Source organism: Kitasatospora sp. NPDC058184 (assembly GCF_042883725.1).
Lineage (GTDB): Bacteria > Actinomycetota > Actinomycetes > Streptomycetales > Streptomycetaceae > Kitasatospora.
In genome coordinates, this window is sequence record NZ_JBHVVE010000008.1 from 213889 (window position 1) to 270748 (window position 56860).

The 56860-nt window shown below is 73.5% G+C and carries 45 protein-coding genes, 1 tRNA gene and 5 riboswitches (1 of these 51 cut by a window edge); of the genes, 27 read left to right on the top strand and 19 right to left on the bottom strand.

Annotated features, from left to right (window positions below; all coding sequences use genetic code 11):
- Positions 1 to 73 precede the first annotated feature (73 nt).
- Positions 74 to 1255 carry an RICIN domain-containing protein gene (locus tag ACFVXH_RS17920; protein WP_387824664.1) on the top strand — a complete coding sequence of 394 codons (1182 nt, stop codon included), beginning with the start codon at positions 74 to 76 and terminating at the stop codon, positions 1253 to 1255.
- Between the two features lie 104 nt (positions 1256 to 1359).
- Here ACFVXH_RS17920 and ACFVXH_RS17925 read toward each other — a convergent pair whose 3' ends face one another.
- Both ACFVXH_RS17925 and ACFVXH_RS17930 read right to left on the bottom strand, forming a co-directional pair.
- Positions 1360 to 1587: a response regulator transcription factor gene (locus ACFVXH_RS17925; protein WP_049653364.1), complete on the bottom strand. Its 228-nt coding sequence runs from the start codon at positions 1585 to 1587 to the stop codon at positions 1360 to 1362.
- Between the two features lie 57 nt (positions 1588 to 1644).
- On the bottom strand, positions 1645 to 1815 hold the full coding sequence (locus tag ACFVXH_RS17930; RefSeq protein WP_159028496.1) for a hypothetical protein: 171 nt from the start codon (positions 1813 to 1815) through the stop codon (positions 1645 to 1647).
- Between the two features lie 132 nt (positions 1816 to 1947).
- Here ACFVXH_RS17930 and ACFVXH_RS17935 point away from each other — a divergent pair, with 132 nt between their 5' ends.
- Positions 1948 to 2973 carry a LuxR C-terminal-related transcriptional regulator gene (locus ACFVXH_RS17935; RefSeq protein WP_387824667.1) on the top strand — a complete coding sequence of 342 codons (1026 nt, stop codon included), beginning with the start codon at positions 1948 to 1950 and terminating at the stop codon, positions 2971 to 2973.
- A gap of 161 nt (positions 2974 to 3134) precedes the next feature.
- Positions 3135 to 3692: a hypothetical protein gene (locus ACFVXH_RS17940; RefSeq protein WP_387824670.1), complete on the top strand. Its 558-nt coding sequence runs from the start codon at positions 3135 to 3137 to the stop codon at positions 3690 to 3692.
- 43 nt (positions 3693 to 3735) lie between these two features.
- On the opposite strand, the gene ACFVXH_RS17945 is transcribed toward ACFVXH_RS17940, so the two are convergent.
- The 6 genes from ACFVXH_RS17945 to ACFVXH_RS17970 all read right to left on the bottom strand — a co-directional run bounded on the left by ACFVXH_RS17945 (position 3736) and on the right by ACFVXH_RS17970 (position 10241).
- Complete coding sequence (locus tag ACFVXH_RS17945) at positions 3736 to 4560, bottom strand: carbohydrate ABC transporter permease (protein ID WP_387824672.1); 825 nt, start codon at positions 4558 to 4560, stop codon at positions 3736 to 3738.
- Entirely contained in the window at positions 4557 to 5468 is a 912-nt protein-coding gene (locus ACFVXH_RS17950; protein WP_387824675.1) for a carbohydrate ABC transporter permease, read from the bottom strand. The genes ACFVXH_RS17945 and ACFVXH_RS17950 overlap by 4 nt, the downstream gene beginning before the upstream one ends.
- Positions 5458 to 6750, bottom strand: coding sequence for an extracellular solute-binding protein (locus ACFVXH_RS17955; RefSeq protein ID WP_074003494.1), 1293 nt, complete (start codon positions 6748 to 6750; stop codon positions 5458 to 5460). The genes ACFVXH_RS17950 and ACFVXH_RS17955 overlap by 11 nt, the downstream gene beginning before the upstream one ends.
- Positions 6751 to 7024: 274 nt before the next feature.
- Positions 7025 to 7891 (bottom strand): alpha/beta fold hydrolase, encoded by an 867-nt coding sequence (locus ACFVXH_RS17960; RefSeq protein WP_074003493.1) that lies wholly within the window; start codon positions 7889 to 7891, stop codon positions 7025 to 7027.
- A gap of 20 nt (positions 7892 to 7911) precedes the next feature.
- The gene (locus ACFVXH_RS17965; protein WP_074003805.1) at positions 7912 to 9087 is read right to left on the bottom strand and encodes a glycosyltransferase family 1 protein; all 1176 of its coding nucleotides are present in this window, start codon (positions 9085 to 9087) and stop codon (positions 7912 to 7914) included.
- Between the two features lie 62 nt (positions 9088 to 9149).
- A complete protein-coding gene (locus tag ACFVXH_RS17970) occupies positions 9150 to 10241 on the bottom strand; it encodes an acyl-CoA desaturase (protein ID WP_074003492.1) in 1092 nt (363 codons plus the stop codon).
- 371 nt (positions 10242 to 10612) lie between these two features.
- On the opposite strand from ACFVXH_RS17970, the gene ACFVXH_RS17975 reads away from it, so the two are divergent.
- The 3 genes from ACFVXH_RS17975 (at position 10613) to ACFVXH_RS17985 (ending at position 12957) form a co-directional block, all read left to right on the top strand.
- On the top strand, positions 10613 to 11767 hold the full coding sequence (locus ACFVXH_RS17975) for an inorganic phosphate transporter (protein ID WP_241852963.1): 1155 nt from the start codon (positions 10613 to 10615) through the stop codon (positions 11765 to 11767).
- The gene (locus tag ACFVXH_RS17980) at positions 11764 to 12036 is read left to right on the top strand and encodes a hypothetical protein (RefSeq protein WP_074003491.1); all 273 of its coding nucleotides are present in this window, start codon (positions 11764 to 11766) and stop codon (positions 12034 to 12036) included. The genes ACFVXH_RS17975 and ACFVXH_RS17980 overlap by 4 nt, the downstream gene beginning before the upstream one ends.
- Before the next feature lie 261 nt (positions 12037 to 12297).
- Positions 12298 to 12957 carry a polysaccharide deacetylase family protein gene (locus tag ACFVXH_RS17985; RefSeq protein WP_198959395.1) on the top strand — a complete coding sequence of 220 codons (660 nt, stop codon included), beginning with the start codon at positions 12298 to 12300 and terminating at the stop codon, positions 12955 to 12957.
- Between the two features lie 7 nt (positions 12958 to 12964).
- On the opposite strand, the gene ACFVXH_RS17990 is transcribed toward ACFVXH_RS17985, so the two are convergent.
- Positions 12965 to 13777, bottom strand: a complete 813-nt coding sequence (locus ACFVXH_RS17990) for a hypothetical protein (protein WP_074003489.1) — start codon at positions 13775 to 13777, stop codon at positions 12965 to 12967.
- Between the two features lie 206 nt (positions 13778 to 13983).
- On the opposite strand from ACFVXH_RS17990, the gene ACFVXH_RS17995 reads away from it, so the two are divergent.
- From ACFVXH_RS17995 to ACFVXH_RS18025, 7 genes are all read left to right on the top strand, one after another.
- Positions 13984 to 14054, top strand: a tRNA-Cys gene (locus ACFVXH_RS17995).
- A 117-nt stretch (positions 14055 to 14171) separates the two neighbouring features.
- Positions 14172 to 15215 carry an alcohol dehydrogenase catalytic domain-containing protein gene (locus tag ACFVXH_RS18000; protein WP_387824683.1) on the top strand — a complete coding sequence of 348 codons (1044 nt, stop codon included), beginning with the start codon at positions 14172 to 14174 and terminating at the stop codon, positions 15213 to 15215.
- Between the two features lie 139 nt (positions 15216 to 15354).
- A riboswitch (cobalamin riboswitch) is annotated at positions 15355 to 15546 on the top strand.
- 209 nt (positions 15547 to 15755) lie between these two features.
- The gene (locus tag ACFVXH_RS18005) at positions 15756 to 17255 is read left to right on the top strand and encodes a CoA-acylating methylmalonate-semialdehyde dehydrogenase (RefSeq protein WP_049653559.1); all 1500 of its coding nucleotides are present in this window, start codon (positions 15756 to 15758) and stop codon (positions 17253 to 17255) included.
- 8 nt (positions 17256 to 17263) lie between these two features.
- Entirely contained in the window at positions 17264 to 18406 is a 1143-nt protein-coding gene (locus ACFVXH_RS18010) for an acyl-CoA dehydrogenase family protein (protein WP_387824686.1), read from the top strand.
- Positions 18406 to 19470 (top strand): enoyl-CoA hydratase/isomerase family protein, encoded by a 1065-nt coding sequence (locus ACFVXH_RS18015; RefSeq protein ID WP_387824985.1) that lies wholly within the window; start codon positions 18406 to 18408, stop codon positions 19468 to 19470. The genes ACFVXH_RS18010 and ACFVXH_RS18015 overlap by 1 nt, the downstream gene beginning before the upstream one ends.
- Positions 19467 to 20354, top strand: coding sequence for a 3-hydroxyisobutyrate dehydrogenase (gene mmsB, locus ACFVXH_RS18020; protein ID WP_387824689.1), 888 nt, complete (start codon positions 19467 to 19469; stop codon positions 20352 to 20354). Before ACFVXH_RS18015 ends, mmsB begins: the two co-directional genes overlap by 4 nt.
- Entirely contained in the window at positions 20351 to 21124 is a 774-nt protein-coding gene (locus ACFVXH_RS18025) for an enoyl-CoA hydratase (RefSeq protein ID WP_387824692.1), read from the top strand. Before mmsB ends, ACFVXH_RS18025 begins: the two co-directional genes overlap by 4 nt.
- 86 nt (positions 21125 to 21210) lie before the next feature.
- Here ACFVXH_RS18025 and ACFVXH_RS18030 read toward each other — a convergent pair whose 3' ends face one another.
- Complete coding sequence (locus ACFVXH_RS18030) at positions 21211 to 22413, bottom strand: serine hydrolase domain-containing protein (RefSeq protein WP_387824695.1); 1203 nt, start codon at positions 22411 to 22413, stop codon at positions 21211 to 21213.
- Between the two features lie 465 nt (positions 22414 to 22878).
- On the opposite strand from ACFVXH_RS18030, the gene ACFVXH_RS18035 reads away from it, so the two are divergent.
- Positions 22879 to 23922, top strand: coding sequence for a hypothetical protein (locus ACFVXH_RS18035; protein ID WP_387824697.1), 1044 nt, complete (start codon positions 22879 to 22881; stop codon positions 23920 to 23922).
- Positions 23923 to 23963: 41 nt separating this feature from the next.
- Positions 23964 to 24959, top strand: a complete 996-nt coding sequence (locus ACFVXH_RS18040) for a TauD/TfdA family dioxygenase (protein ID WP_387824700.1) — start codon at positions 23964 to 23966, stop codon at positions 24957 to 24959.
- A 111-nt stretch (positions 24960 to 25070) separates the two neighbouring features.
- Here ACFVXH_RS18040 and ACFVXH_RS18045 read toward each other — a convergent pair whose 3' ends face one another.
- From ACFVXH_RS18045 to ACFVXH_RS18070, 6 genes are all read right to left on the bottom strand, one after another.
- A complete protein-coding gene (locus tag ACFVXH_RS18045) occupies positions 25071 to 26888 on the bottom strand; it encodes an amidohydrolase (protein WP_387824703.1) in 1818 nt (605 codons plus the stop codon).
- A 143-nt stretch (positions 26889 to 27031) separates the two neighbouring features.
- Positions 27032 to 28051: a ribosome-inactivating family protein gene (locus ACFVXH_RS18050; RefSeq protein ID WP_387824706.1), complete on the bottom strand. Its 1020-nt coding sequence runs from the start codon at positions 28049 to 28051 to the stop codon at positions 27032 to 27034.
- A 68-nt stretch (positions 28052 to 28119) separates the two neighbouring features.
- Entirely contained in the window at positions 28120 to 32991 is a 4872-nt protein-coding gene (locus ACFVXH_RS18055; RefSeq protein ID WP_387824709.1) for a hypothetical protein, read from the bottom strand.
- 499 nt (positions 32992 to 33490) lie between these two features.
- Complete coding sequence (locus tag ACFVXH_RS18060) at positions 33491 to 34639, bottom strand: serine hydrolase domain-containing protein (protein WP_387824712.1); 1149 nt, start codon at positions 34637 to 34639, stop codon at positions 33491 to 33493.
- A 262-nt stretch (positions 34640 to 34901) separates the two neighbouring features.
- Positions 34902 to 35027 carry a hypothetical protein gene (locus ACFVXH_RS18065; RefSeq protein WP_387824715.1) on the bottom strand — a complete coding sequence of 42 codons (126 nt, stop codon included), beginning with the start codon at positions 35025 to 35027 and terminating at the stop codon, positions 34902 to 34904.
- Positions 35028 to 35337: 310 nt separating this feature from the next.
- Complete coding sequence (locus ACFVXH_RS18070) at positions 35338 to 36390, bottom strand: 2,3-butanediol dehydrogenase (protein WP_387824718.1); 1053 nt, start codon at positions 36388 to 36390, stop codon at positions 35338 to 35340.
- A 345-nt stretch (positions 36391 to 36735) separates the two neighbouring features.
- On the opposite strand from ACFVXH_RS18070, the gene ACFVXH_RS18075 reads away from it, so the two are divergent.
- Positions 36736 to 37740 carry a hypothetical protein gene (locus ACFVXH_RS18075; RefSeq protein WP_387824721.1) on the top strand — a complete coding sequence of 335 codons (1005 nt, stop codon included), beginning with the start codon at positions 36736 to 36738 and terminating at the stop codon, positions 37738 to 37740.
- Positions 37741 to 37749: 9 nt separating this feature from the next.
- Here ACFVXH_RS18075 and cobF read toward each other — a convergent pair whose 3' ends face one another.
- On the bottom strand, positions 37750 to 38508 hold the full coding sequence (cobF, locus tag ACFVXH_RS18080; RefSeq protein ID WP_387824724.1) for a precorrin-6A synthase (deacetylating): 759 nt from the start codon (positions 38506 to 38508) through the stop codon (positions 37750 to 37752).
- A gap of 118 nt (positions 38509 to 38626) precedes the next feature.
- Positions 38627 to 38767: riboswitch (cobalamin riboswitch) on the top strand.
- Between the two features lie 97 nt (positions 38768 to 38864).
- Between cobF and ACFVXH_RS18085 the strand changes: the two genes are divergently transcribed.
- Both ACFVXH_RS18085 and ACFVXH_RS18090 read left to right on the top strand, forming a co-directional pair.
- On the top strand, positions 38865 to 39956 hold the full coding sequence (locus ACFVXH_RS18085) for a prenyltransferase/squalene oxidase repeat-containing protein (RefSeq protein WP_387824726.1): 1092 nt from the start codon (positions 38865 to 38867) through the stop codon (positions 39954 to 39956).
- Between the two features lie 29 nt (positions 39957 to 39985).
- A complete protein-coding gene (locus tag ACFVXH_RS18090) occupies positions 39986 to 40456 on the top strand; it encodes a flagellar hook-length control protein FliK (protein ID WP_387824729.1) in 471 nt (156 codons plus the stop codon).
- 84 nt (positions 40457 to 40540) lie between these two features.
- Here ACFVXH_RS18090 and ACFVXH_RS18095 read toward each other — a convergent pair whose 3' ends face one another.
- Positions 40541 to 41953 (bottom strand): hypothetical protein, encoded by a 1413-nt coding sequence (locus ACFVXH_RS18095; protein ID WP_387824732.1) that lies wholly within the window; start codon positions 41951 to 41953, stop codon positions 40541 to 40543.
- Positions 41954 to 42085: 132 nt separating this feature from the next.
- Positions 42086 to 42162, bottom strand: a riboswitch (cobalamin riboswitch).
- 78 nt (positions 42163 to 42240) lie between these two features.
- A riboswitch (cobalamin riboswitch) is annotated at positions 42241 to 42385 on the top strand.
- A 106-nt stretch (positions 42386 to 42491) separates the two neighbouring features.
- Between ACFVXH_RS18095 and ACFVXH_RS18100 the strand changes: the two genes are divergently transcribed.
- The 7 genes from ACFVXH_RS18100 to metE all read left to right on the top strand — a co-directional run bounded on the left by ACFVXH_RS18100 (position 42492) and on the right by metE (position 53344).
- A complete protein-coding gene (locus ACFVXH_RS18100) occupies positions 42492 to 45341 on the top strand; it encodes a prenyltransferase/squalene oxidase repeat-containing protein (RefSeq protein WP_387824735.1) in 2850 nt (949 codons plus the stop codon).
- On the top strand, positions 45338 to 46444 hold the full coding sequence (locus ACFVXH_RS18105) for a hypothetical protein (protein ID WP_387824738.1): 1107 nt from the start codon (positions 45338 to 45340) through the stop codon (positions 46442 to 46444). The genes ACFVXH_RS18100 and ACFVXH_RS18105 overlap by 4 nt, the downstream gene beginning before the upstream one ends.
- A gap of 4 nt (positions 46445 to 46448) precedes the next feature.
- The gene (locus ACFVXH_RS18110) at positions 46449 to 47687 is read left to right on the top strand and encodes a CbiQ family ECF transporter T component (protein WP_387824741.1); all 1239 of its coding nucleotides are present in this window, start codon (positions 46449 to 46451) and stop codon (positions 47685 to 47687) included.
- Positions 47684 to 49327: an ABC transporter ATP-binding protein gene (locus tag ACFVXH_RS18115; RefSeq protein ID WP_387824744.1), complete on the top strand. Its 1644-nt coding sequence runs from the start codon at positions 47684 to 47686 to the stop codon at positions 49325 to 49327. The genes ACFVXH_RS18110 and ACFVXH_RS18115 overlap by 4 nt, the downstream gene beginning before the upstream one ends.
- Positions 49324 to 50208, top strand: coding sequence for an ECF transporter S component (locus tag ACFVXH_RS18120; RefSeq protein ID WP_387824747.1), 885 nt, complete (start codon positions 49324 to 49326; stop codon positions 50206 to 50208). The genes ACFVXH_RS18115 and ACFVXH_RS18120 overlap by 4 nt, the downstream gene beginning before the upstream one ends.
- A gap of 18 nt (positions 50209 to 50226) precedes the next feature.
- Positions 50227 to 50544: a hypothetical protein gene (locus ACFVXH_RS18125; RefSeq protein ID WP_387824750.1), complete on the top strand. Its 318-nt coding sequence runs from the start codon at positions 50227 to 50229 to the stop codon at positions 50542 to 50544.
- An 82-nt stretch (positions 50545 to 50626) separates the two neighbouring features.
- Positions 50627 to 50864, top strand: a riboswitch (cobalamin riboswitch).
- 164 nt (positions 50865 to 51028) lie between these two features.
- Positions 51029 to 53344 carry a 5-methyltetrahydropteroyltriglutamate--homocysteine S-methyltransferase gene (gene metE, locus ACFVXH_RS18130; RefSeq protein WP_387824753.1) on the top strand — a complete coding sequence of 772 codons (2316 nt, stop codon included), beginning with the start codon at positions 51029 to 51031 and terminating at the stop codon, positions 53342 to 53344.
- An 84-nt stretch (positions 53345 to 53428) separates the two neighbouring features.
- Here metE and metF read toward each other — a convergent pair whose 3' ends face one another.
- Entirely contained in the window at positions 53429 to 54346 is a 918-nt protein-coding gene (metF, locus tag ACFVXH_RS18135; protein ID WP_387824756.1) for a methylenetetrahydrofolate reductase [NAD(P)H], read from the bottom strand.
- Positions 54347 to 54480: 134 nt separating this feature from the next.
- On the opposite strand from metF, the gene folP reads away from it, so the two are divergent.
- Together folP and ACFVXH_RS18145 are read left to right on the top strand one after the other, a co-directional pair.
- Entirely contained in the window at positions 54481 to 55362 is an 882-nt protein-coding gene (gene folP / locus ACFVXH_RS18140) for a dihydropteroate synthase (RefSeq protein ID WP_387824759.1), read from the top strand.
- A gap of 64 nt (positions 55363 to 55426) precedes the next feature.
- Positions 55427 to 56860, top strand: partial view of a short-chain fatty acyl-CoA regulator family protein gene (locus tag ACFVXH_RS18145; protein WP_387824762.1) — the 5' portion only. Its footprint extends 30 nt past the window's final position; only the first 1434 of its 1464 coding nucleotides appear in the window; the start codon lies at positions 55427 to 55429; its stop codon lies off the right edge, out of view.

Consider the following 56860-nt stretch of genomic DNA (forward strand, 5'->3'; position numbering starts at 1 on the left):
GCCGCCCGCACCCGTACCGCGTTGTGCCGGTCCGCCTGACGCTTCCTCCGAACCCGCCCGAAAGCAGCCCATCATGAGCGCCGTTAGCGCCCGCCTGAAGAAGTCCGCCACCGCCACCGCCCTGGCCGCCAGCCTCCTCGCCGGGGCCGGTACGGCGCTGGTCGCGGCCCCGACCCCGGCCGCCGCGGCCGACTGCGCCGGCAAGGACGGCGTCGGGGGCGGCAACTGCACCAGCGCCCTGATCGGCGCCGTCGCCGACACCGTCAAGTTCGTCCTCGGTGCGGCCAACCAGGCGAAGATGGAGAACGCCCAGTTCACCCAGGCCCTGGTCTCGAAGCTGAGCAGTGCCGCGCCCGGCTACAACGTCCTCGTCTTCAAGTACGACGGGACGGACGCCTTCGACACCAAGTGGTTCAAGAACGACTACTCGGCGAACATGCGGGGGGTGATGTTCGAGGACGACGTCAAGCTGGAGCACCACGACAAGGAGGGCGGGCCGCAGGGCTACGACGACTTCAAGGTCTGGGTCTTCGCGGGTGAATCGACCTTCGTCAACTACGGTGACGGCGGCTTCATGAACTGGGCCTTCATCGGCCATGACTCGGACACCAGCGGCCGCGGGGGCCGGCTTATCCACTTCCCGGCCCGAGTGGTGCCGGGGTCCTCCAGCGGCTCCACCCCGCCGCCCGGAACCCCCTCGACGCCCCAGGTGCCGATCGGCGGCCAGATCATCACCGTCCCCGCGATCCCCATCAGCAGCCCGGGGACCCCCGGCATCCCCGCGCACGAGACCGGCGACACCGGGACCAACATCCCCGGCGGCCACATCCGGATGGGGTTCGGTGTCGCCGACTCGGGCGCCGCCCAGCTGACCGGCACGCTGCACCCGAGCGTCAAGAACGGCCAGGCCCCCGCCGCCAACGGCTCCGCGAGCGGCACCCCGGTCACCGCCGCCACCAGCACCGCCGGCAAGTCCACCGGCTGGGTCTTCAGTCAGGACGCCAGTGGGCTCTACAAGATCACCAACGCCGTCACCGGCCTCGCCCTCACCGAGAACACCAAGAGCTACCTGGCCGAGGCGCGCCCCTGGACCGGCTCCGCCGCCCAGAAGTGGGAGGTCTTCGCGTTCGGCGACGGCGAGTACCAGATCCGCGTCAGCACCGACGACTGCCTCACCTACGACGAGGACAACAAGGCGCTCGGCGTCTGGACCTGCACCAACGACTGGAACCAGCGCTGGACGATCAAGCCCTGACCGTCCCGCGCTCCATTCCGCACCTGACTCCGCCCCTGCCGGGACCCGCCGGCGGGGGCGGGCCCGTGTCCGGCCCGACGTCGCACCTGCGCCCCGGGGCCGCGTCACGAGGCGGGGAGGCCGTGGCCGTGGGTGAAGGCGAACAGGGCCAGCTGCATGCGGGTGGTGGCGCCGGTCTTGCTGCGGATCCGTCGGAGGTAGGTGTCGACGGTGTGCGGGCTGAGCTGGAGGCGGCGCGCGATGGTGTCGTAGGTGGCTCCCCGGGCCAGCAGCTCCAGCACCTCCACCTCCCGGCGGCTCAGGGCGGGGGCGGCGGTGGCGGGTCGGGACATCGGGGCACTCTCCTGGCTGAGGGGACGTCGAACGGGAGCGGTGGTCATGGCGACCGCTCAGTAGATGGGCTGGCAGCCGGGGGTCGTGCACGCGCCGCCCCACGAGGTGTCGTCCGCGTGAACGTTGCGGGCCGCCGTCGCGTGGTCCTGCGGAACGGCGAGCGCGGCGGGGGCGCTGATCCCGAGAAGTGCCGTGAGCAGTACGGCGGCGGTGATGAAACGCTTCATGGAGTCCTCCTGGAGGGACCTCAACTGATCGCCGAGCGGGTCCCGGCCTGTGATCTAGCATGTCGCCGAGATGATCACGCGCCTACGGGTCGACCACCTCACCAAGCTGGGTGGCAGCAAAGTGACTGGGGGATGTACATGGATGTTTCCGGCGAACCGGACGATCTGACGGGCGGAACGGAGCCCGATCAGGTCGACGTGGCGGTCTACTCCTGGGTACTGGAACACCACCGGCTCGAACCCGCCGCCATCGCCGCCGACTTGGGACTGGACCCGGACCGGGCCGCCGCCTCGGTACGCCGGCTGAGCGCCCTGCGCCTGGTGTACCCGGATCCGCAGGACCCGACGGCGGGCTACGCCGTCGCACCGGAGGCCGCGATGGCCCGGCTCGCCGCCCCCGTCGAGGCCCGGATCCGCCGCGAGCAGGAGGAGCTGGCCAGGGGACAGGCCCAGCTCGTCGGCTTCTTCCCCCACTACCAGCGGGGCGGACGGGCGGCCGGCGCCGGTGAGGGGGTCGAGGTCATCAGCAGCCTCCAGGAGGTACGGGCGGCGCTCGACCGGGCCTCGGACAGCTGCCGGAGCGAGGTGCTGGCCAGCCAGCCCGGTGGCGGAAGCCGGGTGCCGGAAGCCATGGAGGAAGCGCTCGGCCGTGACCGCGCGCTGCTCGCCCGCGGGGTGCGGATGCGCACGCTCTACCACCACACCGCACGCTTCAACGGCCCCAGCCAGGCATACGTGGAAGCGGCCTCACCGCTCGGCGGCGAGTACCGCACCGTCCACGAGCTGTTCGGCCGCATCATCGTCTTCGACCGCGAACTCGCCTTCATCCCCGCGAGCGACGGCTCCTGGGGTGCGGTGGCGATCCGCCAGGAGTCGCTGGTCGCCTACCTGTGCGAGATCTTCGAGCAGTCCTGGTCGTGTGCCAGGCCGTTCTCCGCCGCCACCGCGGACGGCCTGGAGCAGGTCTCCCAGGAGATCGACCGGACCATCCTGCGGCTGCTCGCCGCCGGGCTCAAGGACGAGACGATCGCCCGCCGCCTCGGGATGTCCCTGCGCACCGCGCGGCGTCACATCGCCGACATCATGGGCCAGTTGGATGCCGAGAGCCGGTTCCAGGCGGGTGTGGCCGCCGCCCGTACCGGGCTGCTGGGCGAGTAGCGGCACCCGGGGCGGCCGGGGAGGACAGGGCACGCGGGCGGCAGGGTCACGCGACTCCGGGACCGGGTTCGCGTGACTGTCCCGGTGCCATCGCGGGAACCCATGATGGAGCCCGGCGAAGGGAAGCCTCCCGACGCGAGGCTCCGGAACGGAGGACGACGGTGCAGTGGGGGCCGGACGATCAGGAGAACGAACCGGCCGACGAGGGCGGCTACCTCCTGGAACTGGCCGCGTTCCTCTCGGCCCGGACCGGTGGAGGGCCGGCCGTCCTCTGGACGGACTACGAGCCCCCCGTCACCGGCGACCCGTCCACGGCGGAGGACACGGCAGCCCTCGCCGCCGGGCTGAGCGCACTGCTGGGCGTCACCGTCCGGGCCCTCCCGCAGGACCCCGCGGACCCGCACGCGGTCCAGACGCGACAGGCCGAGTCGGAACTCCTGGTACTCCAGCTGTCCTCCGTCACCGAGATCATGGTCGACGCCTCGACCGCCCCGACCGGTACGACCGGTACGAACCCCGGTCCGACCGGCTCCACGGCCCCGACCGACGCGCACCGGGTGCCGCTGGCGGTCCGGCTCCGGGGCGGCCAGGCGCTCTTCGTCCCGTGCCGCTCGACCTGCACGCTGCTGCCCGGGCCGGGCTCCCGGCACGCGGTACTCCAGATCCCGGCACCGCGAACCGGGCTGCGGGCCCGTCCCGGGACAGGCCGCCCCGGGTAGGAGGTCGGCGCCGCCCGGCGGCCGGCTTCCGGCGCGGCGGGGCTCAGCCCTTGACCGCGCCGACGGCGAGGCCGGAGGCGATCCTGCGCTGGACGAGGAGGAAGAAGACCACGACGGGCAGGGCGGTCAGGGTGGCACCGGCCATGAGACCGCCGTAGTCGGTCCCGAAGCTGGTCTGGAAGGAGACCAGCCAGATGCTGACGGTCTGCTTCTCCGGAGTCGACAGCAGGATGTAGACGAGGACGTACTCGTTCCAGGCCTGGACGAGGGCGAAGACGGAGGTGGCGACGATGCCGGGTGCGAGCAGCGGGAGCACCACCCGGCGGAACGCGCCGAGCCGGCCGCAGCCGTCGACCATGGCCGCCTCCTCGAGTTCCACGGGGACCCCGGCGATGAAGCCGCGCAGCATCCAGACCGTGAACGGCAGCGTGAACACCAGGTAGGTGAGGACCACGCCGGTGAGGCTGTCGGTCATCCCGACGTCGTTCAGCAGCAGGTAGACCGGGATGATCAGGGCCGTCAGCGGGACCATCTGGACGATGAGGATCACCACGACGAAGGCCTTGCGGCCCGCGAAGCGGAAGCGGGCGAGAGCGAAGGCGGCGAGCGCGCCGACGACCAGCGACACCAGGACGGTGCCGAGGCCGATGACGACGCTGGAGCGGACGTTGGCCCAGAAGGTCTCGGTGCCCAGCGCCCGGGCGAAGTTGTCGAGCGTGGGGCGGCCCGGCCAGAACTTCGGTGGCAGGCTCAGGATCTCGGTGGCCGGCCGGAACGCGGTGAGCACCATCCAGTAGACGGGGAAGCCGATCACCGCGGCGACGAGCAGTCCGAGCAGGTCGTGGCCCAGCGACCGCCGTCGCCTCATTCGATCTCTCCCGTCCTGAGCATCTGACGCAGGTGGACGACCGATCCGGCGAGCAGCAGGACGACGGTCACGAGCGCGATCGCGGCCCCGGTGCTGTACCGGTTCACGGCGAAGGACTCGATGAAGGAGTAGACGCCCAGCAGGTAGTACTCCCGCTCGGGCTGGCCGCCGCGCATGAGCCAGATCTGGTTGAAGACGCCGAAGTCCCAGATGGCCGACAGCGTGGTCACCATGACGAGGACCGGTCTGATCACCGGCAGGGTGACATGCCGGAAGACCTGGAGGGGCCGGGCCCCGTCGAGGACCGCGGACTCCTCCAGCTCGGGCGGGACCTGGGCCAGCGCGGCCCGCAGGGTGATCGCGGCGAACGGCAGCGAGCCCCACACCACGACGGCGACGATGACGGCGAACCCCTGCCAGGGGTTGGTGAACCAGTTGTGGCGGGCCAGGTCGACCCCGGGCAGGTTCGAGAGCAGCCAGTTCACCACGCCGTAGTCGGCGTCGAAGAGCCAGCGGAAGACCGACGAGGCGACCATGACGGGCATGGCCCACACGGTGACCAGCACCCCGGCGATGACGGCGCGCACCCACGGGGAGACCCGGTGCATCAGCCGGGCGGTGAACAGCCCGCAGAGCACGGTGAGGACGACGCACACCGCGGTGAAGAGCACCGTACGGGCGACCACCGTCCAGAAGAACCCGTCCCCGAGGATCCGGCGGAACTGGTCCAGCCCGGCCCACGGCGGCGAGGTGCCGCCGAACAGCTGCTCGCGGGTCATGTCCTGGAAGGAGAGGACGACCATGTCCACGAGCGGGTAGCCGAGCACCAGGACGAGCGCGAGGACGGTCGGGCCGATCAGCAGGTACGGCAGCAGCGGACGCCGCCGCTGGCCCCGGTCAGCGCTCATTGATCACTTCGTCGATCCGCCGGTCCGCCTCCCGCGCGGCGTCCTGCACCGACGCCTTGCCGTTGGCGATCCGCTCCAGCATCTCGGGCAGGACGTTGGACTTCTCCACCGACGTCCAGCCGGGCGCGAACGGGGTCATCCAGCCCCCGGTCGCCGCGGCCTGGGCGGCGGGGCCGTTGATGCCGCCGGCGGCGACCTCGGTCAGCTGGGTGGTGTTGTTGGGCAGGGTGTTCGCGGCGATCAGCGTCTTCTGGGACTCCCGGTCGGTGAACAGCCTGATCCAGTCGGCGGCCAGGTCCTTGCGCGTCGACTTGGCCGGCACGGCCAGGGTGGAGCCGCCGAGGAAGGGCGGCAGGAGTTTGCCGGACGGGCCGGGGAAGGGGAAGGTGGCGAACTTGTCCTTCAGCTTCGGGTCCCCGCCGGAGCGCTCGTCGGCGGCGGCGCCGGCCTCCCAGGTGTTGCCGTAGAAGACGCCCACACGGCCCTGGCCGACGACGGCCGGCTGGTCGCCGTTGTCCTTGGCGCGGTCGCCGACGTAGTAGGCGTCGATCAGCCGCTTCCACTCGGTGAGCCCGGCGACGGAGTTGGGCGAGGACAGCGAGGCCTTCCAGCGGTTGCCGTCCTTCACCGCGATCTCGCCGCCCGCGTCCTTCAGGAAGGCCATGGCCGCGTACCAGTAGCGGCCGGGCATGTAGAGGGCGGAGAAGTTCGGGTCCTGGGTGCCGAAGGTGCTCTTCAGCCGGTCGAACGCGGAGAGGAGTTCGGGGTACGTCTTCGGGGCGCCCGGCACACCGGCCTGGGTGAAGTAGTCGGTGCGGTAGACACCGACCCGGGCCCCGACGTAGTAGGGCACGCAGTAGACCTTGCCGTTGTCGCGGCAGGCGTCGGCGAGCGCCGGCAGCCAGGCGTCCGACTGGTCGAAGCGGGCCGGGTCGAGGGTGGCGAAGGCGCCGTTGACGATGTAGTTGGTGGTCTCGCTGTTGCCCATCTCCACCACGTCGGGCACGTTCTTCCCGGCGAGGACGGCGTCCAGCTTCTGGTTCTTCGTCGTCCACTGCTGGTACTGGACGTCGACCCGGACCCCGGGGTGGGCCTTGGCGAAGCGGTCGTTGGTGGACTGGACCAGTTGTGGCCAGTTCTCCTGGGCGTCCACGGCCAGCCACACCGTCAGCTTGCCGCCGGCCCCGGAACCGCTGCCCGAGCCGGAGCCGCCGCATCCGGCCGCGGCCAGGGACAGGAGCAGGGTGAGGACCAGGGGGCGACAGGACGCGCGAATGGCCATGGGGTCTCCAAGTTCACTGTGGGGGTGACCTTTTGACTACCCTTCAGATCAGCTTGCGTCGCGGGGGAGCGGACATTCGGCCGGAAGACGTCCGACTCCGGGCCCGGCGGAAGCCCCAACTTTCGGATGGGGCGAGGCCCTTCGCATTCGCACCTCCCAGGTCGACGGGTCGTGCGGCAGCGAGCCCGGCCGCCTGGGAGGAACAGTGAACGGCAGACCGGCGCCTGCTGTGACGACGTATTCAGGACAGATTGGAGTAGACCAATAGCGAGGCTCACCCGCCGGGCGTGCGGCGGGCCTCCGGGAGCAGGGCGCGGAAGGCCGCGGCCACGGCGTCGGGGTGTTCCTGCATGGCGACGTGGCCGACGCCGGGCAGGGTGAGGAGCCGGGCGTCCCGGAAGGCCGTGTAGGACCGGGCCGCCGTACGGAAGGGGACGAGGCGGTCCTCGCGGCCGAAGACGAGCAGGGTGGGGGCGGTGACCCGGCGGGCCTGGTGCCAGGGCGAGGGCTCGCCCGGCAGCCGGAGGTGGGCCCGGACGACGGCGCGCACGCCCTCCACCAACATCTGCTGGTTGTACGGGAGTTCGGCGCGGCGCAGGCGTTCGCGCACTTCGGTCGCCCGCTGTTCGGCGTTGACGCGGGACGGGTCGGCGTAGATCAGGCGGTAGAGGTCGTCGAGCTGCCGGTCGGGGCCCCGGGTGGACAGCAGTCGGGCGTACAGGCGGGCGGCGCCCGGCAGGCCCAGCAGGGAGATCCGCAGGGCCTGCGGCGGTGGGAGGGCGGGCAGGACCGGGGAGACGAGGGTCAGGGTGGCGACCAGCTCCGGGCGGTGGGCGGCGAGATGGAGGGCGGTCAGGCCGCCGAGCGAGTTGCCGACCAGGTGGACGCGGCGGTGCCCGGTGCGGACGAGGTGGCGGGCGACGGCCGCGGCCTGGCGCCCGACGGTGACGAGGCCGTCGGGCGGGGGCGTGGAGCGGCCGAAGCCCGGGAGGTCGAGGGCCAGGCAGTGGACCGACGACCGGAGGCGCTCGATCAGGGCGGCCCAGTTGTGGGTCCAGCCGCCGAGCCCGTGCAGGAACACGGCGGTGTCGGCGTCCGGGTGGGCGCCGGGTACGTACGCGGCGGAGAGCGGCTGGTGCATGACGGGTCCGTTCCTCGGTCTCACCCGCGCCCTGCGGCGGAGGACTCCGCCAGCGCGAGCCGGTAGTGGTCGACGAGCCGGTCGCCGACCGCCTCCCAGCTGCGTTCCACGACCGCGGCCCGGCCCGCCCGGCCGAACGCCCGGCGGAGTTCCGCGTCCCGGGCGAGCCGTTCCACCGCCTCCCGGAACCCGGTGCCCGCGCCGGGCGGGACGAGGAAGCCGGTGCGTCCGGGCTGGACCAGGTCGAGCGGTCCGCCGACGGCGGGGGCGATCACGGGCAGCCCGCTGGCCATCGCCTCCTGGAGGGTCTGGCCGAAGGTCTCGAACGGTCCGGTGTGCGCGAAGACGTCGAACGAGGCGTAGAGCCGGGCGAGTTCGTGCCCGGTACGGCGGCCCAGGAAGAGCGCGTCCGGCAGCGCGGCGCCCAGCCGGGCGCGGCTGGGGCCGTCACCGACCACCACCAGCCGTACGCCCGGGAGCCGGGACACCTCGGCCAGCCGCTCGACCTGCTTCTCCGGCGCCAGCCGCCCGACGTAGCCGACCAGCACCTCGCCGGGCCGGCCGAGGCGCCGGCGCAGGGCCTCGTCCCGGTGGCCGGGGTGGAAGCGCACGCAGTCGACGCCGCGCGGCCACAGGTGGACCCGGGGGACCCCGTGGGCCGTCAGGGCGTCGAGCGAGGCCCGGGACGGCGCCAAGGTCCGCGCGGCCGCCGTGTGGATGAGCCGCAGCCGGTGCCAGGCCAGCCGGGCCCCGGCGGCCCCGGCGAACGGCAGGTAGGTCCGGGCGTAGGCGGCGAGGTCGGTCTGGTAGACGGCGACGACGGGGACGCCCGCGCGCCCGGCCGCCGCCGCTCCGGCCGCCCCGAGGGCGAACGGGCCCGCCAGGTGCACCACATGGGGGCGGTGCTGCTCGACGGCGTCGGCCACCCGGCGCCCGGGGAGGGCGACCCGCACCTCCGGGTAGCCGGGCAGCGGGACGGACGGGACGCGGACCACCCGGTAGCCGTACGCCGACTCGTACGGCTCGCTCCCGCTTCCGCTCCCGCTGGCGTTCCCGCTCGTGCGGCGCTGGGCCGCGGGGGCCACCACCAGCGGGACGTGCCCCCGGGCCAGGAGGTGCTCGGCGGTCCGGAGCACGCTGTGGGCCACGCCGTTGACCTGCGGGGCGAAGGACTCGGCGACGATCACCACCCGCAGCCGCTCGCCGCCGGGGACCGGACCGGCCGCGGCGGGCGCCGCCGGCCGGGGCAGGACCCCGCTCACCGGGCGGCCTCCGCGGGTGCCGTGCTCTTCGTCGCGGCCGCGGCCTCCGGACGGGCCGGGACGGACCGGCCGACCATGCGCAGGTCCCGCAGGATCTCCCGGAAACAGGCGGTCAGACCCGCCTCGGCGTACGGCACGCCGATCTCCGCGCAGTAGGCGCGCACGATGCGCGAGGCCGGGCGCAGCGCCGCCACCGGCATGGCCGGGAAGAGGTGGTGCTCGATCTGGAGGCCGAGGCCGCCGAAGAGGAAGTGGACGAACCGGCCGGCCCGCAGGTTGCGGGAGGGCAGCACCTGCCGCCGGAGGTAGTCGGTGCGCTCGGCGCCGGGGCCGGTCATCGGCATGCCCTTGTGGTTGGGGGCGAAGATGCAGCCCAGGTAGACGCCGAACAGTGCCCCGAACAGCGCGGTGAAGGCGAGCGCCTGGAGCGGGGAGAGCACGAGGACGGTCAGGGCCGCCGCGACGGCGTAGTGCAGTACGGCGAGGGCGCGTTCCAGTGCCGGGTGCCTGACGGTGCCGCGGGTGAGGGTCAGGCCGGTGGCGACGAGCAGGCCGAGTGCCTGGAGGGACAGCAGCGGGAAGAACAGTGCCGCCTGGTGCCGTGCCACGAACCGCCGCAACCCCCGTGTCCGCTCGGCCTGTTGGGTGGTCCGGGCGAAGAGGAGGGAGTCGGCGGCCGGGTCCTGGCCCTCGCGGTTCGGGTGGGCGTGGTGCCGGTTGTGGTCGTCGACCCACCAGCCGTAGCTTATGCCGACCACCAGGTTCCCCAGCAGGATGCCCACCAGGTCGGTCGTCCGGCGGTCGGCGAACACCGCGCGGTGCGCGACGTCGTGGCCGAGCAGCGCCAACTGGCCCAGCACGAGGGCGAACAGCGGCGCCAGGCCGAGCTGCCACCAGTTCGCGCCGAGCGCCGTGAACCCGGCCAGCAGCCCCGCCAGCGCGGCCAGCAGTGCCGCGCTCCGGCACGCGTAGTACAGCGGGCGCCGACGCAGCAGACCGGCCTGCGCCACGCGCCGGTACAGTTCGGCGAACTCGCCGCGCCGGGCGGTCCCGGTGCTCGGGGGGTCCGGGATGTCCTGAACGGTCATGCCACCAATCCGGTCTCGGGCCGCCCCGGCCGGCCGTGTCCGTGCTGCGTGCCTGGGGCTCGAAGGCCCTGAGCCTTCCGTACCCGACCCGTCGGTGTCCCGCGCTGCCGGTGAATGCGACCCGATCGGGCGGGTGGCGGCCTCGGGCTGACGGCCCGCCGTTCGGAGGTCGGGAATCCGTACGGTCCGCCGCCGGGGGAGTGGGTTGTGGGGAGGCCGTCGACGCGATCGGGCACCTGGAGCCGTCCGTCCGGCAGGCGAGGGGGGTGTGACCGTATGTTGATCCGACCGGATGGCGGCCCTTCGCCGCGCGGCGCGCCGGGTCGTCGCCGAACCGGGCGTGTCCCGGTACGCGGGCTAGGTTCGGGTCCGTGACCGGCAACGACGCGGTCCTGGCGCTGATGGTCGTCACGGCGCTGGGCTTCGACTTCACCAACGGCTTCCACGACACCGGCAACGCGATGGCGACCTCGATCGTGACCGGCGCCCTCCCGCCGCGCGTCGCGGTCGCCGTCTCGGCGGTGCTCAACCTGGTCGGCGCGTTCCTGTCGACCGCCGTGGCGGCGACCATCGCCAACGGCCTGGTCGCCAGCGGGGAGGTGACCCTGACGGTGGTGTGCGCCGGCCTGACCGGCAGCATCCTGTGGAACCTGGCCACCTGGTTCCTCGGGATCCCCTCCAGCTCCTCGCACGCGTTGATCGGCGGGGTGGTCGGGGCGACGGTGGCGGCGGCCGGGGTCGGGGCCGTCAAGTGGCAGGGGCTGGTCTCCAAGGTGATCGTGCCCGCGGCGCTGTCGCCGTTCATCGCCGGCGGGGTGGCGGTGGTCGGCACCCTCCTGGTCTACCGCCTCACCCGGGACGTGCCCGAGGGCCCGCGCGGACGCGGGTTCCGGCTCGGCCAGATCGGCTCGGCCTCCATGGTCTCGCTCGCCCACGGCACCAACGACGCGCAGAAGACCATGGGCGCCATCACCCTGGCCCTGATCGCCAACGGCACCCTTCAGGCCGGAGCGAAGGCGCCCGACTGGGTGATCGTCTCCTGCGCGCTCGCGATCGCCCTGGGCACCTACATCGGCGGCTGGCGGGTGATCCGCGCGCTGGGCAAGGGGCTGGTGGAGATCGAGCCGCCGCAGGGGATGGCCGCCGAGTCGGCCTCGGCCGCGGTGATCCTCTGCTCCACCGACTTCGGCTACTCGCTCTCCACCACCCACGTGGCCACCGGGTCGATCCTGGGCTCGGGGATCGGGCGGAGCGGTGCCGTGGTGCGCTGGCAGCTCGCCCGCCGGATGGTGGCGGCCTGGCTGCTCACCCTGCCGGCCGCGGCGGGGGTCGGCGCGGTGGCCTACTGGACCGCGAACGGGATCGGCGGGACGACCGGGGTGGCGGTGATCTTCACCGTGCTGGTGCTGGCGTCGGTCGCCTTCTTCGCCGCCTCCCGCTACCCGGCCGTGACGCCGGAGAACGTCAACGCCGCCTGGACCGGTTCGGTGGCCCCGGAGCCCGTCAAGGACGAGGTGAGGTCGTGAACTCCTGGGTCAACCTGGACGCGGTGTGGAAGATCGTCGTGGTGGGCCTGGTCACCGGTGCCGGTCTGCCCGCGCTGTTCGCCCTCGGCCTGCGCCTGCTCAACCCGTCCGGTCCGTCCGGTCCGTCGGACCCGTCCGGCCCGGCCGACGAGGCGGCGGCCGTCCGGCCCACCGCCGGCCCGGTCGGCTCCACCCTGGCCGGACTCATTTTCGCGCTGGTGCTCGCGGCGATCGGCTGGGGCATCTACGTCATCGTCAACCACCGCTGACCGTCCGCCGCCCCGGCCCGGCCCGGGCGGGCCCCGCCGAATTCCGCTCCGGCAACCGGGTGAAATGGTACGGAGTCGCCTGGCGCGAATGGAAGCCGGGCCCGACGCTGCCAGAATGCAATTTCTCCGAGGGCCACCTGAACGGACGGGGCCACTGGACGGCAGGAGCGGAACATGCGACTCGTTCGACCACGCAATAGTTCGGAAAGCGCGCCCGACCTGGATGCGGCGCGTCTCCCGTGGACGTTGATGTACCACTCGGTGACGTCGGCGACCGAGGACCCCTATCTGATCACCGTCGACCCCGCGCGATTCCGCCGCCAGCTGCGCTGGCTGTCCGCGCGCGGACTGCGCGGGGTGTCGGTGGGCGAGCTGATGCGTTCCCACCGGAACGGAACCGCCGCGGGAAAGGTGGGGCTCAGCTTCGACGACGGATACCGCGACTTCGTGGAGGAGGCCCTGCCCGCACTGGCGGAGTACGACTTCACGGCGACGGTCTACGTGGTGGCCGGCCGGCTCGGCGGGTACAACGACTGGGACGAGCAGGGCCCGCGCAAGCCGCTGATGACGGCGGCCCAGGTCCGCGAGGCCGCCGCCGAGGGGGTGGAGATCGGCTCGCACGGGCTGACGCACCGGCGGCTGGCGGGCCTGGGGGCGCGGGATCTGGCGGCCCAGGTCGCCGACAGCCGCCACGTGCTGGAGGACCTCACGGGCCGGTCGGTCGAGGGGTTCTGCTACCCGTACGGTTCGCTCGACGACGCCGCCGTGGAGGCGGTGGCGCACACCGGGTACGGGTACGGGTGCGCGGTCAGCCCCGGTGTCCACGGCGGGGAGTTCGCGCTTCCCCGATGTTACGTCGGCGACCGGGACGGGCCGCTGCACCTGACCGCGAAGCTGGTGCGCGACCGCTGGCTGCGCTGACGGTCGCTCAGGGGGCGGTGGCGGCCGGCTCCAGGTGCAGCCAGGACTCGTGCCAGAGCAGGGCGCACCGCCGGTCGCAGCCGGTGGCGAGCGGCTCGCCACCGCAGCGCAGGCCGTCGAGGATGAACCAGCGCCCCCCGGTGGGGTGTTGCCACCAGGCGAGGGACCGGTGGCGCAGTTCGAGGGCGCTGTGACGGGTGCCGGTGTGGTGTTCCATCCCCGGCTGGAAGGGGACGCCGTGCAGGCGCCCGTCGGGGTCGAGGGTCGCGCGGATCTCCGCGAGGCCGCGTACGGTCGCCCACAGGGCGACGGGCCGGGGGGCGGGGACCGGCGCGGGCGCGGGCTCCAGCCATTCGTCGCGGAACAGCAGGGCGCAGTCCAGCCCGCAGCCCTGGGTGCCGTCGGCGCCGTGGCAGGTCGCGCCGGCCAGGGCGACGGTGCCCGACAGGCGCCGCACCCGGTAGTGGTCGTCGATCATGCGGCGCACGATGCGCTCGACCTGGTAGACGCCGCCGCAGAACGACCACTGGCTGCCGGTGAACCACAGGCCGCGGTGGCGGTCCTTGTCGTCGAGGGTGGCGCGCACCGCGGCCTCGTCCTTCACCCGGACCCAGTCCCCCTCGGCGAACCGGGAGGGCCGGCCGGGCGCCGGAATGTCGGCGCGGCGCTCGCGCAGGCCCTCGCGGGCGATCCTGGCGCGGCGCACGACGCCGAGTGGGGGAAGGTCGCGCAGGGGCAGGTTCTTGTACTGGCAGCGGTTCGCGGCGGTTCCGCAGAGCGGCTCCGCGGTATGGGTGAACCGTGATTCCTCAACGGCCATCAGTGAAATCCCATCGGGTCGGAGATATCGGCACAGGCTAGCGCACCCGGTCTTTTACGCGCTGGCTCGTCGGACCCTACCGGCGCCATGTCGAGAGAAATAACACTAGACGCACTAAGAGCCCCATGGGGTGAAACATCGTCGTTCCCAGGGAATTCTGGTCAGGGTCCGTGTTCATGTGCGTGTAATGTTTGCACCGTTGTCGGGGTGGAGTGGCCGAGTGGCTAGGCGGCGGCTTGCAGGGCCGTTCAGATGGGTTCGATTCCTATCTCCACCTTTTACTTCCGAGTTCTTTCGAGACATTTCGACCCGTGTCGAAAGGCGCGCCCGGAACAGGACGAGCGGTGCGGTCACCTGGGGCTCCGGGGCACATCACCCGGCGAAGGGAACGCTCATGTCCACCTCCCCCAGCGGCTCGGCCGCCGCGCTGCGCGCCGTCCGGGTCGCGGGGCCGGGTGCGGCCCCCGAACTGGTCGAGGTCCCCTCGCGGGAACCCGGTCCGGGAGCCGTGCGGATCACCGTGGAGGCGTGCGGGGTCTGCCACTCCGACCTGCTCATCGCCGGCGGCCTGCTGCCCGGCAGCACCTTCCCGATCACCGCGGGGCATGAGATCGCCGGCCGCGTCGACGCCCTCGGCGAAGGCGTGGAGGGCTGGCGGGTCGGCGACCGGGTCGCGGTCGGCTGGTACGGCGGCAGCTGCGGGCACTGCGACGCGTGCCGGGCGGGCGACGGCCTGCACTGCGCGCGGGTCGAGATCCCCGGCGTCGCCTATCCGGGCGGGTTCGCCGACTCCGTCGTCGTCCCGGCCGTGGCCCTGGCGGCGATCCCGGACGAGCTCACGGCGGTCGAGGCGGCGCCGCTGGCCTGCGCGGGGGTGACGGTCTTCAACGCCCTGCGCCGCTCCGCCGCACGGCCCGGGGACACCGTCGCCATCCTGGGGATCGGCGGACTCGGCCACCTGGGCGTCCAGTTCGCCGAGAAGATGGGCTTCCGCACCGTCGCCATCGCCCGCGGCCAGGAGAAGGGGCCGCTCGCGCTCCGGCTCGGCGCCGCCCACTACATCGACAGCACCGCGGGCGATGTCGCCGAGGCCCTACGGCGGTTGGGGGGCGCGAAGGTGGTCCTGTCCACCGTCACCAACGCGCCCGCCGTGGTGGCGACGATCGACGGGATCACCCGCCGGGGCGAGCTCGTCATGGTCGGACTCCCGGCGGAGCCGCTGCAGCTGAGCGCCCTGCAGCTGATCCAGGGCGACCGGAAGGTCTACGCGCACTCCTCGGGCATCGCGGTCGACACCCAGGACACGCTGCGCTTCGCGGCGCAGACGGGGGTGCGGGCCTGGGTCGAGGAGGTGCCGCTGGAGCGGACCGCGGCGGCGGTGGAGAAGATGGCCGCCAATCGGGCCCGCTTCCGCATGGTCGTCACCACCGGCCGCTGAGCGGCGGCCCTCGGAGCCGACCATCGGAGCCGACCATCGGAGCCGGCCCCTCGGGGCCGGCTCCCGGCGTGTCCGGGCAGGTGGACGGGGGTGAGCGGCCCTCCGGTGGCGCGGCGCGGGCGCGTACCCCTGGACTTACTAGGACGTCCAACTATATGGTCGACGGCAGGTCCGCGGTGTCAGGGAAGCCGGTGTGAGTCCGGCACGGTCCCGCCACTGTGACCGGGGAGTCCGTCCTCGCAGATGACGGCCACTGGCAGCCAGCCGGGAAGGCCTGAGGGCGTGCGGTGATCCGGGAGTCAGGATACCGGCCGCGGGTGGTTCGTGTTTTCCACGAGGATGGAGACGACACACATGACTCCGGGCTGCTTCCGTTCCACCGCGCCTGGCTGTCCCGTGCCGACGACCGCCGGGGCGCCCGCGTCCTGACGTACCGTCACACCGCCGTACGCCCGTGCCGAGGGGCGCACCACCGTGCGCCCGCCAACCGGCGGCGGCCTCCATTCCTCCTCTCCCCACCCCTGTCGAGAGTAGGAACCGATGGTCCGAGAACTGACCCACTTCATCGCCGGCAAGCCCACGGCCGGCACCTCCGGCCGCTTCGGCGACGTGTACGACCCCAACACCGGCCGGGTGCAGGCCCGGGTGCCCCTGGCGAGCCGCGCCGAGGTCGAGGCGGTGATCGCCGACGCCGAGCAGGCCCAGCCCGCGTGGGCCGCCTGGAACCCGCAGCGGCGGGCCCGTGTCCTGCTGCGCTTCCTCCAGCTCGTCGAGCAGGAGAAGGACGAGCTGGCCCGGCTGCTCTCCGCCGAGCACGGCAAGACCGTGGCCGACGCCCACGGCGACATCCAACGCGGCCTGGAGGTCGTGGAGTTCGCCGCCGGTATCCCGCACCTGCTGAAGGGCGAGTTCAGCGACAACGCCGGGACGGGCATCGACGTGTACTCGATGCGCCAGCCGCTCGGCGTGGTCGCGGGCATCACGCCGTTCAACTTCCCGGCGATGATCCCGCTCTGGAAGGCCGCGCCCGCGCTGGCCTGCGGAAACGCCTTCGTGCTCAAGCCCTCGGAGCGCGACCCCTCGGTGCCGCTGCGGCTGGCCGAGCTGTTCCTGGAGGCCGGGCTGCCGCCGGGCGTGCTCAACGTCGTCAACGGCGACAAGGAGGCCGTGGACACCCTGCTGGAGGACCCGCGGGTCCAGGCGCTCGGCTTCGTCGGCTCCACGCCGGTCGCCCAGTACGTGTACGCCACCGCCGCCGCGCACGGGAAGCGGGCGCAGTGCTTCGGCGGGGCCAAGAACCACCTGATCGTGATGCCGGACGCCGACCTCGACCAGGCGGCGGACGCGCTGATCGGGGCCGGGTACGGCTCGGCCGGGGAGCGCTGCATGGCGATCTCGGTGGCCGTTCCGGTGGGGGAGGCGACGGCGGACGCCCTGGTGGCGAAGCTGGTCGAGCGGATCGGCGCGCTCAAGGTCGGGCGCTCGGACGACCCGGCGGCGGACTTCGGCCCGCTGGTCGGCGCCGACGCGCTGGCGCGGGTGCGCGGCTACCTGGACCTCGGGGTCGAGGAGGGCGCCGAACTCGTCGTCGACGGACGGGACTTCCGGCTGGCGGGGCACGAGGACGGCTACTTCCTCGGGGCCTCGCTGTTCGACCGGGTCACGCCCGGCATGCGGATCTACCGGGAGGAGATCTTCGGCCCGGTGCTCACCGTGGTGCGTGCCGCCGACTACGAGGAGGCGCTGCGGCTGCCCAGCGAGCACGAGTTCGGCAACGGGGTGGCCATCTACACCCGGGACGGCGACACTGCCCGGGACTTCGCCCGCCGGGTGAACACCGGCATGGTCGGGGTCAACGTGCCGATCCCGGTGCCGATCGCCTACCACACCTTCGGCGGCTGGAAGCGCTCCGCGTTCGGGGACCTCAACCAGCACGGGCCGGACTCGATCCGCTTCTACACCCGCACCCGCACCGTCACCTCGCGCTGGCCCTCCGGGGCCAAGGAGGGCGCGAGCTTCACCATCCCGACGATGGGCTGAGGCGCGCCGTGCACACCCATCTGACCGACGACCAGCTCGCCATCGTCGCGGCCACCCGGGACTTCGCCCGCGAGCACCTCGCCCCGTACGCCGTCGAGTGGGACCAGGCCAAGCACTTCCCGGTCGACGTCCTGCGCAAGGCCGCCGACCTGGGCCTCGGCGGCGTCTACGTGCGGGAGGAGTCGGGCGGCTCGGAGCTCGGCCGCCAGGACGGCGTGCTCGTCTTCGAGGCGCTGGCGACCGGCTGCCCGTCCATCGCCGGCTACCTGTCGATCCACAACATGGTCGCCTGGATGGTCGACCGCTACGGCAGTCCCGCCCAGCGCGCCCGGCTGCTGCCCGGGCTCTGCTCGACGGAGCTGCTCGGCAGCTACTGCCTCACCGAGCCCGGCGCGGGCTCGGACGCCGCCGCGCTGGCCACCCGGGCCCGCCGGCACGGGGACCACTGGGTCCTGGACGGCGTCAAGCAGTTCGTCTCGGGCGCCGGCACCTCGCAGGTGTACGTGGTGATGGCCCGCACCGGCGGCCCGGGGGCCCGGGGCGTCTCCGCGTTCCTGGTGGAGCGGGACGACCCCGGCGTCTCCTTCGGAGCGAACGAGAAGAAGATGGGCTGGAACGCCCAGCCGACCCGGCAGGTGCTGCTGGACGGCGTCCGGCTCCCCGCCGACCGCCTGCTCGGCGGGGAGGGGGAGGGCTTCCGGATCGCCATGAACGGGCTGAACGGCGGCCGGCTGGGTATCGCCGCCTGCTCCGTCGGCGGCGCGCAGGACGCCCTGGAGCGGGCCACCCGCCACCTGGCCGACCGGGAGGCGTTCGGGGCGGCGCTGCTGCACGCCCAGGCGCTGCGGTTCCGGCTCGCCGACATGGCCACCGAGCTGGAGGCGGCCAGGTCGCTGCTCTGGCGGGCCGCCGCCGCGCTGGACCGGGGCGACCCCCGGGCGCCGGAGCTGTGCGCGATGGCCAAGCGCCACGCCACCGACACCGGCTTCGAGGTGGCCAACCAGGCGCTCCAACTCCACGGCGGCTACGGCTACCTGGCCGAGTACGGCATCGAGAAGATCGTCCGCGACCTGCGGGTGCACCAGATCCTGGAAGGGACCAACGAGATCATGCGCGTCATCGTCGCCCGCGGCCTGACCGGGGCCGCGTGATGGGTACGGATGAGGTGCTCGTCCAGCGCGAGGGCCGGGCGGGTCTGATCGTCCTCAACCGCCCGGCGGCCCTGAACGCCCTCACCCACGGCATGGTGCGGAGGATCTCCGCCGCACTGGACGGGTGGGAGCGGGACGGCGACGTGGAGACCGTCGTGATCACCGGCGCCGGTGAGCGGGCCTTCTGCGCGGGCGGCGACATCGTCGCCATCCACCGCGCCGCCACCGGCGGTGACCCGGGTGCCGTCGAGGAGTTCTGGCGCGACGAGTACCGCCTCAACGCCCGGATCGCCCGCTACCCGAAGCCCTACGTCGCCGTGATGAACGGCATCGTGATGGGCGGCGGGGTCGGCGTCTCCGCCCACGGCAGCGTCCGGATCGTCGCGGAGACCACCAGGGTCGCCCTGCCGGAGGCCGGCATCGGCTTCGTCCCCGACGTCGGCGGCACCTACCTGCTCGCCCTCGCGCCGGGGGAGTCGGGCACCCACCTCGCCCTGACCGCGGGATCCGTCGGCGCCGGGGACGCGTTGCTGTGCGGGCTCGCCGACCACTTCGTGCCCGCCGAGCGGCTGCCCGCCCTGCTGGACGACCTGGCCGAACTGCCCGTCCACGACGCCCTGGAACGGAACATCGGGCCCGCGCCGGCCGGCGTGCTGGACGCGCAGCGCGGATGGATCGACCACTGCTACGCGGCCGGCACCGTGGAGGAGATCCTCGACCGGCTGCGGGAGAGCGGCGAACCCGAGGCCAAGAAGGCCGCCGACCGGATCGCCGCCAACTCCCCGACCGCCGTGAAGGCGACGCTCGCGGCCCTGCGCCGGGCCCGGGCACTCGGCCCGCTGGAGGCCGTCCTCGACCAGGAGTACCGCACCTCCTGCGCGGCGCTCGCCACGCCGGACCTCGCCGAGGGCATCCGGGCCCAGGTGATCGACAAGGACCGCACCCCGCGGTGGAGCCCGGCGACGCTGAGCGCCGTCGAACCCGCCGCCGTGGACCGCTACTTCGCCCCGCTCGGCGACCGTGAACTCGGCCTCGCCGCCACCACACCCCTGGAGCGCTGGTGACCCAGACGATCGGATTCATCGGACTCGGCAACATGGGCGGCCCGATGGCCGCCAACCTGGTCAAGGCCGGACACCGGGTGACCGGCTACGACCTGGCCCCGGACGCCCGGGAGCGCGCCGCCGGGAACGGCGTCGCCGTGGCCGCCTCGGCGGCGCAGGCGGTGGCGGCGGCCGGGACGGTCGTCACCATGCTCCCGACCGGACGCCATGTCCTGGACGCCTACGGTGAGTTGACGGCAGCGGCGCCGAGCGGCGCGCTGTTCGTGGACTGCTCCACCATCGCGGTCGGGGACGCCCGGGTGGCCGCCGACCTCGCCCGGGTCGCCGGGCACCGGGCCGTCGACGCACCGGTCTCCGGCGGCGTGGCCGGCGCCGAGGCGGCCGGCCTGACCTTCATGGTCGGCGCGGACGCCGCCGACTTCGCCGACGCCGAGCCGCTGCTGGCGGCGATGGGCCGGCGGGTCGTCCACTGCGGAGGGTCCGGCGCCGGCCAGGCGGCGAAGATCTGCAACAACATGATCCTCGGCGTCTCCATGATCGCGGTCAGCGAGGCCTTCGTCCTCGGGGAGAGCCTCGGGCTCAGCCACCAGGCCCTGTTCGACGTGGCCTCCACCGCCTCCGGTCAGTGCTGGGCGCTCACCGCCAACTGTCCCGTCCCCGGCCCCGTCCCGGCCAGCCCCGCCAACCGCGACTACGCGGCCGGATTCGCGGCCACCCTGATGGCCAAGGACCTCGGGCTGGCCGCCGACGCCGCCACCGCCTCCGCCGTCCCAGCCGAACTGGGCCGACGGGCCGCCGAGTTGTACGCCGCCTTCGCCCAGGACGAGGGCGCCGGGCTGGACTTCTCCGCCATCATCACCACCCTCCGGGAGGGCGCCGCATGACGTACGGGACGATCCTGGTCGAGCGCAAGGGCCGGGTGGGGCTGATCACGCTCGACCGGCCCAAGGCGCTCAACGCGCTCAACACCCGGCTGATGAACGAAGTCGTCGCGGCCGCAACGGAGTTCGACCGGGACCAGGAGATCGGCTGCCTGGTGGTCACCGGCTCGGAGAAGGCCTTCGCGGCCGGCGCCGACATCAAGGAGATGCAGTCGCTCGACTTCGTCGACGCCTACCTCGGCGACTGGTTCGCCGCCTGGGACCGCTTCGGCGCCCTGCGCAAGCCCGTCGTCGCGGCGGTCGCGGGCTACGCGCTGGGCGGCGGCTGCGAGTTGGCCATGCTGTGCGACGTCCTGCTGGCGGCGGACACCGCGAAGTTCGGGCAGCCGGAGATCAAGCTCGGCGTCATCCCGGGCATCGGGGGCTCGCAGCGGCTCACCCGGGCGGTCGGCAAGGCGAAGGCCATGGAGCTGTGCCTGACCGGTCGGATGATGGGCGCCGAGGAGGCCGAGCGGGCCGGGCTGGTCTCCCGGATCGTCCCCGCCGACCAGCTGCTGTCCGAGGCCCTGGCCACCGCCGAGACGATCGCGGCGATGTCCGCCCCGGCCGCGATCATGCTCAAGGAGAGCGTCAACCGCTCGTACGAGACGACCCTCGCCGAGGGCGTCCGCTTCGAACGGCGGCTGTTCCACGCGACGTTCGCGACGGCGGACCAGAAGGAGGGCATGGCGGCCTTCGCCGAGAAGCGCCCGCCGGAGTTCCAGAACCGCTGACAGCCCGGCCGGTGCGCCGCCCCTCCCCGGGGGCGGCGCACCACGGCTTGCGGGGATGACTGCTGGACGTACGGATCTGACCCTGGTCATGAGCGTCGGCAGAACTCCGCGTCGGCGAGGTCGCGGGCCGCCGCGCCCTGGAGTGCGAGGCGGTCGGTGTTGAAGGAGACGGTCATCCGGTGGCGGGTGTCGCGGGTGGAGACCGTGAGGGCCTCGAATCCGTAGCCGCCGCCGCGGTACCCCCAGAGCTCGATCCCGCAGGAGGTGGTCATGCGGGCGATGCCGAGGCCCTGGTCGTCGATGCCGGCGGGCACGGTGGTGGTCATCTCCCGCAGCTGCGCCGGGGGCAGCAGCCGGCCGGTGAGCAGGGCGTGGTAGAAGCGGTCGAGGTCGTCGGCCGTGCTGATGATCTCGCCACTGGCGCGCAGCGCCGAGGGGTTGAACTCCGTGACGTCGACGCCCGGCGGGGGCAGTTGGACCTGGGCGGTGGAGTAGTCCCGGCCGGACGGCCGGGGCAACGACTCGCGGGTTCCCGGTGAGTCGGTGCCCCGCAGGTGGAGCGGGTCGATGATGCGCCGGCGCAGCTCGTGCTCGTAGGAGCTGCCGGTGATCCGCTCCACGATCATCGCGGCCAGGAGGTAGTTGGTGTTGGAGTACACGAACCTCTCGCCGGGAGCGGCCGTGGGTGGCTTCGACATCGCGACGGCCAGGAGCTCCTCGGGTGTCCAGGTGTCGTGCAGGTGCTCGAGCCAGACCGGCCCGATCTGGTGCAGGGCGGGGTCGTTGAGGTAGTTGTACACACCGCTGGTGTGGTTCAGCAGCTGCCGGACGGTGATGCGGCGGCCGTCGTGGCCGTGGCCCCGGACCAGATCCGGCAGCCACTTCTCCACGGTGTCGTCGATGCCGAGCCGCCCCTCCGCCTCCAGCTGGAGCACGAGCACGGCTGTGAACGTCTTGGTGATGCTGCCCACCCGGAAGTGGTCCGCCGGACGGGGCGGACGTCCCGTCCTCCGGTCCGCGACCCCCGCCGTTCCCACCCATCGGCCTTCGCTCTCGGCCACGGTGACGAGGACCCCGGGCGCACCGTCCCGTACCGCCCGCTCCATCGCGGCCCGCGTCCGTGCGTGCCCCGGCCGGCCGGCCCCGTCGGCCGGTGCGGTGGCGGCCGCTGGGGACGCCGGGACCGGGAGGAGCGCGGTCAGGAGTGCGGCGGCCACGGCGGCGAGGGTGGCCGGGCCTCTTCCGGTGGCCACGGGCATGGGCGTGCTCCCTCTCGGGGCGGGGATCATCCGTCCTCAGTCAAACAGAGGTGCCACCGCCCCGCATGCGGGGTGACCCGCCGGCGCTTGCCCTGTTCCGGTGAGGAAACCGCAGGTCACCGGGTCGCTGGGGGCGGACGGTGCGACCAGGCGGCGGGAACGGACGACCGTGGCGCCGTCGCCGCGGAGGTTCGGCCCGGTGATGGCGTCGGCGACCTCCGCGGGGTGGGTGCAGGAGCACCGCGTCGCGTCGGACAGTTGGGTTCGGGGTGCGGGCCAGGCCCAGGAGCGCGCTGGTGTCCGCGGTGCGCCAGGCCCGTCGCTACTCGCCGGCTGGGCTTCCAACGTCGGTGCGCGGAAGGCGAATCGACGTGGGGATCAGGGTTTCGTGTGGCGTGTTCCTGGCAAGCTATCCCAACCATGGGCTTGTCGCCGGTCGCCGGTCATCCTCCTGTCGCTGTCTTCCGTGAGCCCCGGGGCGGGCGGCCCGACCCGGTGCTGGGGCCGCGGGTCGCCGCCGAGGCGGGGCGGGCCGCGCGTGTGCTGGCCGGGGTGGTGACCCATGCCGGACCGGTCGAGCGGACCGCCGCGCTGCGGCAGGCCGCCGCGGCAGCGGGCGGGGTGGTGGCCGCACTGTCGGCGCTGGCGCCGGCCCTGGCGGGTGAGGACGTGCCGGCGGAGTCGACCAGTCAGTCGTACTTCCGGGTCCGCGAGGTGGAGCTGTCGGACCAGCAGGCCGCCCTGCACGGCCTGTTGGTCGTCCACCGCGGCCTGGAGGACCTCTGCGAGGCTCCGTTGTCGGGTGCCGACCTGGCGCTGGAGGTGGCCGGGATGCGGCGGTCGGTGCTCGACCTCACCGGAGTCGCGCCGGGCACCGAATCCGGACCCGTTCCGGCGCCGGCCGTCCCGGAGCCCGGTGCGGGGCCGTCGTCGGAGCGCGCGTGGAGCGCGCGCTGGCTCATCGGGCACCAGGTCCACGTGCTGTTCAACGTCTGTGCCGCGGTCGCCGTGGCCGACGCCACCCGCCACCTGCGCGACGGTGACGGCGATGCCGCGCTGGGACGGCTGGCGGACGCGACGGAGTACGTGCGCGGCTTCCCCGCGGCTATGAACCACGCCAGTACGATCCCGGCCGACTACTACATGGCGGCGATCCGCCGGACCATGGCGCCGCCGTCGACGGACATCCCGCTCAGCGGGCGCCAGCACCGCGGGTACAGGCTCTTCCGGGCGGCGATGAAGGACCTGCTGACGCTGGTTCCCGACTCGTACGAGCAACTGGCCGACCGCGACACCGAGTTGGCCCAGGCGCGGGACGCCCTCCTGGAAGCCGACATCGTGGACGCCGAACGGCACGTCACCCTCGCGTACTCGATGGTCCGGCTGCGCCGTTCCATCGCCCAGCGGCCCGAGGGCCCCGACAACGCCGTCGCCGAACTACGACAGATGCGCCACCGCCGCGCGGCCCAGTACGCCCCCCTGATCCGATTCGGGGACCACTACGTCGCCGACGCCGTGGCCGGCCTGCGCCACTCGTGAGTCCGCGCGTCCGCCCGTCCACACCCCCGGCAGGAGACCCGATGCCCGGCACCACCCACAACACCGCCGTCGCCGCGGACTGGAACCTGGGCCCGGCCGACGCCGACACGTGCGAGCGCCTGGCCCGGACCCTGTCCGCCGACGGGGGCGACCAGGTCGACAGCCCCGCATGGGTGGCACGGGCCCGGGACGCCTGGGACGAACTCCCGCTGCCGCTGCGCCGGGCGGTGCGCCGGTTCCGACGGCACTCCGGCCCGCGCGGCACCCTGGTGATCGGCGGCCTGCCCGTCGACCGGGCGGTCCTGCCCCCGACACCGGCCGTACCTGGCTCGGTCCAGCGGCAGGCGACCGTCCCGGCCGCGCTGCTCACCATGGTGGCCTGCGGGCTCGGCGAGCCGCTCGCCTACCTGGCCGAGAAGTCGGGGGCCCTCGTGCAGGACGTCGTGCCGGTGCCCGGGCAGGAGGCCTTCCACGGCAACGCCGGATCGGTGCCGCTGTCCTTCCACACCGAGAACGGCTTCCACCCCCACCCGCCGGACTACGTGGTCTTCCTGTGCCTGCGCGCCGACCACGACCGGACCGCCGGGATGCGCGTCGCCGGCATCCGCCAGGCACTGCCCCTCCTCACCCCGGCCGACCGGGAGGCCCTGTCCGCAGCGGAGTTCCGCACCACGCCGCCGCCCTCCTTCGGCCCCGACGCCGCGAGCGGGGCCGGAGCCGAACCCCGGCCGGTGCTGTCCGGCGCGGCCGAGGACCCCGACATCCGCATGGCCCAACTCGTCACCACCCCGCTCACCCCTCGGGCCGCCGCCGCGCTGGCCGCGTTCGGCCGGGCCTGCGAGGCGACCGCCCGCTCCCTGCGCCTGGCCCCCGGCGACCTGGTCATCATCGACAACCGCGTCACCGTCCACGGCCGCACCGCCTTCCGGCCCCGCTACGACGGGGCGGACCGCTGGCTGCAACGCACCTATGCCAGCGCCGACCTGCGCCGCTCCCGCGACCACCGACCCGACGACGGCCACGTCCTCGCCCGCTGACCGGCCGTGACGGGTGGGGGCGCCCCCCAGCCCCCGCCCGCCGCGCACGGCACGCACGGTGCGGCCACCCGGGCCCGGAGGCCCTGGGTGGCCGCAGGCCGGGACGCGATGTCAGCAGCAGCCGTGCCACTGGTAGTCGGTCGGGGCCTCGAGTCCGGCCTCGGAGACGTCGCCGTCGGTGCCGACGGCGGCGGTGGCGGGGTGGATGGTGGTGCCCTTCTTGATCGTCTCGGCGACGGTGATGTCCTTGATCTCCTCCGGCGGGACCGTCAGCGGGCTCGCGGAGAGGATCACCAGGTCGGCGAGCTTGCCGACCTCGATGCTGCCCTTGCGGTCCTGCTCGAAGTACTGGTGGGCGGCGTGGATGGTGATGGACTTGACCGCGTCCAACGCCGACACGCACTGCTCGGGCCCGAGGACGACCTGGTCGGTGCGGGTGCGGCGGGTGACCTGGCTGGAGAGGATGGCGATCGAGTTGGGCAGGGCCACCGGGGCGTCGTGGTGCGAGGTGTAGACCATCCCCCGGTCCACGGCCCAGCGGGCGGGGGAGATGGTGGCGGCCCGCTCCGGCCCGAGGACGGTCTTGCGGTACCAGTCGCCCCAGTAGTACGTGTGCATGGAGAAGAAGGACGGGATGACGCCCAGGCGGGCGAAGTCCTCGATCTGCTCCTCGCGGGCGGTCTGGGCGTGGATCGCCACCGTCCGCCGGTCGGCGTCGGCGGGCTCGACCTCGGCGGAGGCGGTCCGGACCGCCTCGATGAACTGGTCGATCGCGGCGTCGCCGTTGACGTGCGCCAGCACCTGCCAGCCCCTGGCGTACGCGGTGCCCACCTGCTCCAGGACGACCTTGGGGTCCTCGATGGTGGGGTAGCCGGAGTAGCCCTCGGGGGTGCCTTCCGGCCGCTCCTTGTAGGGCTCGGTGAGCCAGGCCGTGCGGCCTTGCGGGGATCCGTCCAGGTACATCTTCACCCCGGCCGCGCGCACGCCCCGGTGGTACTCCTGGCTCGCGCCGACCGGGTCCGGCTCCGGCGAGGCCGTGGCCTCGTCGGCCCGTGCGTAGGCGACAACGTCGATCTTGAAGGGTTTGAGGGCCGCGGCGTCCCGCAGGGCTTTCAGGTTCTTCAGTGTGGCGCCGCCCTCCTGGACGGTCGTGAAGCCGAAGCTCGCGGCCGACGCCACGCCCTTGCTGAAGAGGGCGGCCATCGCGGTCAACGGCAGCCCCTCGGTGGCCTTTTCGGAGGCCGGGCTGAAGGCCGTCTCCTCCAGCACGCCGTTGGGCTCACCGAACGGCCGGGCCACGGGGCCGGGTTGGCGGCGGATGACGCCGCCGTCCGGGTCGGCGGTGGCCCTGGTGTAGCCCAACTCCCGCAGGCCCCGGCTGTTCACGGCCCCGAGGTGGAAGGACTGGTGGATGGCCAGCACCGGCCGGGTGGTGGACACCTTGTCGAGATCCTCGCGGGTGGGGTGCCGGCCTTCGGCGAGCATGGCGTCGTCGTAACCGAACCCGATGATCCACTTGGAGAAGGCGCCCACCGGCGTCTTCGCCCACGCGCGCAGCTTGTCCAGGAGCGAGTCGATGTCCGTGACGTCGCCGTCGGGGGCGGCCAGCAGGTTGGCGAGGGTGGCCTGCAGCCCGATGCCGCCCAGGTGGCCGTGGGCGTCGATGAACCCGGGCAGCAGGGCGCGGCCGGCGAGGTCCCGCACCTTCGTCCGCGGCCCCTGCCAGCGGTCGACGGCCTCCTGGTAGTCGCCGACGTGGACGATGACTCCGTCCTTGACAGCCACTGCCTCGGGACGGGGATCGGACTCCTGGGAGTCGGCGGCCGCCGTCACGATCTCACCGCCGTGGAAGATGACATCGGCCTCGTCGTACGGTGCCGCAGCCTGGACATCACCGGCGTCCGTCGTCACTCCCGGCTGACCGCTCATTCCGGTTCCTTTCCGCTGCCTACGTTCAGTGACCTCGGGTCTACCCTTGGCTATCGGGTTGTGAACATGAACCTGACCCTGAATGCCGCTCAGGTGATGGCGCCGGGGCAGGTGTGGCTAGTGAGGTGGACCGCCAGGAGTCGTCAGGCGGCTACGCAGGGGCCCTTTCCCTTCTTGTCCGGGAAAACCCCGCCGCATCGCCCCTCTCTGCTGCCATTGCCGTTGTAGACGCTGACGACGCGGAACACGGTCGGCTCCACCGCCGTGCGGTGGACGTACTGCGGGGGTGTCTGGGGACCGACATTGAAGTCATTTGCGCCGAACCTGTCCCTCTCTCCCTGGGAGCTCTTCTGCGCCGGCTGCCAGAAGGCGTACTTCGACATACTGGACCAGTTCGTCATGTAGTTCAGCAGGTCTGTGCTCAGGGTGGTGGCCTTGCCGACTTGTGGCCACCCGGCCTTGACCGCTTCGGTGATCGGGTCGAACCGTGCGGCTTCGGCGAAGAGAACGGCCGGCTGGCACAGGGACGCTCCGTCTGCTCCGTTGCCCTTGCTGGCGAAGTCCTTGACCGCGCTGTTCAGACTGTTGTCCGTTATCTCCAGCTTTCCAGAGCTGATCTTTTCGCAGAGCTTGGGGTATTGCGTGCCCTTCGTCCAGCTGCCGGTCCTATCGGCGGGGAAGGGGTAGTCGCGCCATTTCTGCTCGGGTGTTTCGAATCGGATATAGCTGTTTTTTTCATCGATGTACAGGCCGATGATATAGAGGTCGTCCTTGCGCATCAGGAAGGTGATGTGCTGCGACTGGTCGCGGCTGGTGATCCGGAGCCCGACGAAGTCCTCCGTCGTGTATGACTTGGGGTTCTTGGGTTTGGCGTCCACCACCTTTTGCTGCGTGGACGGGCTGACGCGCAGCTCCAGTTCACCGTCGGAGGTCTGCCATACAGCCGCGGGTGCCACGGCGCGGCGGATCGACGTGATGTAGCCGACATAGTCATCCGCTTTGCCCCACTGATCCGCCCCGAATTCCAGAGGTGCGGCGGGCAGCGGCGCTTGCGGTGCCGCCTGTGGGTCGGCGGTCGGAGCAGTGGAGCAGGCGGCCAGGGACACGGCCGCGAGGCCGATGGCGAGGACGGACGGGTATCGGGGTACGGAGGCCTCGGGCATGGGGTGACTTCTTTCAGGGCCCGACGGGCCCGCGCGGGTCAGATGCGAGGGGGTTGCGCGCGACCGGTTCAGGAAGCGGGGAGGCGCTTGCGTCGCCCGGCGGGCGCCGCCGTGCGTTTGGCGGGCGTCGTGCGCTTGGCTGCGGCCCGGCGGGGCTTCGCGTCCGTCGGGCGAGGCGCGGTGCGGGAGGTCCGTGTCGTACGCGGGGTCGTAGTGATGCGGCCGACCTGAGTGCGCTTCTCAGGGCCCGGAGGCTGGAGGGCTTTGCCCGTCCCGTCCTTGACCACGGGCGTGGCCACCAGAATGACGGCCTTGGTGGCCTTCCCGACCAGGGTGAACGTCTGCTCGGCCACCGGCGCGAGCGCGGGGACGACGAAGACGACGGTGAGGGATTTCCCGTCCTCGGACGGGGTGACCTTGGCGACGGTGGATCCGTGGTCGGGGACGAACTCTTCGCCCGTCACGGTGACCTCGAAGGTGGCCCCACGTACGGTGCTCTGGCCCGTGTTGGTGAGGTTCCAGACGTAGGTGACGTTGTCGCCGACCAGGGGTGCGGGGGGAGAGACCGTCGTGGTGATCGCGACCTGCGCGGTGCTGCCGATGGGCACGGGGTCGCTGCCGGAGGCCAGGCCGGTCGTGGAGCCGACGGTGGCGGACCGGGTGACGGCGGCCTTCGGGCCGGCCGGGTCGGGGGAGACGGTGACCCGTACGGCGATCTGCGCGGCCTCGCCCGGTGCGAGCTCTCCCACGGGGACGGTCCGCCGGCCGGGGTGCGCCGGATCGACGGTGCCGCTGCGCGGGGCGGTGTCGACGGTGGCGTCCAGGAAGACGAGGTCCTTCGGGAGCGTCAGGACGAACGAGGTGTCCCGGGCGCTGGAGGGCCCGTCGTTGCCGAGGGACCAGACCAGGACGCTCTCGCCGCCGGCGGTGACCGGGTACGGGAGTTGGAAGGCGCTGATCCGTACGGTGCTGCGGACGGTGACGTTCAGCCGGGCGGTGTGGGTGACCGGGCTCGCGCCGTCCGCGAACAGCAGTGCGGTGACGGCGAGCGGATCGGGTCCTTTCGCCGGGGCGGCGGGGGCCTGGGGCGATACCCGGCAGGTGACCCGCACGGTCTGCTTCCCGGTGGAGAGGCCGTCGAGGCCGAGGGTGAGGTGTCCGTCGCTCTGCGACAGCGAGGACGCGGCCTGGCCGTCGACCAGGGCCTCGGTGGCGGTGAGCTCGGGGGGCAGGGCGATCCGGAGGGAGGCGGGGCCGGTGGCGCAGGTTCCGGCCCTGGCGACCGTCCAGGTGAACGGGACCGTGGTACCGGCATCGGCGGTGCGGAGGTCGGCGGTGTCCGGGCCCGGGGTGAGGGCCAGGACGGCGTCGGAGTCGATCTCGATCCGCGCCACCGCGTCGGCCGCTGCCTGCCCGTTCTCCGTGACCACCGCCCGTCCGCGCACCGTGCCCCGTGCCTGGGCCAGGCCGTCGGTGGTGGTGGTGCCGGTGGCGGTCACGGTGACGGGCAGGCCGGGCTTGAGGTCGGGCAGGGGTGTCGAACCGGCCTGGCCGGACGTCTTCCTGCCGTTCGAGACGGTGATCTTGGGACTGCCCAGCTCGGGTGGCAGGGTGAGGGCGGCGACGGCGCCGGAGGCCAGCGACGGACCGCGGTTGACCACCGTCCAGACGAGCGAGGCCGGTTCGCCCACCGTCACCGGGCTGGGGGTGCCGGTGCCGTCGATCGTGAGCGCGCTCGTGCGGGTGACCCGCACCGCGTCGGTCTTGCCCGTGGCGTCGGCGGTGTCGCGCGCCTTGGCGGTGGCGGTCACGGCGGGGATGGTGTCCGCCTTGGCGGCCGGGTCGACGAGGGCCGTGACGGTGACCGTGCGCTGTTCGCCCGGACCGAGCCGATCGATCCGCGGCCACTGGACCTTCCTGCCGTCGGGAGCCGGCGCGCCGCTGTGGGAGGAGGTGCGGTAGGTGAGGGAGGCCGGCAGGCCGACGGTGAGGTCGATCTTCTCCGCGGAGGGCCCGCCGGCGTGGGTGAGGGTCCACACATAGGTGAGGTCGCGCCCGGCGACCACCTCGGGCGGGACGGCTGTGCCGGTGAGGCCCAACGCGGCCTTGACCTCGGCCGTCAGGGTGTTCTTGACCTCGGGGGCGTCGGTGGCCCGGGCGTGGGCGGTCGCCTCCAGCGGGCCGGTGACATCGCTGCGGACGGTGGCGGTGGCCTCGAAGGTGAGCTGCTGGTCCTTCGACAGCGTGCCGAGGGAGTCGAGGACGAGCTGCCGGTTCCGCTCGTCCCAGGTCGCCGTCTGTGATCCGCCTTTGGTGACCTTGCCCGTTGGGTCGGACACCTGGTCGGGCATGGCGATCCGGACGGTGAGCCCGGACGTGTCGGAGGGCCCCTTGTTGGTCAGCGTCCAGCGGTAGGTGATCGGCTTTCCGGAGTCGGTGGGGTTCGAGGCGACCTCGCCGATCAGGTCCAGCTGGGACGAGGCGCGGGCGGTGGCCTCGGCGGTCTTCCAGAGCGGGAAGGCCTGTGCGGAACAGGCGTACGCGCGGGCGGGCAGCGAGCCGGTGGCACCGTCGTCGACGACGGTCTCCACCGAGAAGTCCTGGGTCTTGCCCGGGGCGAGTGAACCCAGGTAGCCGACGATCACCTTGGGGGTGGGGGCGGCGGGCAGCCCGTCGACCTTCTTCGGCTTGACGTCGGTGGGCAGGGTGATCGACACGTAGATGTTCTTGGCGGTGACCTTTCGGCCGGTGTTCTTGAGGGTCCAGGAGTAGGTCACGGGATCGCCGGGGTCGATCGTTTCCGGATCGGCCTTCGCCTTGGTGAACTTCAGTGTGGTGGTCTTGTCCTTCTCGTCGTCATCGTCATCCGACTCGTCGTGGTCCTCTCCAGTGCCGTCGCCGCCGAACGGGGGCGGAAAGCCGAAGGGCACGAAGCCGGAGGGGAAGTGGAAACCGCCCATCCCCTGCTTGACGGGGACGGTGATGTCCTGGCAGACCTCAGTGGAACCATCGCCGGTGAACAGGCCGGTGGTGGTGAGCTTCTCGTCTCGCGTGCCGCCGACCGTCGTGACGACCGTGAACCATCCGCCGGCCTTGCCGGGTGCCAACTCCATCTGGGTGTAGCTGGGTTGCTGGCCGTCGGCGAGGTGCAGGGCGCTCGGCAGCTTGACCGTACGGGTCACGTTGCGGGCCAGGGACGGACCGGTGTTCACCACATGCCAGGCCAGGGCGAGCTGGTCGCCGTCCTGGACCGTCTCGGGGCTGAACCGGGTCTCGACGACCCTGAGTTGGGCCTTCACCGTCACCTGGACCGTGGCCGGAGCCTCGGGCGTCCTGGCCGGCTTCCCGGTGCGGGGATCGAGTGTCCGCGCATCGGCACCGGCCTTGAGAGTGAGCGAGTCGCGCACCTCCGGGGCGGGCCAGGCACGGAGGGTGAGGTCGGCCGGGTGGTCCGGCGGGAGGGTGCCCAGATCCCAGCTGATGTCCTTGCCGTTGATGGTGGCTGTCGGGGTGGCGGACACGAAGGTGGCACCGGGCGGCAGGGTGACCCGTGCCGTGACGCCGGTTGCCGTGGAACTCCCCTTGTTGGTGAGCGTCCACCGGAAGTCAGCGGGGTGGTCGCGGTCACCCGCCACCACCCGGGGCGGGTCGGTGGTTTCGGCGCGCAGCGACAGCACGGCCTCGGCGGTGGCGGTGACGGTCACCTCGGTCGCGGGGAGTCTGATCGGCCTCTTTGTTGTGGCGTCCAGGGTCGTGGCGGAGGCTTTCGCGGTGGCGGTCAGCGGGCCGAGGGCCCCGGGGTCGACCTTCGCGGTGACGGCGACGGTCGTGTCGCCGCACTCGACCGGGGGCAGCGCCCAGCTGACGCTGCCGCCCTTCTGGAGCGCGCCGCCCTCGGTGGCGGAGACGAAGGCCAGACCGTCCGGCAGCGTCGCGGTGACGGCGAGGCCACGGACGACGGCGGGGCCCTCGTTGTGGAAGGTCCAGGTGCAGGTGAGCTCGTCCCGCCCGGCGACCGCCCGCTGGGGGACGGCGGCCGCTGTGCAGGTGAGCGTGGCGAGTTCCTGGACCTTCAGGGTGACGGGTACCCGCGGGGTGGTCGCCGGACTGCCGGAGCCGTCCGGCCTGCTGAAGGTCGTCATGGCCGTGGCGACCAGGGTGTCCCGTGCGTTCGGGGACGTCTTCGCCTTGACCGTCACGGTGCGCGATCGGGGTGGGTCCAGGTAGCCGAGCTGCCAGAGGACAGTGCCGTCGGCTTGCAGGGTTCCGCCCCCGTCGGCGGAGTCGAAGCGCACCCCGGCCGGAAGAGTGGCCCGTACACTCACCATCTCGGCGCTGGACGGTCCCCGGTTCTCCACCTTCCAACGGAAACTGACGGGTTGGCCTGCGGCCACCGTTTCGCCGGTGGGGTCGCCCGTCAGGGAGAGGTCCACTTTCGACACGGGTACCACGATCGTCTGCCGGCTCGGCGTCGCGTCGGCGTTGTGGACACCGAACAGGACACCCAGGGGGATGCCGGCGTTCGGCGCGATCTGCACGGTGAGGGCCACCACGGCTTTCTCGCCACGCTTCAAGGGCGGCAGCTGGTACTCCGGAGCGGGCTTGTCGTCGATGGTGCAGCCGACTTCGCTCAGGCCCTCCCCCATGTCGAACTCACCGACGGCGGAGGTGACGTCGTCGGGCCCGAGGTTCGTCACCGTCCAGGAGAGGACCGCGTTCTCGCCCGCCACCGGTTCGGGAGGCTTCACGGTGCCCTGGCTCAAGTCGAGCGTGGCGTTCCCGGAGACGGTGATCCTGGTGGCCGAAGAGCCGGGGTCGATGTGGGTGTCGTCCCCGAGGAGCTCCGCCTCGGCCGAGGCATCGGCGACCTCTGCCCGGTCCGTATCGCCCGCTCGCTGCTGGGTCCTCGACGGTCTCTTGGTGGCTGCCGTACGTGCCATCGTCCTGCTGCTCCTCGGTGTGGCCCGCTCAGCGGGAAGGAGTGAAGTCAGAGGCCGGTGGGGAACGCCGGGTGGGCAGGGGCCTTCGCTCCGGCCGCGAGGGTTCTGGTGGGCAGCGCCGGCCGGTGTCCCGTCTCAGGTCCGTTCGAGCCGGACCGCTGCCGCATCACGGCGGGGACGCGGGTTCTCGCTCCGCAGTTGTCACTGTACGAATCGTGTGCGGATTCCGCCCGGTGGGAGCGTCCGCTGGGATTGTAGGCCGGTCCGGGTTCCGTCCGGCGGATCGGCCGAGGGCGTGACGCCGGACGGCCAGGACCGGCTCGCCGACGAGGGGTTCGAGTGCGCCGACCCGCTGAGGCTGATGCGGGTCTTCGGCATCGCGGAGCGCACCATGGAGCTGCCCGGGGAGACGGCTTCGGCCCGGAGCGGGAGATACCCGCCCCGGGCCGAAGGCCGGAACCATCGGTGCGTACGGCGGTGTTGTCCGCACGCAGTGGGCTCAGCGGCAGAGGGCCGTTTCGGCGACGACCTCGACATGCCGCAGGGCGGCCTTGTCGGTCGGGCGGGAGGTCACGGCGATGTTGGCCGCGGTGCTGCCGTCCTCGGTGACGCCGCCGCGGGTCTCGTAGCCGGGGAAGCTGCCGCCGTGGCCCCAGTAACGGCCGCCGCAGGGCAGGGGCCTGCTGACCAGGCCGAGGCCGTAGGCGGCGCCGGGGCCGACGCTCTCGGCGGGGACGGTCTTCTTCATCTCGGCGAGCTGGGCGGGCGGGAGGAGGTCGCCGCGGAGGAGGGCGGAGAAGAAGCGGTTGAGGTCGGAGTTGGTGGAGACCAGCTGGCCGGCGGCCCAGCCGAAGGACGGGTCCGTCTCCGTGACATCGCGCAGGGGAGCGTCGGGGGTGTCGCGGTAGTAGCCCTTGGGGTGGGGTTCGCGGATGGTGGTGTCGCCGGGGGCGGGGAAGTAGGTGTGGCGCAGGCCGACGCGCTTGACGACGCGGTTGTCGATCTCGGCGGCGATCGCGTGGCCGGTGACGCGTTGGACGATCAGGCCGGCCACGAGGTAGTTGGTGTTGCTGTAGTTGAACCTGGTGCCGGGGGCGAAGTCGGCCTTGAACCGCAGTGCGTTGTCGAGGAGGTCGCGCGGCTCGTAGTAGTGGAACGAGGCATCACCCCTCAGGTACTCCGGGAGCCCGCTGGTGTGCTGGAGGATCTGGCGGACGGTGATGTGCCGCCCGTCGATGCCGTCCCCGCGCACGAGGCCCGGCAGGTAGGTCTCGACGGGCGCGTCGAGGGCGATCTTCCCCTCCGCGGCCAGTTGCAGGACGACGACGGCGCTGAAGGCCTTGGTGTTGCTGCCGGCCCGTACCTGGCCGTCGACGGGGACCTTCTCCTTGGAGGCGAGGTCGCCCACGCCGGCGGTGTAGTCGCGGGCGCGGCCGTTCCCCTTCTCGACGTTCGCGAGCGTGCCGACGATGCCGTCGTCCCGCACCAGTGCGTCCAGGCCCTGCTGGACGGTGTCCGGCCTCGGTGCCGCGAACGCCGTGGTGGTGGGGGCCAGCACGCCCGTGGTCAGGGCGCCGACGGCCATCGCGGCCACCAGGGCCTTGCGGTGCCGGGGCGGGTGGACGGTCTGCCGTGCCTGCTTGCGCATGTGTCAACTCCGGTTGTTCGTCCAGGAGGTCGGCGGGTCTCGCCGTTGCCCCAACCCTCTCCGGAGCCGGCCACCTGGGACGATGCCGCTACCCACCCGGTCGTGGGTGGGGTTGTCCCCCGGCATCCGCAGGAATGACGGGTTCACGGCAGTACGGCCACCGCTGCCACGTCCACGGGACGGTCGTCGTAGCCGGGCACGGTGAGGCCGAGCACGGTGCTCGGACTGGCGGACACAAACGCACCTGGGCCCTGAGCGGATGTCACATGACGCGCTTCATCGTGATCACGTGGTGTTTGAAGGGCACGGTGTCGCGGCCGTGCGCAGTGCGGACGACGACGTCGGCGGCGTTCTCGGCGGCGCGGGGGACCAGCCCGACGACCGGCATCGCAGGCACCTCGACGGCCTCCAGTCATGGGCTCGGGCCGCCGCCCGGAGTGGGCGGCGGTGCGGCGTGGTCGAGCCGGAAGAGCCCAAGGGGCCGTCCTGCTCGATCTCATGACGGAACGTCAGGCGGGATCCTGCTGCCGGAATTGGCCCACAGCGCACCGGCGGGTGGCGCCAAGGCCGTGCGTACGGTCGACAGCCGCTGCCCAGGCAGGAGCCGACCGGTGCCTTTCGCGCGCAGCGGCCGCGGGCGCGCCACGGTCCGGTACGGATGCCCCGCCGGGCGTCCGTACCGGACCGTTCGGAGGTGTTCAGCCGACCTGGAGGAGGATCTTCCCGCCGACGCCTGCGCGCAGTGAGTGGAGCGCGTCGACGATGCCGTCCAGGGGCAGCTCCTGCACCCAGCCGGTGGTGTCGTAGACCCCGTCGGCCATGGCCGCGATGACCGCGTCGAACTCCTCGGGCCGGTATCCGACCGCGCCGACGATCTCCGTCTCGGTCATCATGAGCCCCGTGGGCTGGAACTCCATCGGGTGTTCGTGCAGCGCGGTGACTACCAGCCGGCCGCCGGGGACGAGGGCCGCCAGGGCGGCGGTGACCGCCGGACCGGCACCCGCGGCGTCCACCGCGACGTCCACGCCCCTGCCGTCGGTGAGCGAGGCGAGGGCACCCGCGAGGTCCTCGTTCACCGGGTCGACGACCGTTCCGCCCAGGCCCGCGATGATCGCCCTGCGGTCCGCGCTCGGCTCGGACACCAGCACCCGTTCCACGCCGCGGGCCTTGAGCGCGAACCAGGCGCCGATGCCGATCGGTCCGGCCCCCGCGACGAGCGCCGTACCGCCCGGCTCGACGCCGCTGCGCGCGACGGCGTGCCAGCCCACCGCCATCGGCTCGGCCAGCGCGCCCAGCCGTAGGTCCACGCCGTCCGGCAGCACGTGCAGCTGCGACGCGTCGAAGGTGGAGAACTCCGCCAGGCCACCACCCTCCACGTTCGACCCGAGCGACCCCATCAGCCGGCAGGAGAAGGGCAACCCCCTGTGGCACGCCGCGCACTCGCCGCAGGAGACCGCCAGCGGGTAGACGGCGCCGCGGTCGCCGACCTTCACGTCCGTCACGCCCTCGCCGACCTCGACGACGGTGCCGGAGAACTCGTGGCCGAGGATCTGCGGCAGGGCGGCACCGGTCAGGGGGTGCGGGCGGTGCACGTCGAACGGCAGCGACTCGGGATAGAAGTAGAAGTGGAGGTCGGAGCCGCAGATGCCGGCGAACGCGTTGCGCAGCTTCACCTGCCCGGGACCGGGACCGGGCTCCGGCACCTCCTCGATGCGGAGGTCTTCCTTGCCGTGGAACCGTGCTGCTCTCATGCTTCGCCTTTCCTGGGACTTTCCATGCCGACCGGGACCGCCGGTCGTCGTGCCCGCGCCGTCGCGAACCGGATCGGGAGCCGGCCGCACCGGGCGCGGGGCCGGACGGCGGCGGGCGGGAACACCGGTCGTCGGATCCCGCCGTTCCCCGCCACGCGGTCGCGCCGTCCGTCCCATCGTCGGGTGCCCGGCATGCCGCGGGCCACCGCCGGACGCGGCGGAATCCGAGAGTCTCGCCCGCCATCCGCGCGCCCGGGGCCACGGCGTCCGACCGGGCCCGGCACGCGGCGGCCCGGCCGGAGCCGACGGCGCAGGTAGGGTCACCAGGTACGTGAGGGAGTAGAGATGCATGAGCTCATCGGCCGGATCGGTGCCCTGGACCCACGGGCGGCCGAGGCCCTCAAGGTGGTCTCCTACTTCGACACGCTGATCACCGGGGACGTCGGCCTGGACGGCCTCCTGCGCGGGGCCGCCGCCCTGTCCGGCACCGTGGCCGGTGCCGAACGGCACGGTCGGACCAGTCGGCGCGATCCGGAGGGCCGGCTCCTGGACGGCACCGCCGGCCGGGAGGCACGGACCCTGGTCCGCCCCTGTTCGAGCGGCAGCGTGTGGCTGGAACGGGAGGGCGGCGAGCACCTGAGCGACGCGGTGATCGTCGAGCGCCTCGCCTTCGCGGTCGACCTCCTCGACCTGCGCCGCGACGCGGGCGGCGCCCTGGAGACCGGCCTCGACGCGGCCCGGACGGTCAACGAGCGCATGACCGCCCTGGCCAGGCTGCGCCTGGCCGCGGGCACGCGGATCCGGCTGATCGCGACCGGCGTCGACGAGCGGGTGCCCGGCCCGCCGTCGGCGGTCCTGCCGACCCGCTACGGGATCCTGCGCGCGACCCTCGACACGACAGGAAGCGTGCCGCTCCCGGGCCGGGCCGGCCTGGGCCCGTGGGTGCGGGCCGACCGGGCGCCCGCGTCGTGGGACGGCGCCGTCGTCGCGCTCCGGCTGACCACCGAGGCCACACCCGCCGTCGACGCGACGGACCTCGGTGCCATGCTCATGCTCGCCGAGGCCCACGACCCCCACGCCCCGCACGACGACGTCCGGGCATTGCTGCGGCTCGACGCCCGCTCGGCCACGGTCCTGCGCGTGCTCGTGGAATCGGACAGCGTCCGCGCCGCCGCGGCGGAACTCGGCATGCACCACTCCACCCTGCAGGCCCGGCACGAGGCGCTGACCCGCGACCTCGGCTACGACCCGCGCACGACGACCGGTCGGATGCGCTACATCGCGGCCGCCCTCCTCCAACGCCTCACCGACCCGGATCCGGACCCGAAACCGGCCCCGGGACCGGGCTGAAGGAGCCGGTCAGCTCCCGGAGCGCCGCAGCAGGTAGGTGTCCATGATCCAGCCCTTGCGCGCGCGGGCCGACTCGCGCAACTCGCTGATCCGCGGGGCGGCTTCGGCGAGCGGACCGGCGACGAGGATCTCGTCGGGGGTGCCGAGGTATGCGCCGTAGCGGATCTCCAGCCCCTCCGGGTCGATCCCGGTGAAGGCGGCGCGGCCGTCGAGCATCACCACGACGTCGTCCACGCCCTCGGGGAAGCCCTCGGCCAGCCGGCGGCCGGTGGTGATCTGCACCGGGCGGCCGACCCGGGTCAGCGTGGTGCGGTGGCGGGCCGCGAGCGCGGAGACGCTGCTGATGCCCGGGACCACCTCGTAGTCGAAGCCGACGGCGCCGCGGGCCAGGACGTCGTCCACCACGGCGATGACGCTGTCGTAGAGGCTCGTATCCCCCCAGACCAGGAACGCGCCCGTCTCGCCCTCGCCGAGGTGCTCGGAGAGCAACTGCTCGACCAGGTCGGCCCGGCGGACGCGCCAGTCGTCCACGGCGGCCGCGTACGCGGGGGTGGTGCGGTCCCGCTCCGCGTCCGGCGCCTCGACCACCCGGTGGCCTGGCCGGCCGTGCTCGGCCAGCATCCGGCGGCGCAGCCGGATCAGGTCCTGCCGGTCCTCGTTCTTGTCGAGGATGAAGAAGACGTCCGTGTGGGCGAGCGCCTTGACCGCCTGCAGGGTGAGGTGGTCGGGGTCGCCCGCGCCGATGCCGATGACGAAGATGTGCCGCATGGGAGGCATTCTGCCGTCCGGGACGCCCTGGTCGCGTCGGCGGCCGGGAGGGGCGCGTCGCGATGTCGGGCGGCGGCCACCGTGATGTCACGTTCGAACCCTTGACCGGATCTTTTCCGTATCGCCATGATGGGCCGTCATGTTGTGACTCCGCCGCTGGGGGAAGTCCGGTTCGAATCCGGCGCTGGCCCGCAACGGTAGGCCGCCGGCTCCTGGTCGGAGGCGAGCCCGAGTACCCGTCGGCGGAGGTGTGTCGTCCCTCCTCCCGTCGTGGTCCGCGGGCCGGAGCCCCGAGGGCCGCCCCGGCTGTCGCCGCCGCCCTCCGGGCCCCTGCGCGCGGGCCCGGAAAGGTCACCATGCCCACGCTCCGCCGCGCCCTCGGTCTGCTCGCGATACCCGCCGTGGCGCTCGCCACCGCACTCCCGGCGGCCACCGCCGCCCACGCCGCGCCCGAGAACGCGCCCGCCGCCGCGACCTCGTCCCCGACGGTCCGCCCCGACGCCGCCGCGGGCGGTTGGCTGGCCCGCCAGCTCGTCGACGGCGACCACTTCGAGTCCGTCTTCAACGGGACCGCCTACCCCGACCAGGGCCTCACCATCGACGCCGTACTGGCCTTCGCCGCCTCGCGCGGCTCCGACGAGGCCGCCGCGAAGGCCACCGCCTGGCTGGCGAAGCCCGAGATCATCGGCGGCTACCTCGGCGACGGCACCACCGAGGCCTACGCGGGCGCGACCGCCAAGCTGCTGCTCGCCGTCGAGGTCCGCGGCGGGGACCCGACGGCCTTCGGCGGCGTCGACCTGCCGGCCCGCCTGCGGTCGCTGCAGACCGCCGAGGGCCGGTACTCCGACCGCTCCCAGTGGGGCGACTACAGCAACGCCTTCGGCCAGTCCCTCGCCGTGATCGCCCTGCACCGCACGCCCGGTGGCGCCCCGGCGGCGGCCGTGGACTTCCTGGCGAACAGCCAGTGCGCGGACGGCGGCTTCCCGCTCTCCTTCGGCCAGGCCGCCTGCACCAGCGACGCCGACGCCACCGCGCTCGCCGTCCAGGCCCTCGCCGCCACCGGCCGCGCCGCCAAGGCGAACACGGGCCTGGGCTGGCTCACCGCCCACCAGAACGCCGACGGCGGCTTCGCGGCCGCCGGGGCGACCGCCTCCAACGCCAACAGCACCGGCCTGGCCACCCAGGCGCTGCTCTCCGGCGGACGCCTCGGCCCTGGCCTCAAGGCGTGGGGCCGGCTGGTGAAGCTCCAGCAGGGCTGCTCCGCCGACCCGGCGGTCCGCGGTGCCGTCGCCTACGACGCGACCGGCTTCAACGCGGGCAACGGGGCCCGGGCCACGGCGCAGGCCGTCCTCGGCCTCGCGGGCACCCCGCTGTCCACGCTCTCCGCCTCCGGGGCCGCTCCCGACGCCCCGACCCAGGCCTGCCCGCCGGCCCCGGCCACGCGCTGAACCACGTTGAAACCGTGAGGAGTTCACCGATGGGCGACACCCCCACCCCGGCCCGCCGTACGCTCGGGTCGATCGCCGCCGCGGCGGCCCTCACCGCCGGACTGCTCGGCGTCTGCGCCGTCCAGGCCCCGCAGGCGCGGGCGGCCGCCTGCGGCGGCACCACCGGCGTCACCGTCGTGGTCGACTTCACCGCCGTCGGCGGCGGCATCCAGACCGGCTGCGCGCCCGGCGACCCGGCCAGCGGCCTGGCCGCGCTCACCGGCGCCGGATTCTCGTACGCCTTCCACCCGCGCTACCCGGGCTTCGTCTGCACCATCAACGCCCTGCCGACGGCCTGCACCAACCCGACCGGCAGCGCCTACTGGTCGTACTGGCACGCCCAGCACGGCGGCCCCTGGTCGTACAGCACCCTGGGCGCGGGCAGCTACGACCCGGCCCCCGGCGACGTCGAGGGCTGGTCCTTCGGCGCCGGCGCGCAGCCGGGCACCACCGCGCCCTGACAGGCGGAGGGCCACCGGCGCCCCGCCCCCTTCTCCGGAAGGGGCCGGGGCGCCGGTGCCCCCGTCCTGCGTCGCGTCGTGCGGTCAGCCGCCGTAGCGCAGCGAGACGGTGTCGCCGAGGTGGACGGTCGCGGCCCGGGCGGCCGGGGTGGCGGTGGCGCCGTCCAGGCTGAGCTTCCAGGTGGAGGAGCCGGCGTTGGCCGTGCCGTTGAGCGCGGTGACGGTGCCGCCTCCGGTGGACGGGGTGACGGAGGTGACGCAGCCGCTCGGGGTCGCGGTGGCGGCCGCGTCGAGGACGTCGCCGAGGGTCGTGGTGGTGCCGGTCGGGGTGAGGGTGACGGCGCAGACCCTGAGCGCGCCGGTGCCGTCGTCGACGACCAGCGGGAGCCGGGCGGCGGTGCCGGCGGTGAAGTCGGTGGTCGCGGCCCAGGCGGGCTCGCCCGCGGTGGTCGGGGCGGGCGGGGTGGCGGTGAACCCGGCACCGGCGACGGCGCGCAGGCCGTCGACGGAGGCGTAGGCGGACGGGCTGGTGTCGGTGGGAAGGTACTTGAAGCCGCCGCCGGGCTTGAACTGCTGGGAGATCAGGAAGTCGACCGGGGTCTTGCCGGTGCCGCTGGTGAAGTCGGTGCCCTGGGGGTTGATGCCGCAGGCGTTGAGGCCGGACACGGCCCAGCCGTTGGAGTCGGTGTTCACCCCGAACATGGCGTTGAAGGCGCCGGAGGAGGCGAGCTTGCCCTTGAGGAAGTTCTTGGCGGCGACGACCGTGGAATCGGTGTTGGGCACGCCGGCGGTGCAGAGGGAGGCCATGGCGGCACCCGTCATGTCGATGTCGCTGCCCTGGGCGAGTGCCGTCGGGTCGCCCGCGGCCTTGCTGTAGTTCCAGCCGCCGTCGTTGTGCTGGTTGGCGCGCACGGCCGTGACGGAGGCGTCGAGCAGCGGCTGCGGGGCGCGCTGGGCGCCGGCCTGGGTCCTGGCGCCGGCGAGGGCGAGCAGGCCGAAGACGGTGCCGTTGAAGTTGGCGGACGGGCCGTAGTAGCCGGGTTCGGCGGTCTGCCAGTAGGCGGTGAGGTCGGCGAGGAGGTTGCGGCCGGGGCCGACGCGGGCGGGGTCGATGCCGGCCGCGTAGGCGTTGAGGACGGCGCGCTCGTAGTCCGTGGCCACGGGTGAGGTGCCGGGCCAGCCGGGGGCGGCGAGCTGGTTGCGGTAGACGAGGCGGGCGTTCTTGCCGGTGTCCCCGCCGGGGGTCACGTCGGCGGCGGCCGTTCCGGCGGCGGCGAGCGCGCTGAACGCCCACTCGTTGGAGAGTCCGCCGCCGGTGACGTAGCTGCCGTCGGCGGCCTGGAGGGACTTCAGGTACGTGACGCCGGTGCTCTTGGAGGTGGCTATCTGGGCCGGGGTGGCCGTCGCGTGGGCGGGGACGGCGGAGAGCAGCAGGGCGCCGGCCGTCAGCGCGACGGTGGTCGCCGAGGCGGCGCGGGACGGGGTGCGGAGGGGCACGGGACAGGCTCCTTGGGGTGGCGGGCGCCGACCCTGCCCCGGGACTCCCGCGTCCGCTCGGGGCGCGCGACTGCCGGAGCGGTCGCCGCCCGGATCGCGTGGGCCGGCATTCGCCGTGGTGCATGGCCGGGCGGGCATTCGGGCTCGGGACGGTACGGTCACCGCCCCACACCGCTGCGCGTCAGCCCCGGGTTCGCACCGGGTTCCCCCGCTCGGCCACCGCGGACGCTACCGCACAGGTCCGTCGCCCGACGAGGTGATGTGATCGACCTGACGACCCGTTGACTCTCCGTCGGTCAGCGTGGTCTGATGAACCGATTTTTTGCCCTCGGCATTCAGGGGAAGCCGGTCCAACTCCGGCGCTGACCCGCAACCGTGGACCCACCTGAGGGTGGGTGAGCCGGAATGCCTGGACCGGGGGTCTGTTCACAGAGCACTTGCGTCGTCGCGGACTACGACGCGGTTTCGACGGCCCCGTGCCCGCGGGCGACCGTCGGCTGCGCCGTCGCCTCGCGTGTCGACCGACCAGGGAGTCGTCGTGAGGGTCAGCAGCAATCGCACACGTCACAGGAACCGGGACCTCGCCTCGCTGGTGGTCGCCGGCACCGTTGCGGCCGCCGCCTGCGGCACGGTCCTGCTCGGGTACCCGGGTACCGCCTCGGCCGACCCGATCGAGCAGTGCACGGCGACGACGGGCGCGATCGTCGCCGTCGACTTCACCCACTGGGGCGGCGGCGTCGTCCGGGGCTGCGACGCCCACCCCACGACGGGCATGAACCTGCTGCACAACGCCGGCTTCACCACGACCGGCACCGAGCACGACGGACCGGCCTTCATCTGCCGGCTCGGGACCGGGACCTTCAACGGCGGCGCCCAGTACCCGACACCGGCCGAGGAGCCGTGCGTCAACACCCCGCAGGCCACCGCGTACTGGTCGTACTGGATCGCCGAACCCGGCCAACAGGCCTGGTCCTACAGCCGGTTCGGGGCCGGCACGCAGAAGCCCGAGCCCGGCGAGGTCGAGGCCTGGGTCTACGGCGGTACGGACATCGGCGGAACCAGCGGGGCGCCGAACTTCACCCCGGACTCCGTCCGCGCCAGGAACGGCGGCCCCTCGCCCTCCGCCTCCCCTTCGGCAACCCCGACCGCGAGTCCGAGCCCCACCGGATCCCCCTCCGCCACGGGCGACCCGGCGGCCGCCGCGGCCTGGCTGGCCGGCCAACTGGTCGGCGGCGACCACATGGAGAACTGGGCCGCCCCGGGGCCCGACTACCCCCGGACCGCCCTCACCGCCATCGCGCTCGCGGCGGCGGGGACGCAGGACCCGGCGCTGCGCAAGGTGGTCGCCTTCCTCGACGCCCAAACCGACGCGTTCCTGCACCCCGACGGGCCGACCGGCGCGCCGGACACCAGGGCCGCCGCCCTGCTGGCCCTCGTCGCCGAGAGCACCGGCCGCGACCCGCGCGCCTTCGGCGGGCGGGACCTGGTCGCCGCGCTCACCGGCCACGTCTGCACGGGGGCGGGGGAGAACGGCAGGTGCACCGCCGCCGGGGACTTCCTCGGTGCGTCCTCGCCCTGGGTCCAGTCCCTCGGCGTCATCGCCCTCCAGCGCGCCGGCGTCACACCGCCCGCCCCGGCCCTCGCCCGGTTCGCGGCCTTCCAGTGCGCCGACGGCGGCATGGCCGGTTCGATGATCGTCGCGGGTGACCACTGCGAGTCCGACCCGTCCGCCACCGCGATTGCCGCCCTCGCCCTGCGGACCGCCCCCGGCTACGAAACGGCCGCCGGGAAGGCCGCCGACCAGCTCGCGGCGAGCCAGCAGTCCGACGGCTCCCTCCTCCCGTACCCCGGCGCCCCCGGCGACACCACCAGCACCGCGATCGCCGCCCAGGTCTTCCGGGCCACCGGCCAGGACGCCCACCGGGCCGCCGCCACCGCCTGGCTCGCCGCCCGCCAGGGCAAGGACGGCGGCTTCGGCCCCGACGAGTCGACCACCGACCCGGACGCCGTCGCCACCGAGCAGGCCCTCCTGGCCCTCACCGGCACCGACCTCACCACCGTCCGGCACAACCCGGACGGCCCCACCACCACGCCGACCCCGCCCGCGGGGAGGAAACCCGACGCGGCCAAGGGGAGCGCCTACCTCACCGACCCGGCCCGGCTGATCGACGGCCACTACTACGAGGGCTTCCCGGCCTTCGCCGACTTCGGCCTGACCATCGACGGGGCCTACGCCCTCGCCGCGACCGGCACCGACGACGCCGCGCTGCGCCGGATCGTCGACTTCCTCGATCAGCAGGGCAAGGACGCGAGCGAGCGCACCGTCAACGACTGGACCGCGATCGGCACCGAGTACGCCGGCGGCGGGTCCATCGGCAAGGAGGCGCTGCTCGCCGAGGCCGTCGGCCGCAACCCGCGGGACTTCGGCGGCCACGACCTGATCGCCGCCCTCGCCGCGCTGGTGTGCGCCAAGGCCGACGCGACCATCGGCTGCGCCGCCCCGGGCAACTACGCCTACGCCACCTCCGTCTTCTCCCAGGCGCTCGCCGTCATGGCCCAGCTCCGGGCCGGGGAGTCCACCGGCGCCGCCCCCGCGATCGCCTACCTGAAGGGCCTCCAGCACCCGGACGGCTCCTGGCCGAGCCTGATCCCCGCCACCGGCGACTCCGACGTGGACAGCACGGCGATGGCCGTCATGGCCCTCGCCCTCGTCCCCGGGGACGAGGCCGCCCGGGCGGTCGACCAGGGGCTCGGCTGGCTCGCCGCGCGGCAGCTGCCCGACGGCGGCTTCCCCGGCGCTTCCGGCGACTCCACCAACTCGGCCGCGCTGGCCGTCCAGGGCATGACGCTGCGCCAGGCCGCCTACGGTGGACAGATCGCCAAGGCGCTCGACTTCCTCGCCGGGCAGCAGAACGGCGACGGCGGGTTCAACGTCGCGGCGGCCGGGCAGCGGGGGTCGGACGTCCGCGCGTCCACGCAGGTGCTGGGCGGTGCCACCGGCATCTCCTTCGGGACGCTGTCCCGCGACCTCGCGGGCACGCCGACGCCTACTTCCACCGGGACGCCGACCACCACCCCGACGGGAACGCCCACCCCGACGGTCAGTCCCACCGGGACGCCGACCGGCACCCCGGCGGGCTCGCCCACGACGACCGCGCCGATCCCGGCCACCGACACCCCTTCGTCCGGCGGCATCGACACCCCGAAGGGTGACAGTGCCGCCGGGGCAGGGGGCGTGACGGTGCGGACCGGTTCAGGCGGCCTGGCCAGTACCGGAAGCCAGGCACTGGCACTGACGGCGGGAGCCGGCGCGCTGACCGCGCTCGGCGCCGGGGCCGTCCTCGTCGCCCGTCGTCGCACCGCGGCCGCCCCGGGGCGTCACCGGTGAGCCGGGGACTCGGCACGCGCCTCGCCCGGCTGTCCGGGGCGGCGTCGCTGACCTTCGCCCTCGCCTTCGGCGGCGTCGCCGCGGGCACCACCCCGGCCGCCGCGACCCCGTTGCCGATCGAGCAGTGCACCACCACCTCCGGTGCCGTACTCGCCGTGGACTTCGGCAAGTGGGGCGGCCCGCTGCTGCGCTCCTGCGGAACCACGCCCACCACCGGGTTCACCCTGCTCAACCAGGGCGGTTGGAAGACCACCGGCACCGGCCACGACGGCCCGGCCTTCATCTGCCGGATCGGCTACAGCGGCTTCCAGGGCGGCAAGCAGTACCCGACGCCGGACCAGGAGAAGTGCGTCCTGACACCCCCGGCCACCGCGTACTGGTCGTACTGGCACGCCGATCCGGGCCAGAACGAGTGGTCCTACAGCCAGCTCGGCGCGATGCTCTACCAGCCGAAGCCCGGCAGCGTCGACCTGTGGATCTTCGGCGGCACCAACGTCGAGGGCACCGAAGGCCGTCCGACGATCTCGCCGGACAGCGTCCGGGCCCACAACTCCAGCCCGGGCGGGCAGCCGGCCGACCCCGGCCAGGGCACGACGGGCGGCTCTGGCGGAGCGGCGGGCGGATCCGGCAGCGGGTCGACGGGTGGTGGTGCCGGGACGACCGGCGGCAGCGGCTCCGGCGGATCCACCGGCACGACCGGCGGCGCCGGGACCGGACGGGCCCCGGCCCCCGCCGCACCCCAGCCCGGCGGAGCCCGTCCGCCCGCGTCCGCCGCGACCCCGGGGACGGACCCCGCCGCCACCCCGGGGGACGGCAGCACCCCGTCGGGTGCGCCCGACCCCACGCCGGTGCCGGCCGAGCCGTCCACCGCCCCGCCGACCGACGCCCCGAGCGACCAGTCGACACCGCAGACGGCCGCGGCCGAGGCCGGGCCCACGTCCGCGGCAGCCGTGCCCGGCGGGGTGGTGGACGCCAACCCGGTGGCCGACGCCCCGCACGACTCCGGCTCGATGGTCCCCGCCGTGCTCGGCTCGGTCCTCGTCGTGGCGCTGGGCGTGGCCACGGTGGTGGCCGCCCGGCGCCGCCGCCGACGGGCCGAGTGATCCGGTGGGCACGCTCGACAAGCGCGAGTCCGGCTCCCCGCAGCGCGCCCCCGGGCGGGTCGCGGGGGGCCGGCGCATCCCGCGCAACCTCCACCCGCTGGCCTGGTGGGCCTGGGCGCTGGCCCTGGCGACGGCGGCCAGCCGCACCACCAACCCGCTGCTGCTCCTGCTCGTCCTCGCCGTGCTCGGCTTCGTGGTCACCGCCCGCCGCAGCGAGGCCCCGTGGGCGCGCGGGTTCACCTACTACCTGTGGCTGGCCCTGACGGTGGTGGCGATCCGGGTGGTCTTCCGGTGCGTCTTCGCCACCGGCGTCACCCCGCACGACCACCTGCTCTTCTCCCTGCCGCACATCCCCACCCCCGCCTGGTACGCGGGCATCGAGATCGGCGGCCCGGTCTCGCTGGAGGCCACGCTCTCGGCGGCCTTCGACGGGCTGCGGCTGGCCTGTCTGATCTGCTGCATCGGCGCCGCGAACACCCTGGCGAACCCCAAGCGGGCGCTGCGGGTGCTGCCCGGGGCCCTGTACGAGCTGGGCGTCGCCGTGACGGTGTCGCTCAGCGTCGCGCCCCAGCTGGTGCAGAGCGTCCAACGCGTCGCCCGGGCACGGCGGTTGCGTGCCGGGCGGCGCAAGGGCGTCCGTGCTCTGCGCAGCATCGTGGTGCCGGTCCTGGAGGACGCGCTGGAGCGTTCGCTCAGCCTCGCGGCCGCAATGGACTCGCGCGGCTACGGGCGTTCCGGCACCGCCTCGCGCCGCTCCCGCCTGCTGACCGGCGCGCTGATGCTGCTCGGCATGTGCGGCCTGTGCGCCGGGGTGTACGGGCTGCTGGACGGGACGGCGCCGGCCGCGCTCGGCCTGCCCGCCTTCCTCGCGGGGGCCGTGCTCTGCGTGGCGGGTCTGCTGCTCGGCGGGCGGCGGGTGCGGCGCACCACCTACCGGCCGGACCGCTGGCGGGCCGCCGAGTGGGGCGTGGCCGGCTGCGGGGTGACCGCCGCCGTGCTGCTGTTCGCCACCGTCGGCTACGACGCCACCGACCTCAACCCGTCGCTGTACCCGCTGACCTGGCCGACGCTGCCGCTCGTCCCGGTGCTCGCCCTGCTGCTGGCGGGGGCGGCCGGGATCGTCTCGCCGCCGCCCGGCCGGACGCCCGGACCCGCCGCCGGGCCGGGGCCGCGCCCGGCCGCACGTCCCGACGCCGCCCCCACCGACCGCACCGACCGCACGACCTCCGAGGTGAGCACGTGATCCGATTCGACCGGGTCGGCGTGGTGTACGACGGCGAGAGCACGCCCGTCCTGCGCGACGTCGACCTGCACATCCCGGAGGGCGAGCTCTGCCTGGTGGTCGGCCGCACCGGCGTCGGCAAGTCGACCCTGCTCGGCGCCGTCAACGGACTGGTGCCGCACTTCACCGGCGGCACCCTGCGCGGCCGGGTCACCGTGGACGGCCGCGACACCGCCCACCACCCGCCGCGCGAACTCGCCGACGTGGTCGGCGTGGTCGGGCAGGACCCGCTGGCCGGCTTCACCACCGACACGGTGGAGGAGGAACTGGCGTACGTCATGGAGCAGTTGGCGATCCCGCCGGAGACCATGCGCAAGCGGGTCGAGGAGACCCTGGACCTGCTCGGCCTGGCCGACCTGCGCCACCGGGCCCTGTACGAGCTCTCCGGCGGCCAGCAGCAGCGCGTCGCCATCGGCTCGGTGCTCACCGCGCACCCGCGCGTCCTGGTGCTGGACGAGCCGACCTCCGCGCTCGACCCGACCGCCGCCGAGGAGGTGCTGGCCGCGATCACCCGGCTGGTCCACGACCTCGGCGTGACCGTCCTGCTGGCCGAGCACCGCCTGGAGCGGGTCGTCCAGTACGCCGACCGGGTCGCCTACCTGCCCGGCGACGGGACGGTCGTGCACGGCCCCCCGGCCGAGGTCTTCCGGGACACCGCGATCGCGCCGCCCGTCGTCGACCTCGGCCGACTGGCCGGCTGGCGGCCGCTGCCGCTGTCCGTCCGGGACGCCCGCCGGGCCGCCGCGCCGCTGCGGGAGCGGCTCACGGACCTGCCGGTTCCCCCGCCGCGCCGGGCAGCGGTGGCGGGGGAGCCGGTGCTGGAGGCGACGGGGGTCGTCGTCCGGTACGGGCCGGTGGCCGCCGTCCGGGACGTCCGGCTGGAGCTGCGGGCGGGCGAGGTCACGGCGCTGATGGGCCGCAACGGCTCCGGCAAGTCCTCGCTCCTGTGGGCCCTCCAGGGCTCCGGGCCCCGCCAGGGCGGCAGCGTGAAGGTCACCGGCGCCGGGGGCGGCCCGGCCGCGGACCCCAAGCGGCTGCCCGCGGCCCGGGCCCGGCAGCTGGTCGGGCTCGTCCCGCAGACCCCCACCGACCTGCTGTACCTGGAGACGGTCGCCCAGGAACTCGCCCAGAGCGACCTCGAAGCCGACGGCGCCGGCGGGCCGACCGCCCGGCAGGTCGTCGACCGCCTGGCCCCCGGGATCCCGGACGGCACCCACCCCCGGGACCTCTCCGAGGGGCAGAAGCTGGCCCTCGTCCTGGCGATCCAACTCGCCGCCGCACCAAGGGTCGTGCTGCTGGACGAACCCACCCGGGGGCTCGACTACCAGGCAAAGGAGGCGCTCACCGGCATCGTCGACGCCCTCGCCGCCGAAGGCCGTACGGTCGTCGTCTCCACCCACGACGTCGAGTTCGTCGCCTCCGCCGCCGACCGCGTCGTGGTGATGGCCGAGGGCGAGATCGTCGCCGACGGGCCCACCGCCGAGGTCATCGTCGCCTCGCCCACCTTCGCCCCGCAGACCGCCAAGATCCTCGCCCCGCTCGGCTACCTGACGGTACGTCAGGTCGCGGCGGCCGTGGAAGCGGTGGAGGCCGCCCGGTGACCGCCGTCCGGATCCCCGGCCGGGCCCGCGTCGTCGTCGCCCTGGCCGCCTTCATCGGGCTGGTGGCCTTCACCTGGCCGTTCGTCGTCGCGCCCGGGCGGTTCGGCTCCAACTACGCCCCGCCGCTGATTTTCGGCGCCCTGCTGGTCCTGGTGCTCGCCGTCGTCATCGCGGAGATCTCCGCGGGCGGCATCGACGCCAAGGCCCTCGCCATGCTCGGCGTCCTGTCCGCCGTCAACGCCGGACTCCGCCCGCTCGGCGCCGGGACCGCCGGAGTGGAGACGGTCTTCTTCATCCTGGTGCTCGCCGGCCGGGTCTTCGGCCCCGGCTTCGGCTTCACCCTCGGCTGCACCTCGCTGTTCGCCTCCGCGCTGCTCACCGGCGGCGTCGGCCCCTGGATGCCGTACCAGATGTTCGGCTGCGCCTTCGTCGGCATGCTCGCCGGACTGCTGCCGGGGGCCGGACGGCGCTGGGAGGTGCCGCTGCTGGCCGGGTACGGGGCGTTCTCCGGCTACCTCTTCGGCTTCCTGCTGAACCTCTCCTTCTGGCCGTTCTCCACCGGCCCGAACAGCTCGATCGCCTACCTGCCGGGCCTGCCCTTCACCGAGCAGTGGCACCGCTACCTGCTGTTCGACCTGGCCACCTCGCTCGGCTGGGACACCGGCCGCGCCGTCACCACCTTCACCGCCGTGCTCCTCGTCGGGCCGGCCGTCCTCACCGTCTTCCGCCGCGCGGCCCGCCGCGCCAACTTCGAGCCCACGGTGCGCTTCGAGGCCCCGCCCGGCCCGCACGCCCCATCCGGCCAGGACGCCACGCCCGGCCCGGACACCACGGTGGGGCCGCCGACCGCCGCGCGGCCCACCGGCCCGGCGCACCCCTGAACCGAAAGGCCGACCATCGTGCCCAAGCCCGCGAAGCACCGGACGATGACGCTGGACGGGGTCGAGGTCGTCGTCCTGACCCCGGAACAGCACGCCGCACTGGAATCCGCCCGCCGCCAGCTGGGTGGAGCGCAGGCGCAGGTCGCCAGGATGAGGTCCGACCTCCAGCGGGGACGGCAGCTGCTGGGCGAAGCCGAACGGCTACTGGCGGGCATCCCCGCCGACCAGCGCGCGCGACTGGACGCCCGGCTGGGGCCGGGATGCGAACTGGCCGGACTGCTCGCGGACATCCGCGCCGCCCTGCCCGGCACGCCGGACACCCCGACGCGGACCTGACCACCGGCCCCGCGGGCCATGGTGGCGTCCCACCATCCGGACGGGTTCCGAGATTTCCGCGCCAGGCCCGGCGCTTTGCCCCTAAGCTGACGGTGCAGCTGGTTCGCCCTGTCCGCCAGGCAGGGCGTCGCAAGAGGGAACCCGGTGACGCCTTTCGACTGGCCAGTCCGGGACTGCCCCGCAGCGGTGAGTGGGAACGACCGCCGTCATACGCACTGGACCCGGGACGGGTCTGGGAAGCGACGGCCAGTAGGTGTCCGCCCTTCACGGGACGGACGCGCCCGCGAGTCCGAAGACCTGCCACTGCCCGCCCGCGGACGACCCGCGCGCGGCTATCCGGTGACCTCGTGGGCGGGTCGGCGACCATACCAGGCGGACCAGGCCCGTACGTTCCCGTGACGGCCGCCGCCGGGTACGTCATCCCTTCGCGCCCTCGTGCCGTCTCCGGGTACCTGAGGAGAACAGACTCGCGAAGGAGAGTCCCTTGACCACGAAGTCCGCAGCCGCGGCGAGCGTCGCCACCGCGTACGGCTACCCCCGCCAGGGCCGGGGCCGGGAGCTCAAGAAGGCCATCGAGGGCTACTGGAAGGGCTCGGTCACCGCCGAGGTGCTGCTGGCCACCGCCGCCGACCTGCGCCGGGGGAACTGGCAGCAGCTCGCCGACTCCGGCGTCGAAGAGGTCCCGACCGGTGACTTCTCGCTCTACGACCACGTGCTGGACACCACCGTCGCCGTCGGCGCGATCCCGCCCCGGCACCGGGACGCGGTCGAAGCCGACCCGCTGGACGGGTACTTCGCCATGGCGCGCGGCAACCAGGACGTCGCCCCGCTGGAGATGACCAAGTGGTTCGACACCAACTACCACTACCTGGTCCCTGAGTTGGGCCCGGACACGGTGTTCACGGCGAACCCGGCCAAGGCCGTCGGCGAACTGCGCGAGGCGCTGCTGCTCGGCCACGCGGCCCGGCCGGTGCTGGTCGGGCCGGTCACCTACCTGCTGCTCGCCAAGCCGGCGCCCGGGGTGGCCGCCGACTTCCAGCCGATCACCCTGCTGGACCGGCTGCTGCCCGTCTACGCGGAGCTGCTGGCCGGGTTGCGCGCCGCCGGCGCCGACTGGGTGCAGCTGGACGAGCCCGCGCTGGTCCAGGACCGCACCCCGGCCGAGCTCAACGCCGCCGCCCGCGCCTACCGCGAGCTGGGCGCCCTCACCGACCGGCCCAAGCTGCTGGTCGCCAGCTACTTCGACCGGCTCGGCGACGCCCTGCCGGTCCTGGCGAAGGCCCCGATCGAGGGTCTGGCACTGGACTTCACCGGCCCGGCCGCGGCCAACCTGGAGGACCTCGCCGCCGCCGGCGGCCTGCCCGGCAAGCGGCTGGTGGCGGGGGTGATCGACGGGCGCAACATCTGGATCAACGACCTGGAGAAATCCCTCACGACCCTGGCGACCCTGCTGGGCCTCGCCGACACCGTCGACGTCGCGCCGTCCTGCTCCCTGCTGCACGTGCCGATCGACGCCACCCTCGAACGCGACATCGACCCGCAGATCGCCCGCTGGCTGGCCTTCGCCAAGCAGAAGGCCGCCGAGGCGGCGCTGCTCGCCCGCGGCCTGCGCGAGGGCACCGGCGCGATCGCCGCCGACCTCGCGGCCAACCGGGCCGACCTGGCCTCCCGCGCGGGCTCGCCGATCACCCGCGACCCGGCGGTGCGCGCCCGGATCGCCGCCGTCACCGACGCGGACGCCCGCCGCGCCCAGGCCTACCCGCAGCGGGCCGAGGCCCAGCGCGCCCGGCTCGGCCTGCCGCTGCTGCCGACCACCACCATCGGCTCCTTCCCGCAGACCACCGAACTGCGCGTAGCCCGGGCCGACCTGACGGCCGGTCGGATCGACGGCGCCGCGTACCAGGAGCGGATGGAGGCCGAGGTCCGCGAGGTCATCGCGTACCAGGAGAAGGCCGGCCTGGACGTCCTGGTGCACGGCGAGCCCGAGCGCAACGACATGGTCCAGTACTTCGCCGAGCAGCTCACCGGCTACCTGGCCACCCGGCACGGCTGGGTGCAGTCCTACGGCACCCGGTACGTGCGCCCGCCGGTCCTCGCCGGGGACATCTCCCGTCCGCACCCGATGACCGTCGACTGGTTCCGCTACGCGCAGGGCCTGACCGACCGTCCGGTCAAGGGCATGCTCACCGGCCCGGTCACCATGCTCGCCTGGTCCTTCGTCCGCGACGACCAGCCGCTCGCCGACACCGCCCGCCAGGTCGCCCTCGCCCTGCGCGACGAGGTCGTCGACCTGGAGGCCGGGGGCGCCGCCGTCGTCCAGGTCGACGAGCCGGCCCTGCGCGAGACCCTCCCGCTGCGGGCCGCCGCCCGCCCGGCGTACCTGGACTGGGCCACCGAAGCCTTCCGCCTGGCCACCTCCGGCGTCCGCGCCGACACCCAGATCCACACCCACATGTGCTACGCCGAGTTCGGCGCCATCATGACGGCGATCGACGACCTCGACGCCGACGTCATCTCCCTGGAGGCGACCCGCTCCCACATGGAGGTCGCCGGCGAGCTGGCCGAGGCGGGCTACCCGCGCGAGGTCGGCCCCGGCGTCTGGGACATCCACTCCCCGCGCGTCCCCAGCACCGAGGAGGCCGTCTCCCTGCTGCGCGCGGGCCTGGCCGCGATCCCGGCCGAACGCCTCTGGGTCAACCCGGACTGCGGGCTGAAGACCCGCGGTTGGACGGAGACCCGGGCCTCGCTGGAGAGCCTGGTCGGCGCCGCCCGCCTGCTGCGCGAGGAACTCGCCGGCTGACGCGGCCGGGCGGGGACTCTTCCGCCGGTTCGGTACGCCCGCCACGGCATGCGGGCCGCGTCGCGGCGCGGCCCGCATGCCCGTTCAACCGGACCGGGGCAGGCCGAGGTTCTGGTAGATCTCGGTGGTGACCGTGGAGAAGTTCATGGTCATGAAATGCAGCCCGGGGACGCCCTCGGAGAGCAGCCGGTGGCACATGGCGGTGGCGTGCTCGATGCCGATGGAACGTACTGCGGCGGGATCTTCCTGATGCTCCAGCATGCGGTCGGAGAATTCCGTCGGAATGGCTGCGGTACTCAGGGTCGGGATTCGGCGCAGTGACCGGATGCTGGTCACCGGCATGATCTCCGGAATCACCGGAATATCGCATCCGGCCTTCTGGAGACGGTCACGGAAACGGAGGTATCCGTCCACCTCGAAGAACATCTGGGTGATCGCGTAGTCGGCTCCGGAACGGCACTTCGTGACGAAGTGCCGGATTTCCGAGTCCCAGTCCGGTGACCGCGGGTGCATTTCCGGGAAAGCCGCCACCCCGACGCAGAAGTCGCCCGAGTCCTTGACGAGGTGAACCAGGTCGGCGGCGTACTCGACCCCGCCCGGATGCCGGACCCAGGGGCCCGGGGGGTCGCCCGGTGGGTCGCCGCGCAGGGCCAGGATGTTCCGTACTCCCTGGTCGGCGTAGTGCCCGAGGATGTTCCTGAGCTCGCCGACGCTGTGGCCGACGGCGGTCAGGTGCGCGGCCGGGGTGAGGGTCGTCTCCTGGGCGATGCGGCCGGTGACGTTCACCGTCCGCTCCCGGGTCGAGCCGCCCGCACCGTAGGTCACCGAGACGAAGGTGGGGGAGAGCGCCTCCAGCCGGCGGATCGCGTTCCACAGTCCGGCCTCCGCCTCGGCGTTCCGCGGCGGCATGAACTCGAACGAATAGGAACGCTTTCCGGTGGCCAGGAGATCGCGGACGGTCGCCGCCCGGTCGGTGCGTGTGGAGGGTTTCCCGAGTGTCATGACAGGACGGTATACGCCCGCTCGGAATGGCGTGGTGGAAAGTCCACAGTGTGATACGCGGGTTTTCTCCGGCCGCGATCGAGGGCGGTCGGAAGTGGTCGCGAAACGGCCTCCGGAGGCTGCACAATAGGGCCATGGAAAGACATGCGTACGCCCTTCCCGGACTTCCCGACTGGGGTCGCTGCGCGGTCATGGGAATCCTCAACGTCACCCCGGACTCGTTCTCGGACGGGGGATGCTGGCTGGACCCGGGCCGGGCGGTGGAGCACGGACTGGCGCTGGCCGCGCGGGGCGCCGACATGGTGGACGTGGGTGGCGAGTCGACCCGCCCCGGCGCCCGCCGGGTGCCGGTCGAGGAGGAGCTCGCGCGGGTGCTGCCGGTGGTGCGCGGACTCGCCCGGCAGGGCGTCCTGGTGAGCATCGACACGATGCGCGCCCGGGTCGCCGAGGCGGCGGTGGACGCCGGGGCCCGGATCGTCAACGACGTCAGCGGCGGCCGGGCGGACGAGGCCATGGCCAAGACGGCCGCGCGGGCCGGTGTGCCGTTCGTCGTCATGCACTGGCGGGGGCAGTCCCAGGGGATGGACGACCTGGCCGACTACGGGGACGTCGTCGCCGAGGTGGTCGCCGAAGTGGGGCGCCAAATGGACGCCGTGGTGTCGGCCGGCGTCGACCCGGAGCAGGTCGTCCTCGACCCCGGCCTCGGCTTCGCCAAGGGCCGGGGCGACGACTGGGCGCTGCTCGCCGCCCTGGACGCCTGGGCCGTGCTGGACCGCCCGCTCCTGGTCGGGCCCTCCCGCAAGCGCTTCCTCGGCGAACTGCTCGCCGACCCGGCCACCGGCGAGCCCCGCCCGGCCCGGGAGCGGGACGACGCGACCTCGGCCGCCGCCGTCCTGGCCGCCGCGCAGGGCGCCTGGGCCGTACGGGTCCACGAGGTGCGGGCGGCCGCCGATGCCGTGCGGGTCGAGGCGGCCGTGCGGGCCCACCGGGCGACCGCCGGCCGGGTGCCGGTGTAGGCCTTCGCAACCATCCGGGGAAGAGAAGACCGGGGAAGAACAGAGAAGAGGGGTGCGTCGCACCATGGCACGTCCCGTCGGGCGCAAGATCTTCGCCCACGCCAAGCTGCGCCGGCTGCGCCGCGAGCACGGCATGAACCAGGTCGAGCTGGCCCACGAGCTCGGCATCTCGACCAGCTACCTCAACCAGATCGAGCACAGCCAGCGCCCGCTCACCGCCGCCGTGCTGCTGCGGATCGCCGAGGTGTTCGGCGTGGACCCGGAGTTCTTCTCCGAGGCCGACGAGGAGCGCCTCGCCGCCGACCTGCGCGCCGCCCTCGCCGACGAGGCGTGCGGTGCTCCCGTCCCGGTGGAGGACGTCGCGGAGGTGAGCCGGGACCACCCCGACGTGGCCCGGGCGCTCGTCGCGCTGTACCGCCGCTACCGGGAGGCGGCCGCCAGGGTCGCCGATCTCGGCGACGCCGCCGGGACCGCCGCGCTCAGCCCGGCCGAACCCCACGACGAGGTACGGGACTTCTTCTACACGCACCACAACCACATCCCGGCCCTGGAGGAGCAGGCCGAGCGCACCGCGACCGCGCTCGGGGCGACCACGGCGGGTGGCCTCGCCGCCGCGCTGGCGGCCGCACTCGGCGAGCGGCACGGCGTGCGGGTGGTTGACGCGGACCACCGGCGGCAGGCGGAGATGCGCCGGTTCGATCCGGTGAGCGGCACCCTCCGCCTCTCCGCGTGGCTGACCGACGGTCAGCGGGCCTTCCAACTGGCCACCCAGCTCGCGCTGCTGGAGCACCGGCCGCTGCTCGACGCGCTGGTCTCGGCGGCGGGGCCCGACCTCACCTCGCCCCAGGCAGCGGACCTCGCCCGGATCGGTCTCGCCACCTACTTCGCCGGTGCGCTGCTGATGCCCTACTCGGCCTTCCACGCCGCCGCCGAGGAGCTGCGCTACGACATCGACCTGCTCGGCGCCCGCTTCGGGGTCGGCTTCGAGACGGTCTGCCACCGGCTGAGCACCCTGCAGCGCACCGGCCGCCGGGGCGTGCCGTTCTCCTTCCTGCGCGCCGACCGGGCGGGCAACATCTCCAAGCGGCAGTCCGCGACCGACTTCCACTTCTCCCGCCTCGGCGGCACCTGCCCGCTCTGGACGGTCTACGAGGCCTTCTCGGCGCCGGGGCGGATCCTCACCCAGATCGCCGAAATGCCGGACGGCAAGCGGTACTTCTGGATCGCCCGCACCGTCACCCACGGCGGCTTCGGCCACCGCGCGCCGCGCAGCGAGTTCGCCGTCGCGCTCGGCTGCGAGCTGCGCCACGCCCACCGCCTGGTCTACGCCGAGGGCATCGCCCTGGACGGCCGGGAGACGGCCACGCCGATCGGCCTGGGCTGCCGGATCTGCGAGCGCACCGACTGCGCCCAGCGGGCCCGGCCCCCCGTCGGCGGCCGACTGCTGGTGGACCCGGACCGGCGCACCAGGGTGCCGTACCCGGTCGTGGCCGAGGGT

What these genes read in the sequence shown, in the direction of transcription:
- ACFVXH_RS17935 (WP_387824667.1), top strand. Translation starts at nt 1,948, where the DNA reads ATGTACATGGATGTTTCCGGCGAACCGGACGATCTGACGGGCGGAACG.
- ACFVXH_RS18085 (WP_387824726.1), top strand. Translation starts at nt 38,865, where the DNA reads ATGCCCACGCTCCGCCGCGCCCTCGGTCTGCTCGCGATACCCGCCGTG.
- ACFVXH_RS17955 (WP_074003494.1), bottom strand. Translation starts at nt 6,750, where the DNA reads ATGGCCATTCGCGCGTCCTGTCGCCCCCTGGTCCTCACCCTGCTCCTG.
- ACFVXH_RS18075 (WP_387824721.1), top strand. Translation starts at nt 36,736, where the DNA reads ATGCATGAGCTCATCGGCCGGATCGGTGCCCTGGACCCACGGGCGGCC.
- ACFVXH_RS18055 (WP_387824709.1), bottom strand. Translation starts at nt 32,991, where the DNA reads ATGGCACGTACGGCAGCCACCAAGAGACCGTCGAGGACCCAGCAGCGA.
- ACFVXH_RS18025 (WP_387824692.1), top strand. Translation starts at nt 20,351, where the DNA reads ATGACGTACGGGACGATCCTGGTCGAGCGCAAGGGCCGGGTGGGGCTG.
- ACFVXH_RS18005 (WP_049653559.1), top strand. Translation starts at nt 15,756, where the DNA reads ATGGTCCGAGAACTGACCCACTTCATCGCCGGCAAGCCCACGGCCGGC.
- ACFVXH_RS18060 (WP_387824712.1), bottom strand. Translation starts at nt 34,639, where the DNA reads ATGCGCAAGCAGGCACGGCAGACCGTCCACCCGCCCCGGCACCGCAAG.
- metF (WP_387824756.1), bottom strand. Translation starts at nt 54,346, where the DNA reads ATGACACTCGGGAAACCCTCCACACGCACCGACCGGGCGGCGACCGTC.
- ACFVXH_RS17920 (WP_387824664.1), top strand. Translation starts at nt 74, where the DNA reads ATGAGCGCCGTTAGCGCCCGCCTGAAGAAGTCCGCCACCGCCACCGCC.
- ACFVXH_RS17960 (WP_074003493.1), bottom strand. Translation starts at nt 7,891, where the DNA reads ATGCACCAGCCGCTCTCCGCCGCGTACGTACCCGGCGCCCACCCGGAC.
- ACFVXH_RS18090 (WP_387824729.1), top strand. Translation starts at nt 39,986, where the DNA reads ATGGGCGACACCCCCACCCCGGCCCGCCGTACGCTCGGGTCGATCGCC.
- ACFVXH_RS17970 (WP_074003492.1), bottom strand. Translation starts at nt 10,241, where the DNA reads ATGACCGTTCAGGACATCCCGGACCCCCCGAGCACCGGGACCGCCCGG.
- ACFVXH_RS18070 (WP_387824718.1), bottom strand. Translation starts at nt 36,390, where the DNA reads ATGAGAGCAGCACGGTTCCACGGCAAGGAAGACCTCCGCATCGAGGAG.
- ACFVXH_RS18040 (WP_387824700.1), top strand. Translation starts at nt 23,964, where the DNA reads ATGCCCGGCACCACCCACAACACCGCCGTCGCCGCGGACTGGAACCTG.
- ACFVXH_RS18050 (WP_387824706.1), bottom strand. Translation starts at nt 28,051, where the DNA reads ATGCCCGAGGCCTCCGTACCCCGATACCCGTCCGTCCTCGCCATCGGC.
- ACFVXH_RS18045 (WP_387824703.1), bottom strand. Translation starts at nt 26,888, where the DNA reads ATGAGCGGTCAGCCGGGAGTGACGACGGACGCCGGTGATGTCCAGGCT.
- ACFVXH_RS18065 (WP_387824715.1), bottom strand. Translation starts at nt 35,027, where the DNA reads ATGCCGGTCGTCGGGCTGGTCCCCCGCGCCGCCGAGAACGCCGCCGAC.
- ACFVXH_RS18000 (WP_387824683.1), top strand. Translation starts at nt 14,172, where the DNA reads ATGTCCACCTCCCCCAGCGGCTCGGCCGCCGCGCTGCGCGCCGTCCGG.
- ACFVXH_RS17990 (WP_074003489.1), bottom strand. Translation starts at nt 13,777, where the DNA reads ATGGCCGTTGAGGAATCACGGTTCACCCATACCGCGGAGCCGCTCTGC.
- ACFVXH_RS17950 (WP_387824675.1), bottom strand. Translation starts at nt 5,468, where the DNA reads ATGAGCGCTGACCGGGGCCAGCGGCGGCGTCCGCTGCTGCCGTACCTG.
- cobF (WP_387824724.1), bottom strand. Translation starts at nt 38,508, where the DNA reads ATGCGGCACATCTTCGTCATCGGCATCGGCGCGGGCGACCCCGACCAC.
- ACFVXH_RS17925 (WP_049653364.1), bottom strand. Translation starts at nt 1,587, where the DNA reads ATGTCCCGACCCGCCACCGCCGCCCCCGCCCTGAGCCGCCGGGAGGTG.
- folP (WP_387824759.1), top strand. Translation starts at nt 54,481, where the DNA reads ATGGAAAGACATGCGTACGCCCTTCCCGGACTTCCCGACTGGGGTCGC.
- ACFVXH_RS18015 (WP_387824985.1), top strand. Translation starts at nt 18,406, where the DNA reads ATGGGTACGGATGAGGTGCTCGTCCAGCGCGAGGGCCGGGCGGGTCTG.
- ACFVXH_RS17945 (WP_387824672.1), bottom strand. Translation starts at nt 4,560, where the DNA reads ATGAGGCGACGGCGGTCGCTGGGCCACGACCTGCTCGGACTGCTCGTC.
- ACFVXH_RS18030 (WP_387824695.1), bottom strand. Translation starts at nt 22,413, where the DNA reads ATGATCCCCGCCCCGAGAGGGAGCACGCCCATGCCCGTGGCCACCGGA.
- ACFVXH_RS17930 (WP_159028496.1), bottom strand. Translation starts at nt 1,815, where the DNA reads ATGAAGCGTTTCATCACCGCCGCCGTACTGCTCACGGCACTTCTCGGG.